The following is a 55,612-nucleotide window of genomic DNA, read 5'->3' on the forward strand; positions in this document are numbered from 1 at the left end:
CGGCCTAGCGCCGGATTCGACCCGGCGCGCGACGCGTCAGCTGACGGGGGCCGACAGCGCCAGCGAATCCAGCGCGTTGTTGCCGTTGACATCCTCGCCGCGGATCGCTTCCCATACTTTTTGCGTGTAGCCGACCTTCGTGGCCTGCTGCGGTTCGCCGGGTGCGCCGTTGGCGTCGCCGGGAGCCGGCGGCGCGGGGGCGTCCGCCGGGGGCACGGCGTCCGCGGGAGGCGGAGCGTCGGCCGGCGGGGCCGGCGGCATGGCGTCGGCAGGAGGCGGAGCGTCGGCGGGAGGGGCCGGCGGCATGGCGTCCGCGGGAGGCGCCGGCGGCAGAGCGTCCGCGGGCGGTGCGGGCGGCGTCAGGTCTGCGGGCGGTGCGGGTGGGACATTCTCCGGGGGTGCCGGTTGGTCGAAAGAGGCCAGCTGCACCGGCGCGGGTGGGTCGGCGGGCGGCGGAGGCAGCGGTGGAGGAGCGTCAGCCGGCGGTGGGGCCAGTGGTGCCGGGTCGCCGTTGAGCCCTGGTGCATCCAATCCCGCGGGTGTGGGCAGAACCTCGCGCGGGGTGGGACCCGACAGCGGACCACCACACACCGGCCAGGCGCCACGGCCCTGGGTCGCGAGAACTCGCTCAGCGACGGCGATCTGCTGTTCCCGGGTGGCCAGCTGAGCTGTCGGCGCGTACTGGCCGCCACCATGGGAGGCCCAGGTGCCTGCGTTGAACTGCACGCCCCCGAAATAGCCGTTGCCAGTGTTGATTCCCCAGTTGCCGCCGGACTCGCAACGGGCTACCTGATCCCATTCGCCATCGGTCGCCGCGGCTGCTTGACCAGCCATAGCGATGCTGCCGCCACCAAGTACCGCGCCAGTAAAGGCGATCTTGGCGACGTTGATGTTGGATGTCGTGGGCTTGCGGTGACGTCCACTCATTACGCCGAAAATTCCTCTCGTAACACGCCTACGAGGTCAGCTGTCGGGTTCGGGTTCAAGAGGTCACCCGGCTGGCGTCGTCAGGGCGACGACGTCAGCTTCACCCCAAGGAGTCGCAAGCGACTCCGGTTCGATCACGGTGGACCGGTGGGTCCCCCGTCTCCATCCACGTATGGTGTTCCCTCGCCTACTGGATGGAGCTCGGCGCGATAGGCGAGGGAGGAACGCCACCGGTTTAGCTTGGCGAGCCTCCGGCGACGCTAGCGGGTTCTGTTGGCCGCGTCACTTCTTACGAAACGCGGCGTTTCCCCCACGGACATCTTCGAAAGGCGCAGGAACACCTGGGATTTGCGCAGGTCACTACGACCCGATATCGGGCCGTGTCCGCGCCGTTATCATTCCGTTACGTGACCTATCTCACAAAATCAACCGCCAGCGAAGGGGGGTAACACGTCGATCGTGTTACCCGAGCGCAACGCTTTGGTTTCGTCGCGAACCGCGATGCCGTCGCAGAGATAGGAGCACCGGCTCAATACAGTTGCGAGTCGGGTACCCGGAACGGAGAGTCTTTCAACCAAATCGGCCACCGTGGTGCCCGGGCGCAGTACTACCGTTTCCGATTCGGCCTCGGCGGCCGCGCGCGCGGCGGCGAAGTAGCGGATCGTCACCTGGATGTCGTCCGTGTCGACGGGGAGCTCAGCCACCGATGGCGCTCATCGGACGGTCGGGCTGGATGAAGTTCGGGTCGTTGATTCCGTGGCCGGCGGGTTTGCCCCACATCGCGGTGCGCCACGCCGCCTCGATCGCGTCGTCGGTCGCACCGCCGCGCAGCAGGCCGCGCAGGTCGGTCTCGTCGGCGGAGAACAAACAGCTGCGGATCTGGCCGTCGGCCGTCAGTCGGGTGCGGTCACAGGTCGAGCAGAAGGCATGCGACACCGACGCAATGACACCGAATTTTCCGGCCGGCGTATTCGGGCCGGTGTCGACCAGCCACAGCTCGGCCGGCGCCGAACCGCGCGGGGCCGGGTCCGGGCGCAACCGGAAGTGTGGCCGCAGCGCCGCCAGCACGTCGTCAGCCGTCAGCGCGGCCTCCCGGTTCCAGTGGTGCCCGGCGTCCAGCGGCATCTGCTCGATGACGCGCAACTGGTAGCCGTGCTCGAGGCAGAACCGCAGCAGCTCAACGACATCCTCGCGGCCGGTGGCGGGGTTCAGGACGGCGTTCACTTTGACCGGCGTCAGGCCTGCTGCCTGGGCGGCGGCCAGCCCGGCCACCACGTCGGCGAGCCGGTCGCGGCGCGTGATGGCCGCGAAGTGATCCCGGTTGACGCTGTCCAGCGAAATGTTGACCCGGTCCAGCCCTGCCGCGACCAGTCCGGCAGCCCGCCGCGCAAGCCCGACTGCGTTGGTGGTCAGCGAAATTTCCGGACGGGGCCGCAATCCGGCCGCCGCCGCGACCACCTCTTCGAGGTGGCGGGACAGCAGCGGCTCACCGCCGGTAAACCGCACGCTGGTGACACCGAGCCGGGTCACGGCGATTTGCAGCAGCCTGGCCAGCTCGTCTGGCTGCAGTAGCTGCTCACCGGGCAGCCAGTCCAGGCCTTCGGCCGGCATGCAGTAGCTGCATCGCAGGTTGCAGCGATCGGTCAGCGACACGCGCAGATCGGTGGCGGCCCTGCCGTAGGTGTCGAGCAACGGGCCAGCGGTTGGCGCTCCGGCGAGGAGGGCGGCGTCGTTGGCCGCACCCTTCGGCACCGTCGGCACGCCCAGTGCGGTCAGCGTCATGCGGGCACCCGCGCGAATGGGGCCGGCGAGTCGACCGGAACGATCTCCTTGCCCAGCGGCATCAGCGACACCGGGATCAGTTTGAGGTTGGCCAGCGCCAGCGGAATACCGATGATTGTGACCGCCATGGCCGCCGCGCTCACCAGATGACCGATCGCCAGCCAGATGCCGAACAGCAGCACCCAGATGACATTTCCGATCACGGCGCCGGTGCCGGCGGTCGGCTTGTCGACAATCGTCCGGCCGAACGGCCATAACGCGTAAGAGGCGATGCGCAGCGACGCAAACCCGAACGGAATAGTGATGATGAGCAAGAAGCTGATAAGCGCCGCAACCAAGTATCCGATGGCCATCCAGAGGCCACCGAATACAAGCCAAATGACGTTCAGAACCAGGCGCATATCACCTCCAGCGGTACTGCCAGCGTAGCGAGTCGCGAGGAAACGGGGGTGCTCGCCCGGCAACCACCCGAGTAGGATCTGAATCCGCATCGCGTCCTGCACAAGCGGGACGCTTCTTGTGTTGTCCATTCCTAGTAATCCGTCAGACAAGCAGGTGAGACCAGTGCCGACCGGCAAGGTTAAGTGGTACGACGCCGAAAAGGGGTTCGGCTTCCTGTCACAGGAAGAGGGCGAGGACGTCTATGTCCGCTCGTCGGCGTTGCCCGAGGGTGTCGAGGGCCTCAAGGCAGGGCAGCGGGTGGAATTTGGCTTGGCTTCTGGCCGGCGCGGACCGCAGGCATTGAGTCTCAAGCTGATCGATCCACCGCCCACCCTTGCCAAGACGCGCCGCGAGATACCTGTCGAGCACAAGCACGGCCCCGATGAACTGCACGGCATGGTCGAGGACATGATCACGCTGCTGGAGAGCGCCGTGCAACCTGAGTTGCGTAAGGGGCGTTACCCGGACCGCAAGGTGGCTCGTCGCGTCTCCGAGGTGGTCAAGGCGGTAGCGCGGGAACTCGACGCCTAACTCGTCGACGACGTGTGCCGCTGAGCGGCGGGAGTACCGCGTCGTACTTTGGGTACTCAGTCCTCGCGATAGTCGTGTAGCGAGGAGGCTGCGATGGCACAGCAGGCGCAGGTCACTGAGGAACAAGCGAGAGCTCTGGCGGAAGAGTCCCGCGAAAGTGGTTGGGATAAACCGTCCTTCGCCAAAGAGTTGTTTCTCGGTCATTTTCCGTTGGAACTGATACACCCGTTCCCAAAACCGTCCGACGTCGACGAGGCGCGCACCCGCGATTTTCTCGGCAAGTTGCGGGAACTCCTGGACACCGTCGACGGCAGTGTCATCGAGCGTGATGCGCAGATTCCCGATGAATACGTCAAGGGTCTGGCCGAATTGGGTTGTTTCGGCATGAAGATTCCGTCCGAATACGGCGGGTTGAACATGTCGCAAGTGGCCTATAACCGCGCATTGATGATGATTTCGTCGGTTCACCCCAGTCTTGGTGCGCTGCTGTCGGCGCACCAGTCGATCGGGGTACCCGAGCCGCTGAAACTTGCCGGTAGTCCCGAGCAGAAGCGGAAGTTCCTGCCGCGCTGTGCTGCTGGGGCCATATCGGCTTTTCTGCTCACCGAACCGGACGTGGGTTCCGACCCCGCGCGGCTGGCCTCGACGGCGACACCAGTCGAGGACGGTCAGGCCTACGAACTCGAGGGTGTGAAGTTGTGGACCACCAACGGCGTGGTCGCCGAACTGCTGGTGATCATGGCCCGGGTCCCCAAGAGCGACGGCCACCGCGGCGGGATCAGCGCATTCGTCGTGGAGGCCGATTCGCCCGGGATCACGGTGGAGCGGCGCAACAAGTTCATGGGGCTACGCGGTATCGAGAACGGCGTGACTCGCCTACACAGCGTTCGTGTTCCGGCCGAGAACCTGATCGGCCGCGAAGGCGACGGGTTGAAGATCGCGCTCACCACACTCAACGCCGGACGGCTGTCGATTCCCGCGAACGCGACGGGGTCGTCGAAGTGGGCGCTGAAGATCGCGCGTGAATGGTCCGGTGAGCGTGTGCAATGGGGCAAGCCGTTGGCCGAACATGAAGCGGTGGCGCACAAGATCTCGTTCATGGCTGCCACCAACTACGCGCTGGACGCGGTGCTGGAACTGTCCGCGCAGATGGCCGACGAAGGCCGCAACGACATCCGCATCGAGGCGGCGCTGGCCAAATTGTGGTCCAGCGAAATGGCCTGCGTCATCGCGGATGATCTCTTGCAGATCCGGGGTGGCCGGGGCTATGAGACCGCGGAATCGTTGGCCGCACGCGGCGAGCGCGCGGTACCGGCCGAGCAGGCGCTGCGCGATCTGCGGATCAACCGGATTTTCGAGGGATCGAGCGAGATCATGAGGCTGCTCATTGCCCGAGAAGCCGTCGATGCGCACTTGAGTGCTGCCGGTGACCTCGCGAAACCTGACACGGGGTTGCGTGAGAAGGCGGCCGCGGCGGTCGGCGCGAGCGGCTTTTATGCAAAGTGGTTGCCCCAGCTGGTTTTTGGTGAAGGGCAGCGACCTAGGGCATACAGCGAGTTCGGTCCGCTGGCGTCGCACCTGCGGTTTATCGAACGCTCCACCCGCAAGCTGGCACGCAACACCTTCTACGGGATGGCGCGCTGGCAGGCCAAACTAGAGCAAAAGCAGGGATTCCTGGGGCGCATCGTCGATATCGGTGCCGAGCTGTTCGCGATGTCGGCGACGTGCGTGCGGGCCGAGGGACAGCGCGTCGCGGATCCGGTGCTGGGCCAACAGGCTTATGAGCTGGCCGAAACGTTTTGTCAGCAAGCAACCTTGCGGGTCGAGGCGCTGTTCGACGCGTTGTGGACCAACACCGACAGCAGCGATGTGCAGTTGACCCGCGATGTGCTGGCGGGCCGGTACAGCTGGCTGGAGGACGGAATCGTCGATCAGTCAGAGGGCACCGGGCCGTGGATCGCGCACTGGGAAGCGGGCGAGTCGACCGAGACCAACCTGGCTCGACGGTTTCTGACGGTGTCTGCGTCGACGGGCTCAATCGCCACGTAGCAGAATGTCGGTATGGCCACCTACGTTGCCGGTGCAGGGGAATTCACCCGCGACACCAACTACATCCCCACCCGCATCACCGCCGACGGACGCGACGGCTATCCCGTGGAGCCGGGGCGGTATCGACTCGTTGTCGCTCGCGCTTGTCCGTGGGCGAATCGCGCGATCATCGTCCGGCGGTTGCTGGGCCTAGAAGATGTTCTCTCGATTGGGTTTTGCGGCCCCACGCACGACCAGCGCAGTTGGACGTTCGACCTCGACCCGGGTGGTGTCGATCCGGTTCTGAAGATCCCGCGGCTGCAAGACGCCTACTTCAAACGCTTCCCCGACTACCCCAAGGGGATCACCGTCCCGGCGATCGTCGACGTCCCGACCGGTGCCGTCGTCACCAACGATTTCGCACAGATGACCCTGGACCTGTCGACCGAGTGGACCGCCTACCACCGTGATGGTGCGCCCGTGCTGTACCCCGAACCGCTGCGCGCCGAGATCGACGAGGTGAGCAAGAGGATCTACGCCGAAATCAACAACGGCGTATACCGGTGCGGCTTCGCCGGCTCGCAGCAGGCTTACGAGGCCGCCTATGACCGGCTGTTCACCGCACTGGATTGGGTGAGTGATCGCCTGACCAATCAGCGATATCTGGTGGGCGACAGCATCACCGAGGCAGACGTGCGACTGTTCACTACGCTGGCCCGATTCGACCCGGTGTACCACGGACACTTCAAGTGCAACCGAAGCAAACTCAGCGAGATGCCTGTGCTGTGGGGCTACGCGCGGGATCTGTTCCAGACGCCGGGCTTCGGGGACACCGTGGATTTCGTCCAGATCAAACAGCACTACTACATCGTGCATGCCGACATCAACCCGACTCGTATCGTGCCCAAGGGTCCGGACCTGACGAGCTGGCTCACACCGCACGGGCGGGAAGCGCTGGGGGGCAAGCCGTTTGGCGATGGAACGCCTCCCGGGCCGCCGGTCGACGGCGAGCGGGTGCTGGACGCCCACGGCGCGTGAACGGGTAAACGTTTGGCGCGTGAGCCTAAGAAACCATCCGCACTGACCATTCCGCGTGCGGGACATCGTGCAGTTCGCCCGACGGGTCGACCACCAAAGTCAGTAGCTGCACGACTATTCCGGTCAGCCGGCCGCGCTGCGGGTCGACCGACGGGATCGTGACCGCGAGCCGGGTGCCCGGCCGGAACATGGTGGTTGCGGTGTTGGCGGGGTCCTCATACACCTGCAGTAGCCGCCACGGTGCCCGCGAAATCGCTTCGGGGACCGAGAGCTGTACGGGGTAGTGCTCGGTGACTCGCAGCTCGCCCTGGGCCTGCGGTTGCTGACAGTCGTTGAGGTTGAGCACGTTGCAATACAGGTAGGGCCCCACCCGGATCAGCTGCCCGTGCGAGAACGCGCTGATCTCTGGTGGCCGCGGGCCGGGCGTACGCACCAACCACCACGTGCCTACCCCGGCTCCCACGGCCAGCAGCATCACCACGACCGCGAGCAGCACGGCCAGACCACGTTTCACTTCGGCACCGCGGTCATACCGCTGTCACGCGGCGTGCCTTCCTGTTCGACCATCACCGGCCGGTTACCTCCGAGGCCCGGTATCAAGGAATTGCCGCGGAAGCTGACCACGGTCTGCGCCAGTCCCAGGATCAATATCGCACTGACGGCCGTGAAGCCTACCCACAGCTCGGTGTAGACCATCACACCCACCGCACCACCCAACACCCAGGCCAGCTGCAGCGTCGACTCCGAGCGCCCGAATCCCGATGCCCGGGACTCTTCGGGAAGGTCGTCTTGCAGCGATGCGTCCAGCGATGCCTTGGCGATTGCACTGGCGGCGGAGGTAACCAAGGTGGCGATCGCGGCCGCCGCCAAGGTGCCCGCCACCGAGGCCGCAAAGGCAACCGCGCACACCGCCACGGTGCAGCGGACCACCAAAACGGACGGCCTGCCCAATTTCAGCCGTGCGCTGGTGAAGTTGCCGGCGAAGTTACCGATCCCGGCCGCGGCGCCGATGATGCCCAGCATGGCGAGCTGAGCCCACCCGTTGGTCTGGTGCGCCTTCGCGACAAACGCGGGATACAGAAACAGGAAGCCGACCATCACCTTGATCGTGCAGTTGCCCCATAGTGAGGTAATGATGTTGCGCCCCAACGGCTGTCGAAGGGCCCCACTGACTTCCTTGTGCCACCTCCGGCGCAGCGGTTCACTGTCCTGGCGATAGCTCAGGGTGGCGGGCACCTCACCCGCGGTCACCTCGACCCAGCGCGGGATTCGCATCGACAGCATCGCTCCTGCGATCGTGACCGCGACGACGGCGAACAAGGCTCCGGGCAGCTTCACCAGGTGGGTGCCGGCGAACTCGAGGCCGCCCGCGATCGCACCGCCGGCGATGGTGCCGCCGAGCAGACCGAACATGGTCAGCCGGGCGTTGACCCGCACCAGATCGATGGTGGGCGGCATGACCCGTGGTGTCACCGCGCTGCGCAGCACGCTGAACGACTTCGAGAACACCATCATCGCGAGCGCGCACGGATAGAGCACCCACGACGGGAAACTGCCGCTGGCGCCGTCGTAGTTCATGATCAGCAGCACGGCCAACCCCGTGCGCAGCCCAAATGACAGAGCCAGCGCGACCCGCCGGCCGTGCTGCAAACGGTCCAGCGCCGGACCGATGAGCGGCGCGATCACCGCGAAGGGCGCGATGGTAATCAACAGGTACAGCGCGACTTTGGACTTGCTCTCCCCACTGGCCGCGGCGAAGAACAGCGTGTTCGCCAGGGCGACAGCCATCGCAGAGTCAGCCGCGGAGTTCGCGACCACCGGCCAGGTCAGCGCCGTAAGGCCCGACTTGTCGGCGCCGTCGGCGGTGGCCGCCCGCTGAACCATCCAGTACATCCGGGAGCCCATCTCGCGGCTGCGCAGGGCGGCGGCGCGGGTGACGGTGATCCGTTCGCCGGAGGACGGGCGACGCGGCGGCGGGTTGCCGCGGTCCGGCTCTTTCTGCCGACCCAGCGGCGGGAGATAGCGGTTGGCGCTGGGCGTCGGCGATGGGCGGCGCGTGCGCCGGTAGTCCGCATCGTCGGTGGGGTAGTTGGCCATGCCAGGATGCTGATTCGCCGATCCATTACGGGTCCGGCGGCCCGGGTTGGAGGTCGCTCGGCCCGGATCATCACGCCGCCGTCCAGACACAAATCAATTCTGTCCTATACCGAGGGGCAACCGGGCGTGGCTCGCCAACCTAGTATTGAGACGCGATGCATGGACAAGAGAGCGCGACCGGGCCCACCGAGGAATCCGCCGTAGCAACCGTGGCCGATTGGCCCGACGGGTTGGCGGCGGTGCTCGATGCTGCGGTCGATCAGGCCAGGGCGGCCGTCGTGGAGTTCAGCGGCGCGGATGCGGTCGGGGACTACCTGGGCGTCAGTTATGAGGACACGAGCGCCGCCACCCACCGGTTCTTGGCTCACCTGCCCGGCTATATCGGGTGGCAGTGGGCCGCGGTCGTCGCTGCTTACCCCGGCGCCGAGCAGGCCACGATCAGCGAAGTCGTGCTGGTCCCCGGCCCGACGTCGCTGCTGGCGCCCGATTGGGTGCCCTGGGACCAGCGAGTGCAGCAGGGGGACTTGAGCCCCGGAGATCTGCTGCCACCCGCAGCCGACGACGAGCGGCTGGTTCCTGGTTTCACCGCCAGCGGTGACCCGCAGGTCGACGAGACCGCCGCGGAAATCGGCCTGGGCCGGCGCTGGGTGATGGGTATCTGGGGCCGCTCTGAGGCTGCCGAACGGTGGCACACCGGGGACTACGGTCCCGAGTCGGTGATGGCGCGGTCGACCAAACGTGTGTGCCGCGACTGCGGCTTCTTCCTCCCGCTGGACGGATCGCTAGGCGCGGTGTTCGGGGTGTGCGGCAACGAACTGTCTGCCGACGGGCACGTTGTCGACAAGCAGTACGGCTGTGGCGCTCATTCGGACACGCCGGCTCCGGCGGGCGGCGGTTCGCCGATGTACGAGCCCTATGACGACGGTGTCCTCGACGTGATGGAGCCCCCGGAGCCCCCGGCAGCGCCGCCCGAGCCGCTCGAGGCGCCGGCGGAGCCGCCCGTACCCCCGGCGGAGGTGCTTGAGTCCGTAGCCGAATCGTCGGAAGCAGCGGCGGAGCTCCCGGCAGAGGTGCCCGAGCCTCCGGCGGAGCCGCCCGAGCCGCCGGCAGACGTGCCCGAGTCGCCGGACTAGGCCGGGTTTTGCGGGCAACCGCGTGTAGCAGGATGCTGAGTTGGGGAAACCTGTCCTGCAAAAATCGAGGCTATGCGATCTGGGCAACCGCTTGTTCAAAATACTGGTTGTAGGCTAGGTAGACCGATTCTTTCCCGGTCCGTTCCAGGAATTCCTGGAATGCCTTGAATTCATGCTTTTCGGCTCCTGGGTAATTGTACATTTCATCAAATACGATTACGGTGCCTGATACGATATTATCGCCTAGCCGGTCGAAAATTTCCTTCGTAGATGCATAAATATCGCAATCGACATGCAAGAATGCGATGGGAGTAGATTTCAGAATTTGGTCTTTGAATTGTGGAAGGGTCTGATCAAACAGTCCCTTTACCAGGCTTACATTATGGAGAACCGGTGGCATCCACCCATCGATGTTGACCCGAAAAGTACCTTGAGGGACCGTAATATCGGGGCGATCCCATTCTTCAGGAAGCCCGTCAAAGGAATCGAATCCCCAGATCTGCTGCTCCGGATTGAGCGCGGCAATAAAATTGATGGTTTTTCCCGTACACACGCCCATCTCCAAAAATGCGCCGTGCAGCGTAACATGGTCAGAGCCGAATTTGAGCACCCCCGCATCGGTGTTTAGAGCGGCGGCCTCGCCAAAGTACTTTGTCACTACTGCCTGCGCCTCCGGCGAATCTCGATAGTCCTTGTCCTTGGGGTAAAAGTTGAGAACCTGACGCCCCTTGTGCCATTCGTTGCTAACGGTGGGCATCTTTACCAATTGATCCCAATTGAATCCTGTGCTATGCGAATGTTCTGATGTCATCGTTGTCTCTCTTCGGGTTGCGGTGAAAAAGTCACTGAGTAGGGCTTGTTGTGCGGGCGCCCGGGCGCTGCGAGCCAAAGGGCTTCACCCAGAGACACTGTGGGCTCCCTGCATGCGCCGGAAATCGGACATCAGGGGCCAGACGTTTGAGGCCGGCGCGACGATATCGACTTGCGCCTGCAATAGCGGGGCTGCCATTGCTCCTCCGACTCGGGATCTAGGGATCGTTGTGGTCGAGAAAGGTTTCCAGACCCTGCTGCGCGCCGCGCTGGCCACGCCGCGCACCGGCGAGCTGCAGCAAGAAGATCGACGTTCCCACCACTCCGGTTCCGAGCCCGGCCAGCGCCACCGGACGCCAACTCTCGAGGGCGGGAACAAGAAACGCGGCGGCGACGGCGATCAACCAGCCCACGGCGCCAATCGCGATGAACGGCCACAGCTGGAGCAGCGCAGGCGGTAGCGGCGGCGGCGCGGGACTATGGCCAGGTTCGGCGCTCATCGCGATCAATCTAACCCGGAGCCGCCGCCGCCGCGGCGCGGGTTGAGGCGACCGTCGCAGCGATCGGCCGTCCTTCGTCGTTTCGCAGCCCGATTTCTCGCGTTCCGATGTAACCTCGCGCCATGCCTGACAGCGATGCGCGGCTGGCGGCCGACCTGTCGTTGGCGGTCATGCGGCTAGCCCGCCAACTGCGGTTTCGAAATCCATCCGCTCCGGTGTCGCTCTCTCAGCTGTCGGCATTGACGACCCTGGCCAACGAGGGCGCGATGACGCCCGGCGCCTTGGCGATTCGCGAACGCGTCCGGCCCCCGTCGATGACGAGGGTGATCGCGTCGCTGGCCGACGAGGGGTTCGTGGATCGCACCCCGCACCCCGTCGACGGCCGGCAGGTGCTGGTGTCGGTCTCCGAGTCGGGAGCCGAATTGGTCAAGGCGGCCCGACGTGCCCGTCAGGAGTGGCTGGCCGAGCGGCTCGCGACGATGGACAGCGACACCCGCGCCACCCTCCGCGAGGCGGCCGACTTGATGTTGGCGCTCGTCGACGAAAGCCCGTGAGCGCGCGCCTGGATGTCCAGGACGTCAACGATCCCGACGACCCACGGCTCGACGATTTCCGCGACCTGAACAGCATCGACCGGCGCCCGGATCTGCCCACCGGCAAAGGGCTGGTGATCGCCGAAGGTGTGCTGGTTGTGCAGCGCATGTTGGCCTCCCGCTTCACCCCACACGCCTTACTCGGCACCGAGCGCAGGCTCGACGAGCTCAAAGACGACCTGGCCGGCTCTAAGGGTTTGGCAGTGCCGTTCTACCGAACTCCCGCCGATGTCATGGCGCGGGTGGTCGGCTTCCACCTCAATCGTGGGGTGCTGGCCGCCGCGCGGCGGGTGCCCGAGCCGGGCGTCGCGCAGCTGGTCGAGGGTGCCCGGACCATCGCGGTGCTCGAAGGGGTCAACGACCACGAGAACCTGGGTTCGATCTTCCGCAACGCGGCGGGGCTGGGCGTGGACGCGGTGGTGTTCGGCAGTGGCTGTGCCGATCCGCTGTACCGTCGCGCCGTTCGGGTGTCGATGGGGCATGCGTTGCTGGTGCCGTATGCGCGTTCCGGGAACTGGCCCGCCGATCTCGGGATGCTGAAGGAAAACGGATTTCGGCTGCTGGCGATGACTCCGCAGGGCGACGCCAGCGCACTGGCCGGGGCGATGGAAGCGGCGCGCGACGATCGTGTTGCGGTGCTGGTCGGCGCCGAAGGACCGGGACTGAGCCCCGCCGCCCTGCGGTTGAGCGAGGTGCGGGTACGCATCCCGATGTCGCGCGGCACCGACTCGCTGAACGTCGCCACCGCCGCGGCGTTGGCGTTCTACGAGCGGGTTAGGCTCGGCGAGTGAGCGACAAACTCGGCCAACGCACCCAGTCTGTGCCCTGGGCAACGGGTTTGACGGTGGCGGGATTTGTCGCGGCGGTTACCGGTGCCGCGATTGTGGTGCTGAGTCTCGGGCTGGTCCGGGTGCATCCACTGTTGGCGGTCGGGCTCAATGTGGTGGCCGCCGGAGGGTTGGCGCCGACGCTGTGGGGGTGGCGGCGCACGCCGGTTCTGCGGTGGTTTGTGTTGGGTGCGGGAGTGGGCGTGACCCTCGCGTGGCCGGCGCTGCTCGCGCTGACGCTGTCGTAGCTAGCGCTGTCCGCCTGAGCGCACGCCGAGTAGCACGTCCTCCCAGGCCGGAATGACCGGCTTGCCCCGGCGGCTGTGCACCGGCTGCTCCGGAGGCGGGGCGGGCGCGGGTTCAGCGGGCTCTTCGAATTCGACGTGGGCCACTCGCGCAAGCGGCCGCAGCGGACGCTCGAAGTCGGGGTCGATCAGCTCACTGGCGGCATCGTCGATCGCGGTGGCCGTTCCGCCGTGGGCCCCCAGCGTGAAGAAGAAATGGGCCAGGTTGTCGGAGCGGCCGACCTTCCACGCCAGCTGCGCGGTCCAGCGGTTGTCCTCGTTGCGCCACGCGTCCCAGCTGAGTCCGCTGGGATCCAGGCCGCGGGCGACCATTGCGGTGGTGACGGTCTCCAGCAGGGTCATCACCGCGGGGCCGTCGGCGAGCATGGGGTGTGCGGCCGTTGCCAGCTCGGCGGCTCGGTAACGCTCCAGCAACACCGGGTGGGCGAACCGGCGGATCCGTGCGATGTCGGAGCCCGACGCGGCAGCTACCTGCTCGACGGACGCGCCGGCCCGGATCTTGGACTGAATTTCCTTGGGGCTCAGCATGTTGGTGAGCTCGATGTCGAGGTGCGGTTGCTCCGGCGAGGCGACTGCGCCACGTAGAAGGTCCCGCAGTCGATCGTCGGCCGCCAGCTTGAACCGCTCTGCGGGGTCATCGCCCTCGCAGATGATGTATTTGCTGTCGGCGTCGAGCCCAACCATTTTGAGTTCCCGCATGGCATCTCCTCGCAGGCTTTGTGCAGGTCAGCGACGACCCGTCACACGCGCACTCTAATCCAGCTAACGCCCATAACGTGTGCTGACACGCTGGGCGGTTTGCGTGCTGATGGCCAGATGGTTAAAGGCGTTCGACAACCCAGTCGACACACTGGGTCAGGGCGGTGACGTCATCGGGGTCGACCGCGGGGAACATCGCCACCCTCAACTGGTTGCGGCCGAGCTTGCGGTACGGCTCCGTGTCGACGATGCCGTTAGCCCGCAAAGTCTTGGCGACCGCCGCGGCGTCAACGTCGTCGACGAAGTCGATCGTGCCGACCACCTGGGAGCGCAGCGCGGGGTCGGTGACGAACGGCGTGGTGTAGGACCGTTCTTCCGCCCAGGAGTACAGCCGCTGCGAGGAGTCGGCCGTGCGCTTGACCGCCCAGTCCAGGCCGCCGTTGCCCAGCAGCCAGTCGAGCTGCTCGGCCATCAGCACCAGGGTGCCGATCGCCGGTGTGTTGTACGTCTGATCCTTGAGACTGTTCTCAATCGCGATCGGCAGCGACAGGAAGTCGGGAACCCAGCGACCGGATGCGGCGATGGCCTCGACGCGCGTCAGCGCGGCCGGGCTCATGATGGCCAGCCACAGGCCGCCGTCGCTGGCAAAATTCTTCTGCGGCGAGAAGTAGTAGGCATCTGTGTCGCTGACGTCGACCGGGAGGCCACCCGCGCCGGACGTCGCGTCAATGGCGACTAGGGCGTCACCCGAACCGGCCGGGCGGCGGACCGGGACGGCGACGCCGGTCGACGTCTCGTTGTGCGCCCACGCGATCACGTCGACCGACGGGTCGGATTGCGGCTCGGGCGCGCTGCCCGCTTCCCCCTTGACGATGATGGGATCCCCGACGAACGGGTTGGCGGCGACTGCCGAGGCGAACTTCGAGCTGAACTCGCCATAGGTGAGGTGCAGCGAGCGCTTGTCGATGAGCCCGAACGCGGCCGCGTCCCAGAACGCGGTCGCGCCACCATTGCCCAAAATGACCTCGTACCCGTCCGGCACGGAGAAAAGCTCCGCCACCCCTTTGCGCACCCGGCCCACCAGATTCTTGACCGGCGCTTGCCGGTGCGAGGTGCCGAACAGCGCGGCCGCGGTGGTGGTCAGTGCCTGCAATTGCTCGGGTCGGACCTTTGAGGGGCCGCACCCGAAGCGGCCGTCACGGGGTTTGATGTCAGCGGGGATCTGGAGCTGGTCAGCCATGCTCATCAGGGTAGTGAGCCGACTTGGCGCGGCGATGGGGCGGGTTTGTTGTCCGCTTTCACCGCCATGGATAGCGCCTGGCAGAAGTCGTAGCGCCCGCCACCGGTGTGATCTACGCCATACCAACTATGTGACCACTGGTCAGGCAACAGTGTTCTCGAAGCCTCTAGTCAATTCCCGGTACCTGCGGTACCGTTTAGACATATGACGTCCAAATGTAAACCTCGTTGGGGAGGGCTTGGATATGGCTAGGACGCGAATGGTTCGGCGTTGGCGGCACAAGATGGAAGTGCGCGACGACGCCCAGTACGTTGACATGCTCGCCACGCTGTCTGAGGGGTCTGTGCGGCGGAACTTCAACCCGTACACCGATATCGATTGGGAGTCACCGGAGTTCGCCGTCACCGAGAGCGATCCTCGGTGGATCCTCCCGGCAACCGACCCGCTGGGCCGCCACCCCTGGTACCAGGCCCAGCCCGAAGAGCGCAAGATCGAGATCGGCATGTGGCGTCAGGCCAACGTGGCCAAGGTGGGGCTGCACTTCGAGTCGATCTTGATCCGTGGACTGATGAACTACACGTTCTGGGTGCCTAACGGCTCGCCGGAATACCGGTATTGCCTGCACGAATCGGTCGAAGAGTGCAACCACACCATGATGTTCCAGGAGATGGTCAACCGGATCGGTGCTGACGTTCCGGGCATGCCGCGGATGCTGAAGTGGATCTCGCCGGTGGTTCCGTTGGTGGCCGGCCCGCTGCCGGTGGCATTTTTCATCGGCGTGCTGGCGGGCGAGGAACCCATCGACCACACCCAGAAAAACGTGCTGCGCGAAGGCAAGTCGCTGCACCCGATCATGGAACGGGTGATGGCCATCCACGTGGCCGAAGAAGCGCGGCACATCTCGTTCGCCCACGAGTTCCTGCGTAAGCGGCTGCCGGACCTGACCAAGCGGCAACGGTTCTGGACCGCGTTGTACTTGCCGCTGACGATGAAGCTGTTGTGCCGCGCCATCGTGGTGCCGCCCAGGTCGTTCTGGCGCGAGTTCGACATTCCGCGTGAGGTCAAAAAAGAGCTGTTCTTCCGCTCGCCGGAATCGCGAAAGTGGCTGAGCGACATGTTCGGTGACGTTCGGATGCTGGCCTACGACACCGGTCTGATGGAAAACCGCTCCGCGCGGCTGATGTGGCGGATCTGCAAGATCAACGGGAAGCCGTCGCGCTACCGCAGCGAGCCGCAGCGTCAACACTTGACCGCCGTTCCGGCCGCATAGGTACTGCGAGTTCCTTTATGCCGCATGTTATTACCCAGTCGTGCTGTAACGACGGGTCCTGTGTCTTCGCCTGTCCGGTGAATTGCATTCATCCGTCGCCGGATGAGCCGGGCTTCGCGACGACGGAGATGCTCTACATCGATCCGGTCGCCTGCGTCGACTGTGGTGCGTGTGTGAGCGCCTGCCCGGTCGGGGCGATAGCGCCCGACAACCGGCTGGAAAGCAAACAGCTGCCGTTCGTGGAGATCAACGCGTCGTTCTACCCCGAGCGATCGGCCGACGAGAAGCTGCCGCCGACGTCGAAGCTCGCCCCGGTGATCCCGGCCGCGCAGGTGCATGCCCGTCGTCAGCCGCTGACGGTGGCCATTGTCGGGTCGGGGCCGGCGGCGATGTATGCCGCCGATGAACTGCTGACGCAGCATGGCGTGCGGGTCAACGTGTTCGAGAAGCTGCCCACGCCTTACGGGTTGGTGCGCGCGGGAGTGGCGCCTGATCACCAGAACACCAAGAAGGTCACCCAGCTCTTCGACCGGGTCTCCCGTCATCGCCATTTCCGCTTTTATCTCAACGTCGAGATCGGCAAGCACCTGAGCCATGCCGAGTTGCTGACCCACCATCACGCGGTGCTGTACGCGGTCGGTGCACCCGACGACCGCCGGCTGGACATCGACGGCATGGGCCTCCCGGGAACCGGGACTGCCACCGAGCTCGTCGCGTGGATCAACGGGCATCCCGACTTCACTGACCTCCCAGTCGATCTCAGTCACGAACGCGTGGTGATCATCGGCAATGGCAATGTCGCCCTGGACGTGGCTCGCGTGCTCACGGCCGACCCTGACGACCTGGCCCGCACCGATATCTCCGACCGCGCGCTCGCAGCGTTGCGCAACTCCGCGGTCCGCGAGGTCGTGGTCGCCGCCCGGCGCGGCCCGGCCCACTCGGCGTTCACGCTGCCCGAATTGATCGGTCTCACAGGCACATCCGACGTCGTGCTCGATTCCGAAGACCGCAACCTGGTGGCGCGCGATCTTGCGACCACCTCGGACACGTTGACCCGGAACAAGCTGGAGATCCTGAGCAAGCTGGGCGACGGTTCGGTTCCGGGGCCGCGCCCGCGGGTCCGGCTGGCCTATCGGCTCACACCCACGCGCGTGCTGGGTGAGCAGCGGACCGCCGGTGTGGAGTTCTCGGTCACCGGCACCGAAAACGTGCACCGGATCGATGCGGGTCTGGTGCTGACGTCGATTGGCTACCGCGGCAAGCTGATTCGTGACCTTCCGTTCGACGAGTCGGCATCCGTCGTCCCGAACGACGGTGGCCGTGTCGTCGATCCCGGCTCCGGCCGACCCGTGGCCGGCGCCTACGTCGCGGGGTGGATCAAGCGCGGCCCGACCGGATTCATCGGCACCAACAAATCCTGCTCCTGCCAAACCGTCCAAGCCCTGGTCGCCGACTACAACGCCGGCACGTTGACCGACCCGGCGACCAAGCCGGACGGGCTGGACGGGCTGGTGCACGCGCGCCAACCCGACGTCGTCGACTCCGCGGGATGGGCCGCCATCGATGCGGCGGAGATCGCCCGTGGCATCGACGACGGCCGGCCGCGCAATAAGTTCACCGTTGTCGCCGACATGCTCGCGGCCGCGGCGACGGCGCCACCGACGCCGCGACGCCGGCTGCTGGCGCGGCTGCTCGGCTAGCTACCCGCTTGCGCCGGCCATTGCCGCTTGGATCTCTTCGGGGCTGACCTCACGCACCGGCTGCCCAAGCGACCACTGGTGGCCGAACGGGTCGGCGACCACGCCGTAGCGGTCTCCCCAGAACTGGTCCGCCAGCTCAGTCACCTGCGTGGCGCCGGCGTCGAGTGCCCGCTGGAACTTGGCGTCGACGTCGGTGACCGTCAGATGGATGGTGACCGGAGTTCCGCCCAGTGACTTCGGCGTCATCGACTTGCCGCCACACATCTCCGGGAAGTCGTCGTTGAGCATCACGGTAAAGCCGTTGATGCGGACAGCGGCATTAACCAGCCTGCCGTCGGGACCGGGCACGCGGCCCAGCTCCTCGGCGCCAAAAGCCTTGACGTAGAAATCGATCGCCGCGGAGGCATCTCCGACCACGAGGTGGGGAATTACTGCAGGTTCGACGTTGATGGCCATTGGGGTCTCCCTGGTGTCGGTTCGCGTGCCAGCCCCCAGGCGGAGACTGGCTCACGGTTATTGACTGCGTCCGCGACACAAAATCATCGCGGCGAGCCCCATTCAATCGCCGGGCACCGACAACTGCGCCCGAGCAGCACTCAGGCGTGGCTGAGAACCCGGTCCCAACCCTCGACGGACTCCGGGCTGCGCGGGTTCGGGCCGACGTAAATCGCCGACGGGCGGACGAGCTTGCCCAGCCGCTTCTGCTCGAGAATGTGGGCACACCATCCCGCGGTGCGCCCACAGGTGAACATCGCGGGCATCATGTTGGCCGGCACCTGGGCAAAGTCCAGCATCACCGCGGCCCAGAACTCGACGTTGGTCTCGATCGCCCGGTCCGGTCGGCGCTCCCGCAGCTCGGCCAGCGCCGCCTGCTCCACCGCGACCGCGACCTCGTAGCGCGGCGCTCCGAGCCGCTGGGCGGTCGCTCGCAGCACTCGCGCCCGGGGGTCCTCCGCGCGGTAGACCCGGTGTCCGAACCCCATGAGTTTGTCGCCGCGGTCCAGGATTCCCTTGACCAATCCGCGGGCGTCACCGGTGCGCTCGACCTCCTCGAGCATCGGCAGCACGCGGGCCGGAGCCCCACCGTGTAGCGGCCCACTCATCGCACCGATCGCACCGGACAGCGACGCGGCGACGTCGGCACCGGTGGACGCGATCACCCGCGCGGTGAAGGTTGAGGCGTTCATGCCGTGCTCGGCGGCCGACACCCAGTAGGCGTCGATGGCTTCGACGTGCTTCGGGTCGGGTTCGCCCTGCCAGCGCGTCATGAAACGCGCTGTGACCGTTTGGCATTCATCGATGACCGGTTGCGGCACGGCAGGCTGGTAGATGCCCCGTGCGGACTGCGCGACATAGGACAGTGCCATCACCGACGCCCGGGCCAGCTGGTCGCGGGCGGTGGCTTCGTCGGTGTCGAGCAGTGGCTTGTACCCCCAGATCGGCGCAAGCATCGCCAGGCCCGCCTGCACGTCGACGCGGACGTCACCGGTGTGGATTGGCAGCGGGAACGGCTCGGCGGGCGGCAGCCCGTGGCCGAACCGACCGTCGACCAGCAGCCCCCAAACGTCGCCGAATGTGACCTGCTGATCCACCAGGTCTTGGATGTCGACACCGCGGTAGCGCAGCGCGCCGCCATCTTTATCCGGTTCGGCGATCTCGGTGGTGAAGGCCACTACGCCTTCGAGGCCGGGGACGAAATTTTCCGGGACCACAGTCATAGGAAAATTCTTGCACCCCGCCTTTGGACCGACGCTACCGGCCGGTAGCAACCGCCGGTAGCGTTGGCCCGATGGCAGGACCAGACGACGATCACCTGCAGCGGATGCGAGTGGAATACGGATCGGCGGAGCGCGACGCTAGCTCTGATCTGGACGCTTCCTGGCTCGACGGCGGTTGGCTTGCGTTGTTGCGGACGTGGATTGATGATGCCGAACGTTTCGGCGTCTCCGAGCCCAACGCGATGGTGCTGGCAACCGCCGCGGACGGCAAGCCGATGAGCCGATCGGTGTTGTGCAAAAGCGTCGATGAGACCGGAATCACCTTTTTCACCAACTATGACTCGGCCAAAGGTATCGAGCTGGCGGCGACGCCGTATGCGTCGGCGACGTTCCCCTGGTACCTACTCGGGCGCCAGGTCCACATTCGGGGCGCGGTGACCAAGGTCGACCCGCAGGTCACGGAGGACTACTGGTCCAAGCGGCCGCGCGGCTCGCAGCTGGGTGCGTGGGCGTCGCACCAGTCGCAGCCGATCGCCTCACGCGCGGCGCTGATCGATCAGCTGGCCGAGGTGACCGCCCGCTTCGCCGACTTCGAGCGGGTCCCGGTGCCGCCCGGCTGGGGCGGGTATCTGCTCGCGCCCGAGGTGGTGGAATTCTGGCAGGGGCGGGAAAACCGGCTGCATAACCGCATTCGGGTCGTCGGCGGTCACGTCGAGCGCCTGCAGCCCTGATCACACGCCTGTGCGGCCTCACACCGCACGATAAGCGCGGGTTCACCTGGAGGAAAGCCGCGAGCTCAGCAGACCCGACCCCGGGCAGGCACGTCCTCGCGATAACGACTACCTTCAGCTGTACGCACCTAGTCAGGCGCAGCCATACCAGCCAGAGCGCAAAGGGGTTCTCGTGGCCGACACCGACGACACCGCATCTCTGAAGTACCCGGGCGGCGAGATCGATCTGAAGATCGTCAACGCCACCGAAGGAGCTGACGGTATTGCTCTCGGCCCGCTGTTGTCGAAGACCGGCTATACGACCTTCGACAACGGCTTCGTCAACACTTCCGCGTGCAAGAGCTCCATCACGTATATCGATGGCGACGCGGGCATCCTGCGCTACCGCGGTATCCCGATCGATCAGCTCGCCGAGAAGTCGACCTTCATCGAGGTGAGCTACCTACTGATCTACGGCGAGCTGCCCAGCACCGACCAGCTGGCCGACTTCACCAAGCGGATCCAGCTGCACACGATGCTGCATGAGGACCTGAAGCGATTCTTCGACGGCTTCCCGCGCAACGCCCACCCGATGCCGGTGCTGTCCAGCGCGGTCAACGCGCTCTCGGCGTATTACCCCGATTCGCTTGACCCGACCGACACCGAGCAGGTCGAGTTGTCGACGATCCGGTTGCTGGCCAAGCTGCCGACGATCGCGGCCTACGCCTACAAGAAGTCCGTCGGTCAGCCGTTCCTCTACCCGGACAACTCACTGTCGCTGGTGGAGAACTTCCTGCGGATGACGTTCGGACTGCCCGCCGAGCCCTACGAGGCCGACCCCGAGGTGGTGCGGGCGCTGGACATGTTGCTTATCCTGCACGCCGACCACGAGCAGAACTGCTCGACATCGACGGTACGGCTGGTGGGATCGTCGCAGGCCAACCTGTTCACCTCGATCTCCGGCGGCATCAACGCGCTGTGGGGCCCGCTGCACGGTGGTGCCAACCAGGCGGTGCTCGAGATGCTCGAGCAGATCCGCGAAAGTGGCGACGACGTCAGTGAATTCGTCCGCAAGGTGAAAGACCGCGAAGAGGGCGTCAAGCTGATGGGCTTCGGTCACCGGGTCTACAAGAACTACGACCCGCGGGCCCGGATCGTCAAGGAACAGGCCGACAAGATCCTGGCCAAGCTCGGTGGTGACCCGCTGCTGGACATCGCCAAGCAGCTCGAAGAGGCCGCGCTGACCGACGACTACTTCATCGAGCGCAAGCTGTACCCGAACGTCGACTTTTATACCGGGCTGATCTACCGGGCACTCGGGTTCCCGGTGCGGATGTTCACCGTGCTGTTCGCGTTGGGCAGGCTGCCCGGTTGGGTCGCGCACTGGCGTGAGATGCACGACGAGGGCGACAGCAAGATCGGCCGTCCGCGTCAGATCTACACCGGCTACACCGAACGCGACTACGTCGGAATCGACACCCGGTAAAACCCGCGGGCGTTAGCTTCGCATCGAGGCCAGCACCGCCATCGCGGCGTTGTGGCCGCCGATGCCCGACACGGCTCCGCCGCGGCGAGCGCCAGAGCCGCACAACATGATTCGTGCGTGTGCCGTGGCTACGCCCCATTGACGGGCCGGGGTGTCGAGCGGGTCGTCGTCGGCGGCGAACGGCCAGGATAACGCGCCGTGAAAGATGTTTCCCGCGGTCATCCCCAGGGTGCGCTGCAAGTCCAGGGTGGTCGTCGTCTCGATGCATGGCCGACCCCGGGCGTCGCTCATCAGCACATCCTGAATCGGTTCGGCCAGAACGGAATTCAGTGATGCCAGCACCGACTCGGTTAGCTGATCGCGGGAGATTGGGGGGTCGCTGCCGTCCAGCAACGAGTGCGGTGTGTGCAAGCCGAACACCGTCATCGTCGCCGCGCCCGAGTCGCGTAGCCCGGCCGACAAGATGCTGGGGTCGGTCAACGAATGGCAATACGCCTCGCACGGCAACAGATCCGGTAACCGCCCGGCGGCAGCCTGTGCGTAGGCCGTATCCAGTTGGCTCCACGTCTCGTTGACGTGGAACGTCCCGGCAAACGCTTGTTCGGGAGTAACGCTGTTGTCGCGCAACCGGGGCAGTCGTTGCAGCACCATGTTCACCTTCACCTGCGCCCCGGGGGCCACCGGCGCCGGCGGTTCACCGAGCAGTTCGGCCAATACCGCCGGTGTGACGCCGGCCAGAACGAACCGGCCCTGAACATGGTGTTCTTCGCCGTGGTGGCGGTAGCTCACCCGACCGTCCGGTTCCACCTCGTAAACCTCTGCGTCAGTGGTTATTTCGGCGCCAAGGCGGACAGCGGCGGCGGCCAGGGCCGAGGTGACCGAGCCCATCCCGCCGATCGGGACGTCCCAATCCCCGCCGAGCACGTGATACAGGAAGCAGATGTTTTGGCGCAGCGACGGGTCGTCGAGACGGGCGAAGGTGCCGATCAGCGCGTCGGTGGCGATCACCCCGCGGACCAGGTCGTCGCGCACCGCATCGGCGATGGCCCGCCCGATCGGTTCTTCGACGATGGCCCGCCACGCGGCGGCGGCCTCGGGGTCGCCGCCGTCCAGAACATGGCGGTGCGCCTGCTCGCGGGTGCGCAGCGGTTCCAGCAGGGTCGGCCAGAGCCGGTCGGTCACCAGTCGGCAGCGCCGGTAGAACGCGGCGAAACCGGGCTCATCGTCGGCGGCGCCGACCGAGCCGAATGAATCGTGCCCGCCGTGCGACCCGATCAGCAGTCCGCGGCGCCCGCCCGGTTGCGGGGTGTACGACGAAAATTGCCGCCGGGCCAACCGCACTTCGGCGCCCAAGTCCTCGACGATGTGCGATGGCAACAAGCTGACCAGATACGAGTACCGCGACAGCCGGACGTCGACCCCGTCGAAGGCCTGCGCCGAGACGGCCGCCCCACCGATGTGCCCCAGCCGCTCCAATAGCCGCACCCGGAGGCCGGCCCGGGCCAGGTAGCCCGCTGCCACCAGGCCGTTGTGGCCCCCGCCCACGACGACTACGTCACAAACGGGCGCGTCATCGACGGACATCTCTAGCCGAGATAGCCCTCGACCTGGTCGGGGGGGCGCACCGCGGCCTCGCGCGGATCGCCACCGGTTTCCCGCAGCGCGCGCCGCTGACGCAGCAGGTCCCAGCACTGGTCGAGTTCGACCTCGACCCGGCGCAGCCGGTCGTGCTCCTCGGACTCGCTGATGTCGCGGTGCTGCAGCTGTGCCCGTAGGTCTTTCTCCTCGGCAACCAGGTTGCGAATGTGCACCAGGGTCTCGCTGTCGGTCGGTTTCCTGCCATCGCCCATTGCTCTAGTGTGCCCGACGCAGGCGGTGTTGCAGGGCCGAGTCGGTAGGCTGCATATCGCCCGCAGGACGCACGCGTCCCGGCAAGTGCATCGAGGAGGGGTCAGTCTTGGGCTTACGGGCGCGTTTCGGCCACGCGGCCGTGACCGCCGACGCGCGGCGGGCCTCGATTTCCCACCGGCGCTCGCTGGGCCTTCCGTGGCTGATTGGCTTGGTGGTTATTCCGCTACTGATCGCGGCAATCGGCCATGGCGCATTCGAGCGGCCCCGGCCGGCCGGGGCACCGCCGGCGGCCGCATCATCGAGTAAGGCCGGTAAGCCGCCGTTGTCCTTGGCGCCGCTTTCAATTGCCCGCAACGGCAATGACATAACCCTCACCGGTGATTTTCCCGATGATTCCGCAAAAGCCGTGCTGACGAAGGTGCTGAAAAACGCACTGCCTGCCGGCGTCAACATCGTCGACCAAATCCTGCTCAACCCGAATGTCGACGCCCTCGATTTCTCAAACGCCGGATCGGTTTTCAAGAACAGCGCGTCGATTACCGACTTCAATCTCACGGTCAACGGGGACAGCATCACCCTGACCGGAACTGCCGCGTCGCAAGATCAGAAGAACACGATCGAGCGGGAAGCCGCACACACCTGGTCGAATCTGAATGTCGTTGACCAGCTTGCGGTTGCCGGCTCGGCTCCACCGTCGGCACCTCCGGCACCTGCAGCCCCGTGCGGCGATCTGCAAACGGCCGTCAATACCGCGACCGGCGGGCCGATCACCTTCGGAAACGACGGATTCAGCCTGACCCCGGCCGATGATCAGATTCTGACTCAGGTGGCGGCCAAGCTGAAGGCGTGCCCGAACGCGCACGCGACGATCAACGGCTACACCGACGATTCCGGCACCCAGGCGGTCAATGTCCCGCTGAGCAACAACCGCGCCCAAACGGTCGCCGATTTCCTTGTCGCCCAAGGTGTTACCGGCGATCGCCTGACCGTTAGGGGCCTCGGTTCGATCAACCCGGTCGCCACGAACGACACCCCCGATGGCCGAGCCAAGAATCGCCGCGTCGAAATCGTGGTCAGCTAAGGAGGATCGGCATGGATTTCGTGATCCAATGGTTGTGGTATCTGCTGGCCTTCGTGGCGGGATCGGCAGTCGCGTGGGTGATCGCGGCGTTGATAGGTGCGCGACGATGAATCACGTGCACTGGTGGCTATTCGGCTTGTCCTTTGCGATGGGGTTGGTGCTGACGCTCGCGCTCTTGAGGCGACCCGTCAAACACGAAGTGCCACTGGACGTTCCGGTCGATAACTCGCTGATACCGGACCCTCCGACGACAAGGATTGTGTCCGAATCGCCGACCACGCAGATCCCCACGGATGTCGAGTCGCGGACGACAAAGATTCCGATCACGAAAAGCGTTCCACAAGAGCAGGTTCCGGCTGCTCAGGAATCGCCGACGAAGAAGATCCCGGTGGCGCCGCCAGCGCCCTACGGACCCGGCTCCGCACAATCCGCCCCCGATGGCCGCGGCCCGGCGGGATGGTTGGTCAAGGCGCGTTCGGATACCCGCCTTTACTACGTCCCGGACAACCCCACGTACGACCCAATGGTTGCCCAGGTCTGGTTCAAGGACGAAGACTCCGCTTTGCGGGCCGGCTTCACGCCGCGGCACCACAACTCGCGGAAATGACCACGAGGGTCGGGCTTTAACTGGGGGCGGGCAGACGCAGCAGGAGCCGCGCGCCGCCCAGCGGGCTGTCTTCCAGCGAAGCCGTCCCGCCGTGCAGGTGGGCCTGCTGGGCGACCAGGGCCAGCCCGAGACCCGACCCCGAGTGCGAGGCCGTCGACCCGCGGGCGAACCGTTGGAAAACCACTTGGCGCTCGCTTTCGGGCAGCCCGCTGCCGTTGTCGTCGACGGCGATCTCCACTCCGGCGCGCGAGCTGACCGCCAACAACTGGACGCGGGTGGCGCCGCCATGCTTGACGGCGTTGGCGATCGCATTGTCGACGGCGAGACGCAATCCGGCCGGCATCCCAACGATGATGCAGGTGGGTGACGGCACCAGGGATACATCGAGGTCGGGGTAGACGCGGGTGGCGTCGTGGGCGGCGCGGTCCAGCAGGTCGGTGATGTCGACCGGCACGTGATCGTCCGAAGTCGACAGTTCGCCCTGCGCCAACCGCTCGAGCGCACTCAGGGTTGTCTCGATCCGGGACTGGGTGCGGATGACGTCGCTGATCACCTCTTTGCGCTGGTCGTCGGGCATGTCCAGGGTCGACAACACCTCGAGGTTGGTGCGCATCGCGGTCAGCGGAGTGCGCAGTTCGTGGGAGGACACGGCAGCGAAATCACGCGCCGAGGTCAGGGCCTCCTTGGTGCGGTTCTGCTCGTTCCAGATGCGTTGCAGCATGCCGCGCATGGCCTCGGCGATCTCGACGGCCTCGGTGGCGCCGTGCACTTCGACCCGTGGTGCCTCGTCGCCCGCGTCGATCAGCCGGGTTTGCTGCGCAAGCTGTTTGAACGGACGCACCGCGAACGAGGCCAGCAGCCACGCAAACACCATCGACGCGAAGATGGCAAAACCGCAGATCAACAGCACCCTGCGATGCAGGTTGTTGGTCTCGGCGAGGGTGGCGTCATACGTCGCGCCAACGGCCAGCGATCTCGGCCCGGGCCCAGGGATCTCCACCGTGCGCACTCGATAGCGCACCCCATGGACGAAGGCATCGGCGTAGTCGCCGTTGAGCTTGGGCAGCGTGACGTCGGAATTCGACTCGACCACTTGGCCGAGGCGCACAGTGATGATCGCGTCCCGGTCGCTGGGTGAGCGCGGGATTTCAGCCAGCCCGCGGCCAACGAACGGGATCGCGAAACCCGCTGCCTCATCGAGCCGGCGGTCCAGCCGTTCCTTGCGGTCGTTGGTGATCCCGACCCAGACGACGGTGCCGACGATGAGTACTGGAATCGCGGCGCCGATGGCTGTCGCGAGCACCACCCGGGTCCGCAACGAGGGCGTTCGGGCCAAGATCCGCGATAGGAATTTCATGGCGATCGCTATCTAGTGCATCGCTACTGCATCCGCAGCACGAACCCAACTCCGCGGACGGTGTGCAGCAACCTCGGGCCGCCGTTGGCCTCCAGCTTGCGGCGCAAGTACCCGATGAACACGTCGACGACGTTGGTGTCGGCGGCGAAGTCATAGCCCCACACCAGCTCCAACAGCTGTGCGCGGGACAGCACCGCGGTCTTGTGCTCGGCCAGCACGGCCAGCAGGTCGAACTCACGCTTGGTCAGGTCGACGTCGACGCCGTTGACCCGGGCCCGCCGGCCGGGGATGTCCACTTCCAGCGGCCCCACCGTGATGGTTTCCGACGACGACGACGCGGTGGCCCCGCGGCGGCGCAGCAGCGCCTTGACCCGCGCGACCAGTTCGGCCAGCACGAACGGTTTGACCAGGTAGTCGTCGGCACCGGCCTCCAGGCCGGCCACGCGGTCGTCGACCGAGCTGCGGGCGGACAGCACGCAGACCGGAACGTCGTTGTCCATGGCGCGCAGGGCGGTGACGACGCTGACGCCGTCCAGCACGGGCATGTTGATATCCAGCACGATCGCGTCCGGTCGGGTCTCGGTGGCGCTGCGCAAGGCCTCGGCCCCGTCGACGGCGGTGGAGACTTCGAAGCCGGATAGCCGCAGGCCGCGTTCCAGCGAGGCGAGCACATCGGCGTCGTCGTCAACGACCAAGACGCGAGGTGCGGTCGTCCCGCCAGTGTCCATGCCGACCATCTTGCAGGATTGTTGCCCGCGATGGGTCACAGGGGAGGGGTCGGATGCCTAAATGGTTACGCTTTCGAGTCTCCGCCGCGACTGGCCGCCGATGACACCATGCCATGATCGAATCCAGGTGGCAGGCCGAGACATTCGGGGTCTTGGTCAGCGTTGTCGTTGCGGCCCTTCGATTTCGGTGCCACTGGCCGCAAAGGAACTTGAGAGACGGAATCGTTGTGACTGAGGCCATGGGCCCGCCGGATATATCTGTGCTTCGCTCATCGTCTGCGATCGCCACTGCGCCTAAACGCCCGGGGGCGGTGTCGGACCTGAAGCGGCTGCTTCCCTACCTGGTTCCCCACCGCGCGCGCTGGATCGTCATCGTGTTGGTTGCGATCACCAGTCTCGTTGCCACGGTGGGCATCCCGATCATGACCAGAGCCGTTATCGACGGGCCGGTGCGCCACCACGACCCGAGCGGTTTGTGGGTGCTGGGCATCGCGGCAACGACTCTCGGGCTGGGCGACGCGGTGATGTTGTTCATCCGCCGCTGGTTCACCGCGCATGCCACGATGGGCGTCGAGACGGATATCCGCCGGGACCTGCACGCCCGCCTGCAGACGCTGCCGATGTCGTTTCACCATCGATGGCAAACCGGCCAATTGGTATCGCGGATTATGAGCGATTTGTCCACTATCCGCGATTTGATGTCGTTCGGAGCGGTGTTCATGCTGCTCAACGTCCTGCAAATCACCGCGGTGACAGTGTGCCTGCTGGTGATGTACTGGCCGTTGGGCCTCGTCGTGCTGGGGTCGATCGTGCCGATCATGGCCACCGTGCTGCACTATCAGGGGGAGTTCACCCGTCTGTCGCGGCAGGCCCAAGACCAATCCGGCCACCTCGCAACGCATGTCGAGGAGTCGGCGCTGGGTCGCGGGGTAGTCCTGGCATTCGGCCGCGAGGACCACGTATTCGAGCGGTTCGACGCGCAAGCCAGCAGGATGTACGAGATCGGGCGCGCCAAGGTGTCGGTGGCGGCGAAATTTTGGACCTTGCTCGAGGTGATTCCCAATGTGGCCCTCGTGGTGCTGCTGGGTTTCGGTGCGTACGCGGCGGGCCACGGTCTGGTCACGATCGGCACGCTGGCTGCCTTCATCACCATGACGCTGTCGCTGGTCTGGCCGGTCGCCTCGATGGGCTTTCTCCTCTCAATGACCCAGGAGGCGATGACGGCGGCGAACCGGATCGCCGAAATCTTCGATGCACCCTGCGAGATCACCGACGGGCCCAACCCGGAACCGGTCGGGGCCGGGCGCCTCGAGCTGCGCGATGTGGGCTTTCGGGTACCGGACTCGGCAGGAGGCGACAAGTGGTTGCTCCGCCACGTCACGTTGGCCGTCGAGGCGGGCGAGACGGTAGCCCTCGTCGGCGCCACCGGTGCAGGGAAATCCCTTCTCACAGCGATGTTTTCCCGAATCTATGAGGCATCGGAGGGGCAAATTCTCCTGGACGGCCAGGATATCCGGGACATGTCGCTGTCGTCGCTGCGCCGATCGGTATGCACGGCGTTCGAGGACCCGACGGTGTTCTCGATGTCGGTGGCCGAGAACCTACGGCTGGGCCGGCCGGACGCCACCGACGCGGAATTGGCCGTGGCCATCGACATCGCTGCGGCGCGGTTCGTCGACGACCTGCCGTTTGGGCTCGACACCCGCATCGGGGACCAGGGCCTGCGGCTCTCCGGCGGGCAGCGCCAGCGGTTGTGTCTTGCCCGCGCAATCGTCGCGACGCCCAAGCTGCTGGTGATCGACGACGCCCTGTCCGGGCTCGACGCGCTTACCGAGACCGAGATCACCGAGGCGCTGCGGGTGGCGCTCGAGGGGGTCACGGGCATCATCGTCGCGCGCCGGCTGTCCACTCTGCTGCTCGCCGATCGGGTGGCGTTGCTGGGAGACGACGAGGCCGGGCCGACTATCACCCATCTCGGGACGCATGCGGAGCTTTTCGCTCAGGTGCCGCAATACCGCTACCTGTTGACCGCCCATCGTGGACATGACAACGACGTCATCGACTGTACAACAACGGATTTCGCAATGAAGATGACGGAGCATCGATGACCACGCTGGACACCAGGCCCATTCTGGTCGGCAATGACGAAGCAGCCCCCAACTCTCCCGATCCGGCCATCGAGGAGACCCAGACCCGCGGGCGGGACGCGAGGGCCCTGCTGGGTTCGCTGCTGCGGCCGCACGCGCTGACCCTCGGGCTGATCCTGGGGGTCGCGCTATTGGAAAACGCTGCGCGGCTTTCGGTTCCAATGCTGGTCCGGGGCGGCATCGACCACGGAATTCCGGCGGTCACGCACGGCGGCTCGGCACGCGGACTGGTGCTCATCGTTGGTGCGCTGTGCGGTGTGGTGGTGGTGCACGGCATCAGCCGCTGGTTTTTCCTGAACCGCGCCGGGCGACTCCGCCAGAAAGTGTTGCTGGACCTACGCCGTCGGGTGTTCCGGCACTTCCAGCGGCTCGACATCGCCTTTCACGAGCGCTACACCACCGGCCGAGTCGTGACCCGGCTGACCAACGACGTCGAAGCCGTCGACGACATGTTGTTCGCCGGCTTCGACTGCTTGATCACCGCCGCGCTCACACCACTGGGAGTAGCGATCCTGCTGCTCATCCTGGACTGGCGGCTGGGACTGATGTGCCTGGCGGTTTTCCCGATCCTGCTGGTCCTGGGCGTATGGTTCCGCCTCCAATCGGCGAGAACTTACCGCGAGGTGCGAGAGAGCACCGCGCTGGTCATCATGCAGTTCATCGAGACGATGGCGGGCATCAAGGCCCTACAGGCCTACCGCAGTGAGCCGCGGACCCAGCGCGTCTTCGAGGACATCGCTGACCAGTACCGGGCGATCCTGGTCAAGTCCTTGAAGCTGATGGCCGTCTTCACCCCCGGGGTGAAGGTGATCGGCAACCTCACCACCGGAGTGGTGATTCTTTACGGTGGCAGCCGGGTGCTCAATGGCGATATGACGATCGGCACCTTCGCTGCCTTTCTGCTCTACCTGCGGATGTTTTTCGAGCCGCTGCACGAGATCACCCATTTCTTCAATGCATTTCAGGCCGCGACGTCAGCGCTGGAGAAGTTGGCCGCTGCCCTCAACAGACGCACGGCGATCGCGGAACCCGAGATGCCTTTGGCGCGTTCGGGTGAGGCATGCGCAACCGACTTTGCCGCTGGCACAGTCATCTTCGATGACGTGCATTTCAGCTACGTGCCGGGCCAGCCGGTGCTCTCCGGGCTGTCGGTGACGGTGCCCGCCGGTCAGACGGTGGCGCTGGTGGGACGCAGCGGCACCGGTAAGTCCACCATCGCCAAACTGCTGGCCAGGTTCTACGACCCGACCTCGGGATCGATCACCTTGGACGGTGTCGATCTTCGCGATCTCGCGCACGCCGATCTGCGCCGCAATGTGGTGCTGGCCGCACAGGAAAGCTTCCTGTTCACCGGCACGATCGCCGACAACATCCGGTTTGGCCGCCCCGATGCCACCGACACCGAGGTCAGGGATGCGGCCGCCGCGATCGGCGCCGACCTTTTCATTGCCGCTCTTCCCATGGGGTACCAGACCGAGGTCAGCAACGGCGGGGTCCAGCTGTCGGCGGGTCAGCGTCAGCTCATTGCCCTGGCCCGCGCATTCCTGGCCGACTCGGCGGTGCTGATCGTGGACGAGGCGACGTCGGCGCTGGACGTCCCCGGCGAACGCATGGTGCAACACGCGCTGGAGACCGTGCTCGCCGACCGCACCGCCCTGATCATCGCCCACCGGTTGGATGTGGTCGAAAACGTCGATCGGGTGCTGGTGCTGGGCGAGCAGGGCCACATCGTCGCCGACGGCACGCCCGCCGAGCTGATTCACAGCGGCGAACGAACTCACCGTCGCTGTTCGGGATGCGGTGGCAGATCAGCGGTACCGCAGGCCGCTCAACTGCAACGCCAGCTGCCGTCGCACAGCGGGAACCTGCGCAGCCAGGCGCATTCCCGCGTTACGGACCGGGCGTAAGGAGCGCGGCAGCGTCGAGATCCGGGTCAGTCGGCCGGTCAGTCTGAGTACCTGCTCGGCCCTGCGGTGCTGAACTGTGCAGTAGCGGTCCAATGCCGCATCGGATCCGCCGTGCATAACCTCAGACAGCGCCGCGGCCAGTGAAATCCCGTCGGCAATACCGAGATTCATGCCCTGGCCGCCAGCGGGGCTGTGCACATGGGCGGCGTCGCCGGCTAGCAGTATGCGACCGGCTCGATAGTCGTCGGCAACGCGGTGGTGGATCCGGAACCGGGTCCCCCACAGTAACTCGGTGACCACCGTCCGGCCCGGCCCGAAGCCCCGGGTATCCAGTAGCGACTGGACGAATGCTGCCGACGGCTCCGGTGGTGCCTCCGAAGTCGGCGCGACGATGCGAAAGATGTTGTCCGGCAGCGGGGCCAGCACGTTCAGCCCCTCGTTGGCGTAGAACAGGATGACCTCGTCGCGTGGTGCCTCCCCGGACACCCGAACGTCGGCAAGTACGAAAGATTCCGCGAACTCACCACCGGCAAAACCGATTCCGGCTTGCTCGCGAACCGTGCTGTGCATGCCGTCGGCGCCGACGATGTAGCCGGCCCGAATGCTCTCGCCATCTTCGAAGGTGGCCGTGACACCGTCGGTGTCCTGCATGACGCGGCGCAGCGTCTTAGGCCGGATCACCTCACCGCCCAGTTCGTGCAATCGCTCCAGCAGCAGCCGCTCGGTGTCGGCCTGCGAGAGCATCAGTGTGTACGGATGCTGCGTCGGAAGTCCGCTGAAGTCGACCGGAATCAATACGCGCGGGCCCTCCCGCACGGTGAAGCGCGGTGCGATCAGCCCGGCTTTGACCATTCGCCGCGCCACGTCGAGGTCTTCGAGCACCTCGAGTGTGCGGGCGTTGACCGCGGCCGCGCGGGAGGTGTTCGCGCCTTGGGCAAGCTTGTCGGTCACTACCGTCCGGATCCCGCCGGCGACGAGCGACGCGGCAAGCGTGAGCCCGGTGGGTCCGGCGCCTACGACCAGGACATCGGTGTCGTTCATGGTTTCGGCTCCTCTCGCAGAAGCTTAGGGAACTAGTCAACGCTTGTTGGCATAAGTCCATGCTGGCGCGTCGAGCGCCCGATGTCAACAGTTGTTGGCCTACAGTTGTTGACATGAGGCGATCGTCGGAACAGACCAAGGCGGTGATTCTGGCGGCGGCCCGGGCGCGGTTCGGGTCGGTCGGCTTCCAGGGGGCCACGATCCGGGGGATTGCCGCGGACGCCGGGGTCGATCCGGCGATGGTGATGCGGTACTACGGCAGCAAAGACCAACTGTTCGCGGCCGCCGCGGAGTTCGACCTGAGGTTCCCCGATGTCGCGACGATGGACCGCGCGCAGGTAGGGCCGACGCTGGTCCGGCACTTTCTCGATCGCTGGGAGGACGATGCGTTGGTGATCTTGCTGCGGTCCAGTGCCACCAACGGCGACGCTGCGCAACGGATGCAGGAGATATTCCGAACCCAAATGCAGCCGCTCGCCGCGTGCTTCGTATCTGACGAGGAATCCGGCGCGCGGGCCGGGCTGATCGCGACTCAAATTCTGGGTATGGCGCTGTGCCGCTTCGTGTTACGACTTCCGCCCGTCGTCGAGATGAGCCGTGACGAGATCGTCGAATGGATCGGCCCGACGATTCAGCGCTACCTCGGGCTGCCGGAGGACTGACGGCCTAACTATCTCAGGGCAATCCGATGCCGCGGTAGCGGCCCAGTCGTGCGGTGATGCGCTCGGCGCTGGGTATGTCGCGCAGCGCGTGTACCTCGGCGGCGATGGCGCTGGCTAGTCGCTGGGAGAACTCGATCGGCTCGTCGGCGGCGTCGGGAAGCTCCGGCACGATGGCGTCGACGATCCCGGACCGCAGCAGGTCAGCCGACCGAATACCTTGGGCCGCAGCAAGTTCAGGGGCATGTTCGGTATCGCGGAAGACGATCGCGCTGGCACCCTCGGGTGGCAGCGGGGCCAGCCAGCCGTGCAGCGCGGCCAGCACCCGGTCGGCGGGCAGCATCGAAAGCGCCGGGCCACCGCTGCCCTGGCCCAGCAGCACCGACACCGTCGGGGTATCCAGCGTCACCAGCTCGGCCACGCACTGGGCGATCTGACCGGCCAGCCCGCCCTGTTCTGCTTCGGCCGACAACGCGGGGCCCGCGGTGTCGATCACCAGCACCAACGGCAGCCGCAACTCGGCGGCCAGCGCCATGCCGCGGCGGGCTTCCCGCAACGACGCGGGCCCGACCAGCCCGCCGGTGAGCCGCTGCTGGCCGAGAACCACTGCCGGTTGCCCGGCGAATCGAGCCAGCGCCAACAGGGTGGTCGCCGCCTCGCCGCTGCCGGTACCGGACAACAGCACCCGGTCGGTGGCGCCGTGGCGCAGCAGATGCCCGACACCCGGTCGGTCCGGTCGCCGCGACGCGAGCACCGAATCCCACGCCGGCACATCGGGTATCGATCCGGCGGGCTGCGGGGCGGGTAGCGGCTTGGGTGCATCGGCGATGACCGTCAGGGCGCGATCCACCGTGCGGCGCAGCTCGTCAATGGCGACGACGCCGTCGATCACCCCGTGCCGCTGCAGGTTCTCCGCGGTCTGGACGCCCGCCGGGAACGGTTCGCCGTAGAGCAGCTCGTACACCCGCGGCCCGAGGAAGCCGATCAGCGCGCCCGGCTCGGCGACGGTGACGTGACCCAGCGAGCCCCACGACGCGAAAACACCGCCCGTCGTCGGGTTCCGCAGGTAAACCAGGTAGGGCAGGTGGGCCTGCTTGTGGAGCCTGACGGCCGCGGCGATCTTGACCATCTGCAGAAATGCGACCGTGCCCTCTTGCATGCGGGTACCGCCGGAGCTCGGCGAGGCCAGCAACGGGAGCCGCTCGGCCGTGGCGCGCTGCACGGCGTTGGTGATCCGTTCGGCCGCCGCAACCCCGATCGAGCCGCCGAGGAAGCTGAACTCGCAGACCACGACCGCCACCCGGCGCCCGTGTATTCGCCCCTCGCCGGTCAGCACCGCCTCGTCCAGCCCGGTGGCGGCCCGGGCGTCGGCGAGCTCGCGGGCGTAGGCCTCGCTGATCGGTATGGCCAGCGGCTCGCTGTCCCAGCTCACGAAAGAGCCTTCGTCCAGCACCGCATCCTGCAGTTGGTCGGTCGTGATGCGACTCACGACTCGAGGCTATATAGGCTGGCGCCCATGATCGGTATCACGCAGGTCGAAGCGGTTATGACCATCGAGTTGCAGCGTCCAGAACGCCGCAACGCCCTGAACTCACAACTCGTCGACGAGCTGCGTGAGGCCGTGTTGAAGTCCGGGGACGGGTCGACCCGCGCGATTGTGCTGACCGGCCAGGGCACGGTGTTCTGCGCCGGCGCGGACCTGAGCGGCGACGCCTTCGCCGCCGACTACCCAGACCGGCTCATCGAACTGCACAAGGCCCTGGATGCGGCTCCCATCCCGGTGATCGGCGCCATCAACGGACCCGCCATCGGCGCGGGCCTGCAGCTGGCCATGCAATGCGATCTGAGGGTCGTCGCCCCGGAGGCGTATTTTCAGTTTCCTACGTCGAAATACGGCCTCGCCCTGGATAACTGGAGCATCCGGCGGCTCTCGTCGCTGGTCGGTCACGGCCGGGCCCGGGCGATGCTGCTGACCGCGGAGAAGTTGACCGCCGAGACGGCGCTGCAGACCGGAATGGCCAACCGGATCGGGACGCTGGAAGACGCCCAGGCCTGGGCCGCCGAGACCACCGGGCTGGCGCCGCTGGCGATCCAGCACGCCAAGCGGGTACTCAACGACGACGCTCTCGAGGAGGCGGATCCGGTGCATAAGGAGCTCTTCGATAAGGCCTGGGGCAGCCAGGACGTCATCGAAGCGCAAGTCGCCCGGATAGAGAAGCGACCGCCGAAGTTCCAGGGGGCCTGACAGTCATGGTGCGCGCAGCATTCCGCCTAGCCGCCGGCACGGTCACGCTGGCCGCTGGAGGGTGGATGTTGCGCGCGCTGCACGGCGCGCCGTCCGCTCTCGGTGCCGACCCGACCTCGATTCGGGCGGTGGCAGAGCGGTCGCCGAACTACCGTGACGGCGTCTTCGTCAACCTCGACCCGGCGTCGATCTTCAATGTGGACCGTGCGCAACTGGGGCAGATCGCGGCGGAGTTTTTGGGTGGGCGCGGCAAGAGCCGACCACCTGCGCCGATTCCGTTGGCCGCACCGGGGACTTTCGAAGGCGACGCCAGCCCACTGGCCGTGAGCTGGTTCGGCCACTCGACGGCGCTGTTGGAGGTCGACGGCTACCGGGTGCTCACCGATCCGGTCTGGAGCGACCGCTGCTCGCCGTCAGACGTGGTGGGCCCGGAGCGGCTGCATCCGCCCCCGGTGCAACTCGAAGCACTGCCCGCCGTCGACGCCGTGGTGATCAGCCATGACCACTACGACCATCTCGACATCGACACCATCGTCGCGCTGGCCCACACCCAGCGGGCCCCGTTCTTCGTCCCACTCGGAGTGGGTGCTCACCTTCGCGCATGGGGCGTACCCGAGCACCGCATCGTCGAACTCGACTGGCACGAGAGCGGTCACGTCGACGAGCTCACCCTGACTTGCCTGCCGGCACGGCACTTTTCGGGGCGCTTCCTGGACCGCAACACCACGTTGTGGGCATCCTGGGGAATCATCGGCCCGAGTCACCGCGCGTATTTCGGCGGCGACACCGGCTACACCAAGAGCTTCGAGCAGATCGGCGCCGACCACGGACCGTTCGATCTGACCCTGCTACCCATCGGTGCCTACAACTCGATCGCCTCGGACGTTCACATGAACCCCGAGGAGGCCGTCCAGGCCCACCTGCAAGTCACGGCGCCCGGGTCGGGACTGCTGGTGCCCATCCACTGGGGCACCTTCCGGCTGGCCCCACATCCGTGGGCCGAGCCGGTCGAGCGACTGCTCGCGGCCGCGGAAGCCGCTGAAGTCAAGGTGGCGATACCCGCGCCGGGTCAACGTATTGATCCGTCGAAGCCCTTGAGATTCAACCCGTGGTGGCGGCCCTGATTCGCTGCGGCGAGACTAAAGTCTGCGGGCATGACGAGACGCGCGGCCCTTGCCGCTGCCGTGGTGGTTTTGCTGGCGTTGGTCGGATGCGGATCTGGGCAACCCGTCTCGAGCCCACCCTCCGCGTTGTCTGAGGCACCGCCCAACGAAGTGTCGGGTCTGGACATTCCGCCCGGCCGCATCGACCTTGCCATTGCGAAGGTCGACGGCCTGGTCAACGACCTGATGCGGACCACGGGTGTCCCGGGCATGTCCGTGGCCGTCGTCCGGGGTGGAAAGACCGTGTACGCCAAAGGTTTCGGCGTGAAGGATGCGAGCAAGGGCAACGGTCAAGACAACAAGGTCGACGCTGACACCGTCTTCCAGCTGGCTTCGGTGTCGAAATCGGTGGGCGCGACCGTGGTGGCGCACGAAGTGACCAACAACGTTGTCACCTGGGACACGCCGGTGGTGGCCAAGCTGCCGTGGTTCACGCTGTCGGATCCCTACGTCACCGGCCATCTGACCATCGCCGACCTGTACTCGCACCGCTCCGGGCTGCCCGATCACGCCGGCGACAAGCTGGAGGATCTCGGGTACGACCGCCGGCAGGTTCTGGAGCGGCTGAAGTACCTGCCGCTGGCGCCTTTTCGAAGCAGCTACGCCTACACCAACTTTGGCTTGACCGCGGCCGCCGAGGCGGTGGCGGCCGCCGCGGGTAAATCGTGGGAGGACCTGTCGGACGAGGTGCTCTACCGCCCGCTCGGGATGGCGTCGACGAGTTCGAAGTACGCCGATTACCTGGCCAGGCCCAATCACGCGGTGGATCACGTCAAAGTGGCAGACAAGTGGGAGCCGCGCTTCCAGCGCGATCCGGATCCGCAGACACCCGCGGGCGGGGTGAGTTCGTCGCTCAATGACATGGCGCGCTGGCTGACGATGGTGATGGCGAACGGAACGTACAACGGTCAGCAGATCACCTCGCCCGAGGCCCTGCTACCCGCGATCACCCCGCAGGTCATCTCGATCGCTGCGACCTCGCCAAAAGCCCGGGCCAGCACCTATGGTCGTGGGTTCAACGCCTCGGTGACCTCTTCGGGGCGCACCGTGTACAGCCACTCTGGGGCATTCTCGTCGGGTGCGGCGACGAACTTTGTCGTGATGCCCTCCGAGGACGTCGGCATCATCGCGCTGACCAACGGTGCCCCCTACGGCATTCCGGAAACTCTGACCGCGCAATTCATGGATCTGGTGCAGTACGCGCAGATTCGCGAGGACTGGGCGGCGCTGTACAACCATGTGATCGCCCCGATGAACAACCCGGAGGGCTCGCTGGTCGGCAAGCAGCCGCCCGCGAACCCGGCACCGGCCCGACCGCTCACCGACTACCTGGGCGTCTACGCCAGCGACTACTGGGGGCCGGCGGTGGTGACCCAGAACAACGGGCAACTCGAGCTCGCACTGGGTCCGAAGAATCAGGCGTATCCCCTCGCGCACTGGGACGGCGACACCTTCACTTTCTCGATCATCGACGAAAATGCGCCTCCTGGAACGATTTCCAAGGTGACCTTCGCCGGGGACACGCTGAACGTGGAGTACTACGACACCGACAAGTTGGGAACGTTCACCCGATGAACAGCGGGCTAACCGACGCCGAGGTGGCGCAGCGGGTAGCCGACGGGAACAGCAACGCGGTTCCGGCACGCGCCGCCCGCAGCATCGCGGACATCGTGCGCGCCAACGTTTTCACCCGGATCAATGCGATCTTGGGCGTGCTGCTGGTGATCGTGCTGGCGACCGGTTCGGTCATCAACGGGCTGTTCGGCCTGCTCATCATCGCCAACAGCGTCATCGGGATGGTCCAGGAGATTCGGGCCAAGCAGACGCTCGACAGATTAGCGATCGTCGGGCAGGCGAAACCTTTGGTGCGCAGGCAATCCGGGACTCGGACGCTGCTGCCTAGCGAGGTGGTGCTCGACGATGTCATCGAGCTCGGGCCCGGGGACCAGATTGTCGTCGATGGCGAGGTACTCGAGGCGCAGAACCTGGAGGTCGACGAATCGCTGCTGACCGGGGAGGCGGATCCGATCGGCAAGGATGTCAGCGACGCGGTCATGTCCGGCAGTTTCGTCGTCGCCGGCACCGGTGCCTATCGCGCCACCAAGGTCGGCCCGGCCGCTTACGCCGCCAAGCTCGCCGAGGAGGCCAGCAAGTTCACGCTGGTGAAATCCGAACTGCGCAATGGTATTAACCGGATCCTGCAGTTCATCACCTATCTTTTGGTGCCGGCCGGCCTGCTGACGATCTACACGCAGTTGTTCACCACGCATGTGGGGTGGCGGGAGTCCGTGCTGCGCACGGTGGGCGCGCTGGTGCCGATGGTGCCCGAAGGCCTGGTGCTGATGACGTCGATCGCGTTCGCGGTCGGCGTCATCAGGCTCGGGCAGCGTCGCTGCCTGGTCCAGGAGTTGCCCGCGATCGAGGGATTGGCCCGCGTCGACGTCGTGTGCGCCGACAAGACGGGCACGCTGACCGAAAGTGGTATGCGGATCTCCGATGTCGTCGAACTTGCCGGTCAACAGTCAGCGGCCGTTCCGGATGCGCTGGCAGCGCTGGCTGTGGCCGATGCCCGTCCCAATGCCAGCATGCGGGCGATCGCCGAGACCTATGACCAGCCGCCGGACTGGATCGCCACGGCGACAGCGCCTTTCAAGTCCGCCACCAAGTGGAGCGGCGTGTCCTACTCCGACCACGGCAACTGGGTGATCGGCGCGCCCGATGTGCTGCTCGACCCGGCTTCGGCGGCCGCCGCGCAAGCCGAACAGATCGGAGCGCGCGGGTTGCGGGTACTGCTGCTCGGCGCAGCCGACATCGCCGTGGACGATCCGAGCGCACCGGGTCGCGTTACGCCGGTCGCGCTGGTGGTGCTGGAGCAGAAGGTGCGCCCGGACGCTCGCGAAACATTGGAGTACTTTGCCGCCCAAGATGTTTCGGTGAAGGTGATCTCCGGTGACAATGCCGTATCGGTCGGTGCTGTTGCGGCCCAGCTCGGGCTGCATGGCGAGGCGATGGACGCGCGCCAATTACCCAGGGAAACAGGGGAATTGGCCGACACCCTGGACGCCTACACCACCTTCGGTCGGGTGCGGCCCGATCAGAAACGCGCCATCGTGCATGCGCTGCAAGCGCACGGGCACACCGTCGCGATGACCGGCGACGGCGTCAACGACGTGCTGGCACTCAAGGATGCGGACATCGGCGTGGCGATGGGCGCCGGCAGCCCGGCATCGCGCGCGGTGGCGCAGATCGTGTTGCTGGACAACAAGTTTGCAACGCTGCCCTACGTCGTCGGCGAGGGTCGGCGGGTGATCGGCAACATCGAACGAGTCGCCAACCTGTTTCTGACGAAGACGGTGTACTCGGTGCTGCTCGCGCTGTTCGTAGGCATCGAATGCCTGTTGTCCAATACGCTCAAGGCGGATCCGCTGCTCTACCCGTTTCAGCCGATCCACGTCACCATCGCCGCCTGGTTCACCATCGGCATCCCGTCGTTCATCCTGTCGCTGGCGCCCAATAACGAGCGCGCCTATCCCGGCTTCATCCGCCGCGTCCTGACCTCGGCACTGCCGTCCGGGTTGACGGTCGGCACCGCGACCTTCGTTTCCTACCTGGTGGCCTACCGGGGCCGACATGCCACTTTGGCCGAACAGGAGCAAGCGTCGACCGCCGCGCTGATCACCCTGCTGGTAACCGCGCTGTGGGTGCTGGCGGTGGTGGCGCGTCCCTACCAGTGGTGGCGGGTCGCACTGGTGACAGCCTGCGGACTGGCCTATGTCGCGATCTTCAGCATCCCGCTGGCGCAGAAGAAGTTTCTGCTCGACCCGTCGAATCTGGCGGTCACATCGACTGCCCTGGGGATCGGGGTGCTGGGCGCCGCCGCGATCGAGGCGACGTGGTGGATCCGGGCCAGGATGCTCGGGATCGAGCCGCGGTTGTGGCGGGCGCCGGCCGACTAGGGCGATGAGGGCGGTCCAGACACCGGCAAGTAGGGTTCTACCAGCAAAGAAGGATCCCCGGCGGCCCTGGGGATCCGCGGGGAAGGGACAGCGCATGGGATTCCTGGACAAGGCAAAGGACCTGTTGGCGCAGAACGCCGACAAGGTCGAGACGGCGATCGACAAGGCCGGCGAGTTCGTTGACGACAAGACCCAGGGCAAGTACTCCGACACCATCCACAAGGTGCAGGAAGAGGCCAAGAAGGCCACCGGCCCCGGGGCCACGGGCGACCAGCCGAACTGAGCGCATGGCGAAACTCTCCGGATCCATCGACGTACCGCTGCCGCCGGCGGAGGCCTGGAAGCACGCCTCCGACCTGTCCCGTTTCAAGGACTGGCTGAGTATTCACCGGGTGTGGCGCAGCAAGTTGCCCGACGACCTGCAAAAGGGCACGGTCATCGAATCGATCGTCGAGGTCAAGGGCATGCTCAACCGGATCAAATGGACGATTGTGCATTACAAGCCGCCGGAAGCCATGACGCTCAATGGTGACGGCGTCGGCGGCGTCAAGGTCAAGCTGATGGCCAAGGTCAAGCCGAAAGGCGACGGATCTGTCGTCACCTTCGACGTGCACCTCGGTGGCCCGGCCCTGTTCGGGCCGATCGGCATGATCGTCGCCGCCACGCTCAGACGCGACATCAACGAATCCCTGGAACGATTCGTCACCGTGTTCACGGCTCATGACACTCAGCCCGACCCGGGCCGCAACGGGCACCGTGGCGCCGGCCGCTGACCGTCTGGACCAGGTCCTCGCCGTGAAACCCGCTGGGTGAATCTGTCCTTACGGGCACGTCCCCGGCCGGGCTGCGCGTGGCGAGCGCCGGCGGGTCCGGCGCCCTATTAAGGTCGCACCCATGACCCGCCGCCTGCGCCCCGGATGGCTGGTGGCGTTGTTTGCCCTGGTCGTTTCGGCCAGTGCCTGGACGCCGTGGCTGACCACGTCGGTCGGTGGCGGTGGCTGGGCGAGTGCGATCGGAGGCAAACACGGCAGCCTGCAGCTTCCGCCGGGATTCGGCGCGGGGCAGCTCATTGTGCTGCTGTCCTCGGCATTGCTGGTGGCCGGAGCGATGGTGGCCCGCGGCCTGTCGGTGAAACTCGCATCGATTGCCGCGCTGATCATTTCGCTGCTGATCGTGGCGCTCATCGCGTGGTACTACAAACTCAACGTCAACCCGCCGGTGTCAGCGGAATACGGGATTTATGTCGGCGGGGTCGCGGCGCTCGGCGCGGTGGCGTGTTCGGTTGTGTCGCTGATTGCGGCTGTCGCGTCTGGTCGATCGAGCCGGTAAGACCTCAGGCCGACGGGAACTCGTGTTTGCCCGAAACGGAGCTATCGCCGGGCTCGTTGACGCCGAACACGAACGGCGCGAACACGACTTCGCGGCCGTCGGGGTCGCGATAGGTGACCGCACCCGTCGCCTCCCAGTACGGGTGCTGCTGCACTTCTTCGAGGCCCGCCTCCTGCAGGCGCGCGATCGCGGCCTGCTGTGCCTGCGTGTCCGGGAAGTACAGGCACAGTTGCTCGTGCTCGTCGCCCGCGACGTCACCGTCGAGAGCCTCCACGATCTCCATCGTCAGGTTCCAGCTTGGCAGGCCGAAAATCGCGCCGTTGCTGCCATAGCTGGACTCGAACGTCTCGAATAGCGGAAGCCCCACCAGCTCGCGGTAAAACCGTACTGTCTCTTCGAAGTTCGACGACCGGCGAGCGAAGCGGATGGCGCCGATCGGCGCCAAATGCATGGGCCAGTGTGTTGTTCGACGGGGCGTTTGGTTGTTCATGGCCATCTTATGGTGACGTCTCGCAGGGTCGCGAGGTTCACAGCCCCACAGCAGTCGCCGCCGACTCGGCGGTGTCCCAATGTCGTAACTGTACGCCCGGCGCCCACGTTGAATGGGTTCCGCTGGAAATGCGTTCCGGCAGTTGCAGTTTGCACACCGGCCCATCGGCGACCCGGGCGGCGTCGAACACCACGCAATAGGAGGCATCGGTGTTCATGTCGGTGGTGAGGGTGACCAGATAGCCGTCGTCTTCACTGGCGGCGCCCACGCGCGGCGCCATCGCGGTCTCACTGCCGTAGACACCGTCGCCGAACGAAATGCTCTCCTGGCTTCCGGTGAGCAGGTCATGTTTGACCAATCCGTCGAACAGGAACCAGCCCGGCTTTCCGGTCGCGGCGTAGGCGTAGCGGTAGCTGCCGCCCGCGTAGCCGGGATTGATGGTCCCGAACTCGGTGATCGAGTCCGACAGTTGCTCCTCTTTCACGGCGCCGGTGACGAGATTGAAGCGCCACCGGTGCAGCCGCGTCTGCAGACGATCCAGGGCGAGGAAGCGAAATAGCTTCTCCTGCTTCGTTCCCCCGGTGTCGAGCGGCTGAGGATCGCCCTCGAAAAATCCGTCCAGAACGATCTCGTCGCCATCCTCGTAGGCGTTGGTGAAGTGCAGCACGAACGTGGGATCCGCCTCGAACCATCGGATGTCAGCGGTGGAGCCGCGGCGCGGGATCACCGCGAAGCGCGACGGAATGTCGGAGTAGAAGCGCGGCAGGTGCACATCGTGTTCCAGCAGCCGCGGATCCCAGAACAACGGAAAATCGTTGAGGATGGCGTAGTTTTCGGTGAACGCCATGTCGTGGGGCAGACGCGGACCGGGCAGCGGGATGTCGACGTAGTGGGCCAGCTTGTTGTCTTCGTCGACGACGCCGTAGCGCATGTACGGGTCCTGCTTGCTGTAGTTGAAGAACAGCAGTTCTCCGGTTTTGTTGTCGACCTTCGGATGCGCGGACACGCCCCAGTCGGTGGGGAAGTGTCCGTTCCAGCTTTCCTTGCCAAGGGTGTTGGCCGAGTACGGGTCGATCCGGTACAGGTCACCGCATTGGTAGAAGCTGGTCAGCGCGATGCCGCGGTGCACGATGACGTCGGTGCTCGACGCGTCCTTCATCTTCGTACGCGCGCCCCAGCCTTCCTCGCGCCGAGCCAACTGCACCGGTTCGGCCAGCCCCGGCCACAGCGGCTCACCGGCGTCGTTCTCGGCCAAAAATCCGTCGGTGCGGATAAAGCGGTTGCGGTAGAAGGCTTTTCCGTCCCGGAAGCCGACCACGTGCACCATGCCGTCGCCGTCGAACGGGTGATAGGTCTTCAACGCCGGATGCAGCGGGTTCTCGGTATTGCGCAGATAGATGCCATCAAGGTCGGTGGGGATTTCCCCCTCCACCGCAACAAGGTCGTTGGCGTCCCACTCGGTGGTCTGTGGTCGCCACGGACCGGTCCGGTAGGGGTGGTCGTCGTCTTCTGGCAGGGTCGACAGGAACTTGCCGACGATCTCAACATCCATGTCACGCGCCTTCGATCGTGCCGACGACGAAACTGACGGTTGTTGCGGTGCTGCCACCGAAATTCAGCGTGCCGAAGGTCTTTGCGTCCTCGACCTGGTAGTCACCGGCCCCGCCGCTGACTTGTTTCGCCGCATCGAGGAGCATCCGCACACCGGATGCCCCGACCGGGTGCCCGCCGCCGATCAGCCCGCCGCTGGGGTTGATCGGGAGCCGGCCGCCGATTTCGATCTCCCCGTTTTCGATGGCCTTCCACGATTCGCCCGGGCCGGTCAGCCCGATGTGGTCGATCGCCAGGTACTCGCTGGGGGTGAAGCAGTCGTGCACCTCGAAACCGTCGATGCCGTCGAGAGTCACCTGCGCGCGGCGCAACGCGTCGAGCACCGCGAACCGCACGTGTGGGAGTACGTAGGGGTCGTCTGCGGCCCGGTCCAGTTTCTGCTGCAGACCCAGCCCGACGGTGCGATGGCCCCAGCCCTCGATGCGGCCGATCGGGCGGGCATCGGGATGGTCCCGCAGGTAGGCATCGTTGACCAGGACCAGTCCCGCGCCACCGTCGGTCATCTGGCTGCAGTCGTACCGCCGCAGCCGCCCTTCGGTGATCGGGTTGGTCGCGTCGTCATCGGTGATCGGTTCGGGGACCGTCCACCCGCGGGTCTGGGCGTTGGGGTTGCGCCGCGCGTTGGCGAAGTTGAGCTGTGCGATCGCCCGCAGATGGGTGTCGTCCAAGCCATAGCGCCGGTCGTACTCGTCGGCGACCTGCGCGAACATCGACGGCCACAGATAGCGTGCGCCGGCTCCCTCGTGGCCGGTCCACGCGGCGGCGCCCAAATGCTGGGCGGCGATGTCGCCGGGCACGGTCTTCTCCAGCTCGATCCCGATCACGAGCGCCGTGTCGTAGGCGCCCGAGCGCAGATCAGCCATCGCCGACAGTGCGGCGACACTGCCGGATGCGCATGCCGCCTCGTGCCGTGAGGCCGGGGTGTCCCACAGGCCCTCGCACACCGTCGCCGGCATCGCGCCGAGGTGTCCCTGGCCGGCGAACATCTCGCCGAAGGCGTTCGCGACATGGACCACGCCAATGTCGGCGGCATCGACCTTCGCCGCCGCGAGTGTGCCGTCGACGACCTCGGCGATCAACGCCGCGAAGTCGCCGTTCTCCTTGGTCAGGTTGCGGGCGAAATCGCTTTGGTAGCCGCCGAGAATCCACACCATCGCAGAGCTATCCATACCAGCGCACGGTACTCCTGGATGCCCCCGAAGATAGCGGTCCCGTCGGCTCTCGGGCTGAACCGACGGGACCTAGATGGGCGCGTCGGCCGGCCGAGCACGCACACCCTTCGGGGGCATTACCATCCCTGGCCGGTGGCAAACATGGCGACGCAACTTGGCCACCCAGATTGGCGAAGTCGTGTGACCTGCGCGAACCGGGATCTTTCCTGCTCAGCGGCCCGTCGGGGCTAGACCGCTCCCTCGACAAGATCGGTCGATTCGGGTCGGTCCGGAGGCCGAGTAACCGGCGCTGGCTGTGCGGCCGCGCCCTGGGCGTCGGCGCGGTCGACGTCGGCGAGATCGATGCCCTTCGTCTCACGGGCGGCCACGGCGGCCACGGCGCTCACCGACGCGGCGCCCGCCAGATACCACGCGATGGGCACCGCCGATTTATAGGTGTCGAGCAACCGGACGGCGATGATCGGCGCGAGTGACCCGGCCACGATCGACGTGAGCTGGTAGCCCAGCGACACTCCTGAATACCGCATCCGAGTCGGGAACATCTCGGCCATGGTGGACGGCTGAACCGCGTACATCACTCCGTGGAACACCAAGCCGATGACGACCGCGGACATGATGATCGCGTTGTTGCCGCTGTTCATCATCGGGAATGCGAAGAACCCCCAGGTGCCGGCGAGCACAGCGCCGACGAAATAGACTGGGCGCCTGCCGAATCGGTCACTGAGACGCCCGAACAGGGGGATGACCGCGAAATGCACGGCGTGGGCGACCAACAGCCACCACAAGATGGAGTAGGTATTGGCGTGGACATGCACCTTGAGATAGGTGATGGAGAAGGTGACGACCAGGTAGTACATGATGTTCTCGCCCACTCGTAGCCCCATAGCAGTGAAAACGCCGCGCGGGTAACGCTTTAACACTTCCAGGATGCCGGCGTGAGTCGCTTTGGTGAGCTCAGCTTGTCGCTGTGCTTCGAGGAAGATCGGGGCGTCAGTGACCTTGGTGCGGATGTAGTAGCCGATCAAAACCACGATCGCGGACAACCAGAAAGCCACCCGCCAGCCCCAGCTGAGGAACGCGGCATCCGACAGGTTCGAGGTCAGAACCAGCAGCACCGCTGTGGCGAGCATGTTCCCGCCCGGCACACCGGCCTGCGGCCAGCTCGCCCAGAAACCGCGACTGGCGTTCGGGCTGTGCTCGGCGACGAGCAGAACGGCGCCGCCCCATTCACCGCCGACAGCGAAGCCCTGAATGAAGCGCAGCGTCACCAACAGCGCCGGAGCCCAGTATCCGATCTGCGCAAACGTCGGCAGGCACCCCATCAGGAAGGTGGCGACGCCCACGAGGAGCAGACTCAGCTGCAGCAACTTCTTGCGTCCGTACCGGTCCCCGAGTTGGCCGAACACGATGCCGCCGATCGGACGGGCGGCGAAGCCGACGGCGTAGGTCACGAAGGCGGCAAAGATGGCGTCGAGATCGTTGCCGCCCTGGGCGAAAAACACCTTGCCGAACACCAGTGTTGCTGCGGTGCCGTAGAGGAAGAATTCGTACCATTCGACGACGGTGCCGGCCATGGACGCGGCGACCACTCGGCGAAGGTATGCGTGTCCGGTTCTGAATCGTCTGGGCTGCAACTCATTACGCATACTCACCGGTCGTCCTCCTTGGCGAACCGCCCACGCGGCGCCCGGACCGCGTCCTTAGGGGTCACGGGATGATGCGGGTACCGCGGATCGGAGCGTACCTGGCCTAACCAGGCAACGCGGGTTGTCTACAGGGTTTGCCTCGGCCGCCCGGGGTTCGCTGTGTCCCAGCGGGTTTCGGTATGCCGCTATGACGAGAGCGGGTCGGCGCTATCGCGGCGGAGGCGGAAGAGCCGGGGGACCGGAGGGGCGTTGGCGCGCAGGCTGGTCAAGTGGCAAGGCGGGCGCTGTAGGGGCAGGCCGACGGGGTGAGCTAGCAAATCCCCAGGGAAATAGCTCGAAAGCAGGGTTGCGACGCGGTTACGGATACATACCTATTAGCTGATGGCTAGTCACATGAGCCCCGTGGATCACTATCGTCACATGAGCCAACTGCGAACGTCAAGGATGGCGTTTCGCTCCTGGAAAGGTGTGACATTGTCGGCGATTCTTCGGATCACGTCGCTAGCCGTGGTGCCGGTGGCGGCTATCGCATTCGTCGTGGCGTTGGGCCCCGCCCCATCGGCAAACGCCACGCCGTGCGGCGCGGCTGATGCCAACATCGAGCCTCCCGCGCAGTCGCCGATACCCGCGCCTCAGCCGGTCGTCCAACCGCCAACCGGGCGCAGGCCCTCGCACACGAATGACCAGGCGCCGCTGCCCAAGTTGGGGCCGCTGATCGCTTCGTTGCTCAAGCCGACCACTGCGGGCCAGCAATACTCGGCTCCGATGGTTCCGCAGGCGGGCGTGGCGCCGCCGCCCGCGCCGACTCCGCCCGTGCCGGGGGCCCCACGGTCCCCGAATGCCACGCCATTGAAGCCGAACGCGGCCCCAGCGCCGCCGCCCGCGGCACAGCCGGCGCCGGACGCGGCACTGCCCGCTCCGGCCTCCATCGCGGGAGCGCCGACGTCGCTGGTGGACTGGGTGACGGGACCGAACGGGCCGAACAAGACCCTGCAACGTTTTGGTATTTCCGGGACTGACCTTGGCATCGTCTGGGACAACGGCGATTCGGCCAACCGCCAGGCCCTGATGGCTTTTGGTGACACCTTCGGCTATTGCAAGGTCCGCGGCCAGCAGTGGCGGTACAACGTGCTGTTCCGCAGTAGTGACCATGATTTGTCGCAGGGAATCCACATCGCGGACGGTGTGCCCAACAACAACTATTCCGGTTCCCCGGTGTGGTCAAACGGCCTTTCCAAACAGGTCGTCAACACCATCCACAAGGCGGGTCACGAAACGGGAATCATTCCGACGTCGGCAATGTCGCTCGGCCGGACGCAGTACATGAGCTACATGTCGATTCGGCAATGGGGTCACGACGGCGAATGGTCGACGAACTATTCGGCCATCGCGAGGTCCAACGACAATGGCCAGAACTGGGGGATCTTCCCCGGCAGCATCCGCACGGCGGGGGCGGACACTGTCCCTGGCGCTGGGTTCACCCCGGGCAACGAGAACTTCCAAATGGGTGCGTTCATGAAGGGGAACGACGGCTTTATCTACAACTTCGGGACGCCTTCGGGACGTGGCGGTGCCGCATTCCTGTCGCGTGTTCTCCCGAATCAGCTGCCGGACCTGACCAAGTACCAGTACTGGAACGGCGACGACGGCGGACATTGGGTCCCGGCCAACCCGGGCGCGGCCACTCCGCTCTGGCCCGGTCCGGTGGGAGAGATGTCGGCCCAATACAACAGCTATCTCAAGCAATACCTGGTGCTGTACACCAATGGGGGCAGCAACGACGTCGTGGCCAGGACCGCGCCGACGCCGCAGGGACCGTGGAGCGGGGAGCAGCCGCTCGTGTCGTCGTTCCAGATGCCGGGTGGCATCTACGCGCCGATGATCCATCCCTGGTCATCGGGTAAGGACCTCTACTTCAACCTGTCGCTGTGGTCGGCGTACGACGTGATGTTGATGCACACGGTGCTGCCCTAGTCGCGCCCATTGTGACGGGGCGAGCGACCCCAACGAGTGGTAGGCGTATTAGACGCCCGTAGGATAGCGCTGTCATTGTCACGACTAGCGGACCCCGGACGGGCATCTCGACGGTGAAACAATCCGATCATTACGACCTGCTCAGTGCCTATTTAAAGGGCCGCGGTCTGGAAAATGTTTGGCAGCGAGCAAGTTTCATTGTTATCGCCGCACAGTCGGCGCTGCCGTCGATCATGCTGTTTAGCCCTATCGGACCCGACCGGCCGGTCATGCGGTCGTTATCGGTCGCGATATCAGCCCTGGGCCTTGTCGGCGCAACGCTGTGGCTGGTCCATTGGCCCACCCGACGGGAATCGATCCTTTTCGCGTTTTCAGCGATGGGGGTCATTGCCGTCTCGTGCTTGTGCCTGTCCAATCCCTACACGGGCCTAATGGGGTGCGCGACTTTCGCCATCCTCGGTGGCTTCATCGCGTACTTCCACACGGTTCGTCTTGTGCTCACCAACTTCGCGGTGGCCGCGATTTGCGCGGTGATCCTGGCGCATCAATTCATCGCCGCCACCGGCGACGTCGCCCTGTTCAGCGCCGGCCTGATTACTGTTGCGACACTCAATCTCGGTGTGCCGTTTGGCATTCTGTCGCTGATGCATACGCTGCGAAACGACCTTCGAAGTTCTGACCGCGATTCGCTCACCGGCCTGCATAACCGGCGCTCGTTTTACAACGCGGTGTATGAGCTGATGGCGCTGCACGGCCGCACCGCAGGCACGTATCTGGTGACCGCGGTGATTGACCTGGACAACTTCAAGCACATCAACGACACCCAGGGTCATGCCGTCGGCGACCAGGCGTTGGTCGCCGTCGGCTCGGCTCTTGAGCAGAACTGTCGGCCCGCGGCGGTGATCGCTCGCATCGGCGGCGAGGAATTCGTCGTTGTCGACACCGCCACCACACCGCAGCACGCGGGTATGACCGAACGGCTCCGCCAAGCGGTGGCCGACATCCCCTTCCCGATCACCGCCAGCATCGGGAGTTCCGCCGTCGCACTCGACGAGCTTGCGGCGATGGCCGACATGCAACTTATCGATGATTTGATCGGCACCGCCGACGCCGCGATGTATGAGGCCAAACGCGCCGGCGGCAATCGGGTCCGTCACTCGTCGGAATTGACACCGCGTGCTGCAAGCCGGCCGGCCTCCGGTTAGTGATTCTTGCGCGCCGGACGCACGACGCCGCCCCGCATGCGCGAACCGGGCAATACGCTGCGCAAGACCGATAGACGTTGGCCCTCACCGGTATACCGTCGATTGTGTGACGGTGGTAAGCGGCGCCGCGCCCCACGAGTTATGGCGCCGATCCGTCAGCGGCCCAACGGATTTCGCTTCAATGGCATATTCGCCCCGGGCCGTATGGACGCCGAAGTCCGCTGGGAGGGAAAGTCTTTCACGACAAAGATATTCTGTCGTGGCGCGCCTTCGTGCGGGCCTCGATCATCGAAACATGAATCAGAGCGCACCAAGCATCTACACCCAAATCGGCGGATATGAGGCAATCGAGGGCGTGGTCGACGACTTCTACGATCGCGTGCTTGCCGACGATCAACTGTCAGCCTTCTTCACCGGAACGAATATGCGCCGCCTCAAGGGTAAGCAGGTGGAGTTTTTTGCAGCCGCGCTCGGCGGGCCCGATGCCTACGCGGGCGCATCGATGAAGCACGTGCATCAGGGACGAGGAATCGCCATGCACCACTTCGACTTAGTTGTCCAGCATTTGGCCAACGCACTGACCACGGCCGGGGTTCCGGCGAACACGACGGGGCAGATCCTCGCTGCTATTGCTCCGCTGGCCCCCGAAATCGCCTCTGGCGGCACCACCGAGGCACGGCTGAGTTGAGCCTACTTCCGTTAGAAGTCTCGTTGGTGTTCGGAATTCCCCTGCTGCACACCATGCATGCGAGCCTCGCTTGGGGTGAGGCCGAAGTGTTTCTTGAACAAGGTGTTGAATGTGCTTCTCGAGCGAAAGCCGCTGGCGATGGCGACGTTGTCGATCGGGGTGCTCAATGGCAACTGGCGGAGCAGATCGGCAGCCCGGTTGAGCCGTGTTGAGCGGATCAGATCGCTGGTTGTGGTGCCGGCTCGCTGAAGGGCTAGCTGAATTTGACGGACCGACCATCCCAATGAGCGGGCGACACCCAGTGGCGTGAGGTCCGGATCGCTTGCGTGCCCGGCGACATACGCCCGCACCGCCTGCTCGACTGAACCGAGAGTGTCAGGAGCTCCGCCCCGATCGAGCATGCAAGCGGACAACAGGTCGCCGATGGTGGTGCAGGAACGCGCGAACTCATAATCGTCGAGGGTTTCATGCTGCCTGCTCACGGTCGAGATCATCGCGTTGACTACCGAGCCGAGCCCGCTCCGGAAGTCCATCACGACGGGGCCTTGCGGCAGGTCGATGGGTCTGCGCGCGTCTGCGATATCGAATGTCCAGCCCCGGGCCCAGGAACCATGGTGGATCTGAAGAGCACGAGACTTGCTAAGGAGCAAAGCCTGGCCCGGTTGCAGATGTACCTGGTCGCCATCCTGCTCGAAGTCGAGCTCTCCGCTCCGGGCGATAAATAAAATGTTCCCCGGATCTCCGCCGGCGCGCGCGTCAGCGTCTGACTTCGCATAGTGGAAGCCCTCTGACCAGAAGTCGACCACGCGGTGATCTCCGTCGCACTGCACGATGCTGCCCGCTCTGAGCATCGCCTTGTCCGGAAATAAGAAGTGCAATGAACCGCGGTTTGCGCAGACACGGTCGACCCAATCTCGGGCGGGATCGTCGATGGTTTTGCGCGTGTCGCTGCGTTCAGCGACGTAGCGGCTCACCGCGGGTGGGCGCTGTGTCTCGGTGCCGACTTCATGCGCTTTGTGCATCGGAGGCCTGAATCGCTCTTTCGTGAGGTTGCAGGTGTCTCAACGACCATCAATTATCGCGTTCTATTCCGTGGCAGTAGTCGGACGTGTGAGCGAAGTCATCCCCATTCGCGTGGGGTCAGCCGCTCGAGGGTACGCAAAAAGTTCCGTCGCTCCCCGGCGCTGAGCCCGCCGAGCCAGCGCTCTTCCCCACGCTGGATCTCGCTCTGCACTGCGTCTTTGACGCGTCGACCCGCATCCGTGATGGCGAGCAACCGCACTCTGCGATCGTCCGGGTCTGGCCGGCGTTCGATATAGCCGTCGTCCTGGAGGTCGTCGAGCGTGCGAATGATCCGGGTCTTGTCGGCGCCGATCGCTGCAGCCAGCGCGGCCTGGGTACGCATGGACGACCTGTCCAGCGCCAGCAGCACGACGTAGCCCCACATCGTCACGCCGTGCGCTTCGAGGACCGGCTCCTCTGCCGCGATCAACTCCCGCAGCAGCGGCGCGAGCATCGCGGCGAGGTCAGGGCGCCGTTGCGGCGACTTTGCAGCCATCGCGCCATGATAGGCATTGCACTACCGTGTGCATAAGCATACCGTATGTACATGCTTACTAACTCCGACATCCGCCCGCTGCATCGCACAGCCGTGCTGCACTCGATCGACATCGTCAACGCCGTTGCGCGAGAGGACTTCGGCAGGCCGACACCCTGCGGGGACTGGACCCTTCTGGACCTTGTCGCCCACATGACCGTCCAGCATCGCGGGTTCGCCGCGGCGGCAAGGGGTGCCGGCGCAGACCTGGAGAACTGGAATGTCGATGCCGTCGTCGACGCGGTGCGGGCCGATCACGCGCGCGCCTACGCCGATGTCGCACACGACGTCATCGACGCATTCGCGGCCGACGGCACGCCCGAGGCGCTCTTCCAGCTACCCGAGTTCGGCGACGGCGCGGCAATCCCCGGTGCGATGGCAATGGGCTTCCATTTCGTGGATTACGTCGTCCACGGCTGGGACGTCGCCGCATCGCTGGGCGTGCGTTACGAGCTGTCCGCCGACGTCATCGCCGCCGTCCTGCCCCTCGTGCTGGCGGTGCCCGACGGCGAGTTCCGCAGCGGGAAGGGTGCGCCATTCGGTCTCGCAATCGAGCAATCGGGCGGCGACGGCCTCGACCGCATACTGCGCCATCTCGGCCGCCGACCGGACTGGGCTCAGCGGTACTCGACGGTCACCGGCGCCTGCGGTGGTTGAGGTAGCGGTCTCGTCGATCGCCAATATGCCGCTGAATAGTCCAGCAGTGAAGCCACGGTCACGAGCAGCGCGACAGTAACTACGACAGAATTCAGCGTGCGCCAGCCTGGGGTCGGCTGTGCCGCGATCGCGTACGAGATCGTCAAGGTCACTAGGCAAATGCCCTGAGCAATTCCCTTCATCTTGCCGCTCCACCGCGTTCCTCCATCTTGGCCCGACCGGCGAAGCAAGAGTTGCCGTATGACAGAGACGCCGGCGTCGCGCCCGATCATCACCACGATCAGGGGCGCGGGAAGCACGCCGACCGCGAGAAGAGCGATTGCCTCAGTGGTACGCGCGACATGATCGACGGTGCTATCGATCATTCCCCCCAACGACGTCGCCACGCCTAACCGGCGAGCAAGGTAGCCGTCAACGAGGTCGCTCGTCTCGACGAGCAAACAGAGCGCGACCATCGCCCATCGTGCGCGGCTGTCCGGTACATACGCGCACAGGAAAAACCCGAGCGCCAACGGCAGCCTGGCCATCGTCACGGCGAAAACAAGTCGGTGTGCTGCAGTGGCGGAGGTACTCACGCTCGACCCGAATGGTGTGCCGTCCACGTAGGCCTCCCGCCGTAGTGCGGTTCGGCAAACACGATAAGGCCGTCGGCGGATTCGCGGAGCAATAAGGTCCGTTTGCTTTAGCGACGCATAGAAAGCAAGGCAGGGTGAGGCCTCATGCGCGCAATCGGTGTGGGGCCACCGTGCGCTTCCTTACGTCTCGGCGTCGACCATGCCGTCAGTGCGCGAGCCGAAGCGGCTCAAATGTGAAGAAGTGACGAAGGCAGTACCTACGAAGACACCTTCAGTCGGTCGAGCAATTCGAGGGCCACGTCGCGCACTTTGATGTTGCGCCTTTGGGATTCACCCACCAGTCTGGCGAACGCCTCGTCTGGCTCGCAGCCGTGTACCGCGATCAGAGCTCCCTTGGCCATGTCGATGTCGGAACGTGAGATGAGTGCCTGCTCGAGCTGGGTGACAGTTTCTCGGGAGTGCTGCCAGCGACCAGCGTTGCTGATCGCTTGACCGGCGGCAACGGTGTACAGGCGCATGAGTTCGGCGTCGAACGGATCGAATGCGGATGCGGTGTGGCTGTAGATGTTGAGCGAGCCGACAAGCTCGTTCGCGTTTTTCAGGCCAAGCATCAGCAGCGGAACCGACAAACTCGCGTGGATCCCTACGCGCTGCGCGGCCTCAACGAATTCGGGCCACCGATCATGTTCCGCGCCGATCACCGCGCGCACCGGCACGCGCTCCGACGCGGCTAGCAGACACGGCCCCCGACCTGACGCGTACTGTTGGTGATCGAGTTCCAGCGCCCGCGCATGTGTGGACGCCGCGGTACGCGCACCAGATTCCGACAGCACGGTGATGCTGACGGCATCCGCATTCGGGATCGCGGCGACTGCGGTGGCCGCGACCCGCCCCGCTATGTCGTCCAACGGCTCTTCGGCGGCGAAGAGGTCTCGTAGTCCCTCGATCGCCTCCGCTGTTGTCACCAGCCTGGCCAACGGTTCCAGCAAACCGAAATTCATGATTCGCGCCCTTCGAAGCATGCGATAACCGCTGCGACGGGCACACTGACCTCACTGTATGCCTAAAAGGGATTCGGCATCGCTCATTGCCCGAGCGTCATCAACTCATGCTCGCAGTGAGGGTGGCGACAAGCACTGGTCACCAGGTTTAGCTGTGTGCCCCTGTTCAGAGTCGGTTGATGGTTGACGGATCTGTTTCGGTTGATCCTTGACACTCGTGTTGTGTTTTAGGTGCCTGCGCTGGTGCGCATGGCCCGTTTGATTCGTACCTCGGCGTTGGTGCGTCGGGCGGCGGTTTTGACCAATTGATCGCCGATCCAGAACCGCAGCAGCTCACCGTCGACGTGGACATCGCAGCGGGCGCCGGCGTAGTAGCGACCGATGCTGACTTGCTGCCAAGACACGCACACCACCCCGTTGGTGGTGACCCGGCGGCTGACCCAATCAGAACCGCTACGGTCAGGGCCGGTCACAGATCGCTGAGGTGGGCCAGCAGGCACACCGGCGCGGAACCGTTGGGCCGGTGTGGCCATCTTCAGTGACTGGTGCGGCCGGTTGGTGTTGTACTCATCGACCCACTCATCGAGGGCCTGCTGAGCCGTCTTGAGATTGGTGAAAGCTGGTTTATTGCTGAGGAATTCGGCGCGCAAGCTGCGATGGAACCGCTCAATCTTGCCCGTTGTGGTCGGGCTGCGCGGCTGGGTCAACAGATGCTCGATGCCGTGTTCACGACAGATCGCCTCGAACAGCACCTCGGTCGGCGGGTGGTTGAACCGGCCGGTGAAGACCTTGCCGTTATCGGTCAAAATCTGCTCGGGCACCCCATAGCTGACCAACGCCGCGCGCAGCCCATCACAGACCGCCCTAGTGCGCTCACGGGCCATCAAGTGCGCACAGACACACATTCGCGAATGGTCGTCGATGCCGGTCAACGCTTTGGCGCTGGTGCCATCGGCCAGCGGGAAACCGCCCACGATGTCCATCTGCCACAACTCCATCGGGGCGCCGCGTTCCCAGCGTTTCCACTTACGTGAGCGCTTATCCCGCACCGACGGATCGATCATCCCGGCCCGCACCAACGCGCGATAGG

The 55,612-nt window shown here is 65.5% G+C and carries 54 protein-coding genes, 3 pseudogenes and 1 riboswitch (2 of these 58 only partly in view); of the genes and pseudogenes, 29 read left to right on the forward strand and 28 right to left on the reverse strand.

Annotated features, from left to right (window positions below; all coding sequences use genetic code 11):
* On the forward strand, positions 1-8 hold the 3' end of the coding sequence (locus ACTXG5_RS10665) for a molybdenum cofactor biosynthesis protein MoaE (RefSeq protein ID WP_445163623.1). It extends 418 nt beyond the left edge of the window; only the last 8 of its 426 coding nucleotides appear in the window; the start codon falls outside the window, past its left edge; its stop codon occupies positions 6-8.
* Between the two features lie 28 nt (positions 9-36).
* Here the strand turns inward: ACTXG5_RS10665 and ACTXG5_RS10670 are convergent, their stop codons facing one another.
* The 4 genes from ACTXG5_RS10670 to ACTXG5_RS10685 form a co-directional block, all read right to left on the reverse strand.
* Positions 37-927 carry a transglycosylase family protein gene (locus ACTXG5_RS10670; RefSeq protein ID WP_445163624.1) on the reverse strand — a complete coding sequence of 297 codons (891 nt, stop codon included), beginning with the start codon at positions 925-927 and terminating at the stop codon, positions 37-39.
* Positions 928-936: 9 nt separating this feature from the next.
* Positions 937-1,144: riboswitch (cyclic di-AMP (ydaO/yuaA leader) on the reverse strand.
* 208 nt (positions 1,145-1,352) lie between these two features.
* Entirely contained in the window at positions 1,353-1,631 is a 279-nt protein-coding gene (locus ACTXG5_RS10675; RefSeq protein ID WP_445163625.1) for a MoaD/ThiS family protein, read from the reverse strand.
* Positions 1,624-2,709: a GTP 3',8-cyclase MoaA gene (moaA, locus tag ACTXG5_RS10680; RefSeq protein WP_445163626.1), complete on the reverse strand. Its 1,086-nt coding sequence runs from the start codon at positions 2,707-2,709 to the stop codon at positions 1,624-1,626. The genes ACTXG5_RS10675 and moaA overlap by 8 nt, the downstream gene beginning before the upstream one ends.
* Positions 2,706-3,110: a YccF domain-containing protein gene (locus ACTXG5_RS10685; protein ID WP_445163627.1), complete on the reverse strand. Its 405-nt coding sequence runs from the start codon at positions 3,108-3,110 to the stop codon at positions 2,706-2,708. Before ACTXG5_RS10685 ends, moaA begins: the two co-directional genes overlap by 4 nt.
* A 163-nt stretch (positions 3,111-3,273) precedes the next feature.
* On the opposite strand from ACTXG5_RS10685, the gene ACTXG5_RS10690 reads away from it, so the two are divergent.
* The 3 genes from ACTXG5_RS10690 to ACTXG5_RS10700 all read left to right on the forward strand — a co-directional run bounded on the left by ACTXG5_RS10690 (position 3,274) and on the right by ACTXG5_RS10700 (position 6,747).
* Complete coding sequence (locus ACTXG5_RS10690; RefSeq protein WP_445163628.1) at positions 3,274-3,681, forward strand: cold-shock protein; 408 nt, start codon at positions 3,274-3,276, stop codon at positions 3,679-3,681.
* Positions 3,682-3,774: 93 nt separating this feature from the next.
* Positions 3,775-5,730: an acyl-CoA dehydrogenase family protein gene (locus ACTXG5_RS10695; RefSeq protein WP_445163629.1), complete on the forward strand. Its 1,956-nt coding sequence runs from the start codon at positions 3,775-3,777 to the stop codon at positions 5,728-5,730.
* Between the two features lie 12 nt (positions 5,731-5,742).
* Positions 5,743-6,747, forward strand: coding sequence for a glutathione S-transferase family protein (locus ACTXG5_RS10700; protein WP_445163630.1), 1,005 nt, complete (start codon positions 5,743-5,745; stop codon positions 6,745-6,747).
* A gap of 25 nt (positions 6,748-6,772) precedes the next feature.
* Here ACTXG5_RS10700 and ACTXG5_RS10705 read toward each other — a convergent pair whose 3' ends face one another.
* Both ACTXG5_RS10705 and ACTXG5_RS10710 read right to left on the reverse strand, forming a co-directional pair.
* Positions 6,773-7,261 carry a DUF2771 domain-containing protein gene (locus tag ACTXG5_RS10705; protein ID WP_445163631.1) on the reverse strand — a complete coding sequence of 163 codons (489 nt, stop codon included), beginning with the start codon at positions 7,259-7,261 and terminating at the stop codon, positions 6,773-6,775.
* Complete coding sequence (locus ACTXG5_RS10710) at positions 7,258-8,844, reverse strand: MFS transporter (RefSeq protein WP_445163632.1); 1,587 nt, start codon at positions 8,842-8,844, stop codon at positions 7,258-7,260. Before ACTXG5_RS10710 ends, ACTXG5_RS10705 begins: the two co-directional genes overlap by 4 nt.
* Positions 8,845-8,999: 155 nt before the next feature.
* Here ACTXG5_RS10710 and ACTXG5_RS10715 point away from each other — a divergent pair.
* A pseudogene (locus tag ACTXG5_RS10715) lies at positions 9,000-9,794 on the forward strand (DUF3027 domain-containing protein); the annotation flags it as partial.
* A gap of 253 nt (positions 9,795-10,047) precedes the next feature.
* On the opposite strand, the gene ACTXG5_RS10720 reads toward ACTXG5_RS10715, so the two are convergent.
* From ACTXG5_RS10720 to ACTXG5_RS10730, 3 genes and pseudogenes are all read right to left on the reverse strand, one after another.
* Complete coding sequence (locus tag ACTXG5_RS10720; RefSeq protein WP_445163633.1) at positions 10,048-10,788, reverse strand: TylF/MycF/NovP-related O-methyltransferase; 741 nt, start codon at positions 10,786-10,788, stop codon at positions 10,048-10,050.
* A 49-nt stretch (positions 10,789-10,837) separates the two neighbouring features.
* Positions 10,838-10,986 (reverse strand): annotated as a pseudogene (locus ACTXG5_RS10725) (SRPBCC family protein); the annotation flags it as partial.
* A gap of 19 nt (positions 10,987-11,005) precedes the next feature.
* Entirely contained in the window at positions 11,006-11,287 is a 282-nt protein-coding gene (locus ACTXG5_RS10730; RefSeq protein ID WP_445163634.1) for a DUF2530 domain-containing protein, read from the reverse strand.
* A gap of 122 nt (positions 11,288-11,409) precedes the next feature.
* On the opposite strand from ACTXG5_RS10730, the gene ACTXG5_RS10735 reads away from it, so the two are divergent.
* From ACTXG5_RS10735 to ACTXG5_RS10745, 3 genes are read left to right on the forward strand one after another with little or no spacing between them, the layout of a single operon-like run.
* On the forward strand, positions 11,410-11,841 hold the full coding sequence (locus tag ACTXG5_RS10735; protein ID WP_445163635.1) for a MarR family transcriptional regulator: 432 nt from the start codon (positions 11,410-11,412) through the stop codon (positions 11,839-11,841).
* Entirely contained in the window at positions 11,838-12,671 is an 834-nt protein-coding gene (locus ACTXG5_RS10740) for a TrmH family RNA methyltransferase (RefSeq protein WP_445163636.1), read from the forward strand. The genes ACTXG5_RS10735 and ACTXG5_RS10740 overlap by 4 nt, the downstream gene beginning before the upstream one ends.
* The gene (locus ACTXG5_RS10745) at positions 12,668-12,955 is read left to right on the forward strand and encodes a DUF2537 domain-containing protein (protein ID WP_445163637.1); all 288 of its coding nucleotides are present in this window, start codon (positions 12,668-12,670) and stop codon (positions 12,953-12,955) included. Before ACTXG5_RS10740 ends, ACTXG5_RS10745 begins: the two co-directional genes overlap by 4 nt.
* On the opposite strand, the gene sepH is transcribed toward ACTXG5_RS10745, so the two are convergent.
* Positions 12,956-13,711, reverse strand: coding sequence for a septation protein SepH (gene sepH, locus ACTXG5_RS10750; protein WP_445163638.1), 756 nt, complete (start codon positions 13,709-13,711; stop codon positions 12,956-12,958).
* Between the two features lie 121 nt (positions 13,712-13,832).
* The gene (serC, locus tag ACTXG5_RS10755) at positions 13,833-14,957 is read right to left on the reverse strand and encodes a phosphoserine transaminase (protein ID WP_445163639.1); all 1,125 of its coding nucleotides are present in this window, start codon (positions 14,955-14,957) and stop codon (positions 13,833-13,835) included.
* 238 nt (positions 14,958-15,195) lie between these two features.
* Here serC and ACTXG5_RS10760 point away from each other — a divergent pair, with 238 nt between their 5' ends.
* Both ACTXG5_RS10760 and ACTXG5_RS10765 read left to right on the forward strand, forming a co-directional pair.
* Positions 15,196-16,221 carry an AurF N-oxygenase family protein gene (locus ACTXG5_RS10760; RefSeq protein WP_445163640.1) on the forward strand — a complete coding sequence of 342 codons (1,026 nt, stop codon included), beginning with the start codon at positions 15,196-15,198 and terminating at the stop codon, positions 16,219-16,221.
* A gap of 17 nt (positions 16,222-16,238) precedes the next feature.
* Entirely contained in the window at positions 16,239-17,921 is a 1,683-nt protein-coding gene (locus ACTXG5_RS10765; protein WP_445163641.1) for an FAD-dependent oxidoreductase, read from the forward strand.
* Here the strand turns inward: ACTXG5_RS10765 and ACTXG5_RS10770 are convergent, their stop codons facing one another.
* Together ACTXG5_RS10770 and ACTXG5_RS10775 are read right to left on the reverse strand one after the other, a co-directional pair.
* Positions 17,922-18,377 carry a VOC family protein gene (locus ACTXG5_RS10770; RefSeq protein WP_445163642.1) on the reverse strand — a complete coding sequence of 152 codons (456 nt, stop codon included), beginning with the start codon at positions 18,375-18,377 and terminating at the stop codon, positions 17,922-17,924.
* A gap of 140 nt (positions 18,378-18,517) precedes the next feature.
* Positions 18,518-19,639: a citrate synthase 2 gene (locus tag ACTXG5_RS10775; RefSeq protein ID WP_445163643.1), complete on the reverse strand. Its 1,122-nt coding sequence runs from the start codon at positions 19,637-19,639 to the stop codon at positions 18,518-18,520.
* Positions 19,640-19,710: 71 nt separating this feature from the next.
* On the opposite strand from ACTXG5_RS10775, the gene pdxH reads away from it, so the two are divergent.
* Positions 19,711-20,370: a pyridoxamine 5'-phosphate oxidase gene (pdxH, locus tag ACTXG5_RS10780; RefSeq protein ID WP_445163644.1), complete on the forward strand. Its 660-nt coding sequence runs from the start codon at positions 19,711-19,713 to the stop codon at positions 20,368-20,370.
* 172 nt (positions 20,371-20,542) lie between these two features.
* Positions 20,543-21,835 carry a citrate synthase gene (locus ACTXG5_RS10785; protein WP_445163645.1) on the forward strand — a complete coding sequence of 431 codons (1,293 nt, stop codon included), beginning with the start codon at positions 20,543-20,545 and terminating at the stop codon, positions 21,833-21,835.
* A 12-nt stretch (positions 21,836-21,847) separates the two neighbouring features.
* On the opposite strand, the gene ACTXG5_RS10790 is transcribed toward ACTXG5_RS10785, so the two are convergent.
* The gene (locus ACTXG5_RS10790) at positions 21,848-23,419 is read right to left on the reverse strand and encodes a phytoene desaturase family protein (protein WP_445163646.1); all 1,572 of its coding nucleotides are present in this window, start codon (positions 23,417-23,419) and stop codon (positions 21,848-21,850) included.
* A 2-nt stretch (positions 23,420-23,421) separates the two neighbouring features.
* The gene (locus tag ACTXG5_RS10795) at positions 23,422-23,685 is read right to left on the reverse strand and encodes a DUF2630 family protein (protein WP_445163647.1); all 264 of its coding nucleotides are present in this window, start codon (positions 23,683-23,685) and stop codon (positions 23,422-23,424) included.
* Positions 23,686-23,792: 107 nt separating this feature from the next.
* Here ACTXG5_RS10795 and arfA point away from each other — a divergent pair, with 107 nt between their 5' ends.
* From arfA to arfC, 3 genes and pseudogenes are all read left to right on the forward strand, one after another.
* Positions 23,793-24,767 (forward strand): channel-forming protein ArfA/OmpATb, encoded by a 975-nt coding sequence (arfA, locus tag ACTXG5_RS10800; protein WP_445163648.1) that lies wholly within the window; start codon positions 23,793-23,795, stop codon positions 24,765-24,767.
* Positions 24,768-24,778: 11 nt separating this feature from the next.
* Positions 24,779-24,859 (forward strand): annotated as a pseudogene (gene arfB, locus ACTXG5_RS10805) (channel accessory protein ArfB); the annotation flags it as partial.
* 14 nt (positions 24,860-24,873) lie between these two features.
* Positions 24,874-25,374: a channel accessory protein ArfC, sunset domain variant gene (arfC, locus tag ACTXG5_RS10810; protein WP_445163649.1), complete on the forward strand. Its 501-nt coding sequence runs from the start codon at positions 24,874-24,876 to the stop codon at positions 25,372-25,374.
* Positions 25,375-25,390: 16 nt separating this feature from the next.
* On the opposite strand, the gene ACTXG5_RS10815 is transcribed toward arfC, so the two are convergent.
* Both ACTXG5_RS10815 and prrA read right to left on the reverse strand, forming a co-directional pair.
* On the reverse strand, positions 25,391-26,731 hold the full coding sequence (locus tag ACTXG5_RS10815) for a HAMP domain-containing sensor histidine kinase (RefSeq protein ID WP_445163650.1): 1,341 nt from the start codon (positions 26,729-26,731) through the stop codon (positions 25,391-25,393).
* Positions 26,732-26,754: 23 nt separating this feature from the next.
* Positions 26,755-27,468, reverse strand: a complete 714-nt coding sequence (gene prrA / locus ACTXG5_RS10820; RefSeq protein WP_313861551.1) for a two-component system response regulator PrrA — start codon at positions 27,466-27,468, stop codon at positions 26,755-26,757.
* Between the two features lie 230 nt (positions 27,469-27,698).
* Between prrA and ACTXG5_RS10825 the strand changes: the two genes are divergently transcribed.
* Together ACTXG5_RS10825 and ACTXG5_RS10830 are read left to right on the forward strand one after the other, a co-directional pair.
* On the forward strand, positions 27,699-29,567 hold the full coding sequence (locus ACTXG5_RS10825; protein ID WP_445164359.1) for an ABC transporter ATP-binding protein: 1,869 nt from the start codon (positions 27,699-27,701) through the stop codon (positions 29,565-29,567).
* Positions 29,564-31,513, forward strand: a complete 1,950-nt coding sequence (locus ACTXG5_RS10830; protein ID WP_445163651.1) for an ABC transporter ATP-binding protein — start codon at positions 29,564-29,566, stop codon at positions 31,511-31,513. Before ACTXG5_RS10825 ends, ACTXG5_RS10830 begins: the two co-directional genes overlap by 4 nt.
* On the opposite strand, the gene ACTXG5_RS10835 is transcribed toward ACTXG5_RS10830, so the two are convergent.
* Positions 31,415-32,554 (reverse strand): FAD-dependent oxidoreductase, encoded by a 1,140-nt coding sequence (locus ACTXG5_RS10835; RefSeq protein WP_445163652.1) that lies wholly within the window; start codon positions 32,552-32,554, stop codon positions 31,415-31,417. The two genes, ACTXG5_RS10830 and ACTXG5_RS10835, sit on opposite strands and share 99 nt — an antisense overlap.
* Positions 32,555-32,667: 113 nt before the next feature.
* Here ACTXG5_RS10835 and ACTXG5_RS10840 point away from each other — a divergent pair, with 113 nt between their 5' ends.
* Positions 32,668-33,216 (forward strand): TetR/AcrR family transcriptional regulator, encoded by a 549-nt coding sequence (locus ACTXG5_RS10840; RefSeq protein WP_445163653.1) that lies wholly within the window; start codon positions 32,668-32,670, stop codon positions 33,214-33,216.
* Positions 33,217-33,229: 13 nt separating this feature from the next.
* Here the strand turns inward: ACTXG5_RS10840 and ACTXG5_RS10845 are convergent, their stop codons facing one another.
* Positions 33,230-34,702: a carboxyl transferase domain-containing protein gene (locus tag ACTXG5_RS10845; protein WP_445163654.1), complete on the reverse strand. Its 1,473-nt coding sequence runs from the start codon at positions 34,700-34,702 to the stop codon at positions 33,230-33,232.
* A gap of 27 nt (positions 34,703-34,729) precedes the next feature.
* On the opposite strand from ACTXG5_RS10845, the gene ACTXG5_RS10850 reads away from it, so the two are divergent.
* The 7 genes from ACTXG5_RS10850 to ACTXG5_RS10880 all read left to right on the forward strand — a co-directional run bounded on the left by ACTXG5_RS10850 (position 34,730) and on the right by ACTXG5_RS10880 (position 41,906).
* Positions 34,730-35,458, forward strand: a complete 729-nt coding sequence (locus ACTXG5_RS10850) for an enoyl-CoA hydratase (protein WP_445163655.1) — start codon at positions 34,730-34,732, stop codon at positions 35,456-35,458.
* Positions 35,459-35,463: 5 nt separating this feature from the next.
* The gene (locus ACTXG5_RS10855) at positions 35,464-36,582 is read left to right on the forward strand and encodes an MBL fold metallo-hydrolase (RefSeq protein ID WP_445163656.1); all 1,119 of its coding nucleotides are present in this window, start codon (positions 35,464-35,466) and stop codon (positions 36,580-36,582) included.
* Between the two features lie 30 nt (positions 36,583-36,612).
* Positions 36,613-38,196, forward strand: a complete 1,584-nt coding sequence (locus ACTXG5_RS10860; RefSeq protein WP_445163657.1) for a serine hydrolase — start codon at positions 36,613-36,615, stop codon at positions 38,194-38,196.
* Positions 38,193-40,577: a cation-translocating P-type ATPase gene (locus ACTXG5_RS10865; RefSeq protein WP_445163658.1), complete on the forward strand. Its 2,385-nt coding sequence runs from the start codon at positions 38,193-38,195 to the stop codon at positions 40,575-40,577. The genes ACTXG5_RS10860 and ACTXG5_RS10865 overlap by 4 nt, the downstream gene beginning before the upstream one ends.
* 94 nt (positions 40,578-40,671) lie before the next feature.
* On the forward strand, positions 40,672-40,860 hold the full coding sequence (locus ACTXG5_RS10870; RefSeq protein WP_445163659.1) for an antitoxin: 189 nt from the start codon (positions 40,672-40,674) through the stop codon (positions 40,858-40,860).
* Positions 40,861-40,864: 4 nt separating this feature from the next.
* Positions 40,865-41,350, forward strand: coding sequence for a type II toxin-antitoxin system Rv0910 family toxin (locus ACTXG5_RS10875; protein WP_445163660.1), 486 nt, complete (start codon positions 40,865-40,867; stop codon positions 41,348-41,350).
* A 121-nt stretch (positions 41,351-41,471) separates the two neighbouring features.
* Positions 41,472-41,906 carry a hypothetical protein gene (locus ACTXG5_RS10880; protein WP_445163661.1) on the forward strand — a complete coding sequence of 145 codons (435 nt, stop codon included), beginning with the start codon at positions 41,472-41,474 and terminating at the stop codon, positions 41,904-41,906.
* A 4-nt stretch (positions 41,907-41,910) separates the two neighbouring features.
* On the opposite strand, the gene ACTXG5_RS10885 is transcribed toward ACTXG5_RS10880, so the two are convergent.
* From ACTXG5_RS10885 to ACTXG5_RS10900, 4 genes are all read right to left on the reverse strand, one after another.
* Entirely contained in the window at positions 41,911-42,396 is a 486-nt protein-coding gene (locus ACTXG5_RS10885) for a VOC family protein (protein WP_445163662.1), read from the reverse strand.
* A gap of 37 nt (positions 42,397-42,433) precedes the next feature.
* On the reverse strand, positions 42,434-43,948 hold the full coding sequence (locus ACTXG5_RS10890; protein ID WP_445163663.1) for a carotenoid oxygenase family protein: 1,515 nt from the start codon (positions 43,946-43,948) through the stop codon (positions 42,434-42,436).
* A 1-nt stretch (position 43,949) separates the two neighbouring features.
* Complete coding sequence (locus ACTXG5_RS10895; protein WP_445163664.1) at positions 43,950-45,176, reverse strand: acetyl-CoA acetyltransferase; 1,227 nt, start codon at positions 45,174-45,176, stop codon at positions 43,950-43,952.
* 230 nt (positions 45,177-45,406) lie between these two features.
* Positions 45,407-46,825, reverse strand: a complete 1,419-nt coding sequence (locus ACTXG5_RS10900) for an MFS transporter (protein ID WP_445164360.1) — start codon at positions 46,823-46,825, stop codon at positions 45,407-45,409.
* Positions 46,826-47,245: 420 nt separating this feature from the next.
* On the opposite strand from ACTXG5_RS10900, the gene ACTXG5_RS10905 reads away from it, so the two are divergent.
* The 3 genes from ACTXG5_RS10905 (at position 47,246) to ACTXG5_RS10915 (ending at position 50,692) form a co-directional block, all read left to right on the forward strand.
* Complete coding sequence (locus ACTXG5_RS10905) at positions 47,246-48,799, forward strand: DUF4185 domain-containing protein (RefSeq protein WP_445163665.1); 1,554 nt, start codon at positions 47,246-47,248, stop codon at positions 48,797-48,799.
* Between the two features lie 113 nt (positions 48,800-48,912).
* Entirely contained in the window at positions 48,913-50,004 is a 1,092-nt protein-coding gene (locus tag ACTXG5_RS10910; protein WP_445163666.1) for a GGDEF domain-containing protein, read from the forward strand.
* Between the two features lie 295 nt (positions 50,005-50,299).
* The gene (locus tag ACTXG5_RS10915) at positions 50,300-50,692 is read left to right on the forward strand and encodes a group I truncated hemoglobin (RefSeq protein ID WP_445163667.1); all 393 of its coding nucleotides are present in this window, start codon (positions 50,300-50,302) and stop codon (positions 50,690-50,692) included.
* 11 nt (positions 50,693-50,703) lie between these two features.
* Here the strand turns inward: ACTXG5_RS10915 and ACTXG5_RS10920 are convergent, their stop codons facing one another.
* The gene (locus ACTXG5_RS10920) at positions 50,704-51,666 is read right to left on the reverse strand and encodes an AraC family transcriptional regulator (protein ID WP_445163668.1); all 963 of its coding nucleotides are present in this window, start codon (positions 51,664-51,666) and stop codon (positions 50,704-50,706) included.
* Between the two features lie 146 nt (positions 51,667-51,812).
* Positions 51,813-52,250 (reverse strand): MarR family winged helix-turn-helix transcriptional regulator, encoded by a 438-nt coding sequence (locus ACTXG5_RS10925; RefSeq protein WP_445163669.1) that lies wholly within the window; start codon positions 52,248-52,250, stop codon positions 51,813-51,815.
* Positions 52,251-52,301: 51 nt separating this feature from the next.
* On the opposite strand from ACTXG5_RS10925, the gene ACTXG5_RS10930 reads away from it, so the two are divergent.
* Positions 52,302-52,946: a TIGR03086 family metal-binding protein gene (locus ACTXG5_RS10930; protein WP_445163670.1), complete on the forward strand. Its 645-nt coding sequence runs from the start codon at positions 52,302-52,304 to the stop codon at positions 52,944-52,946.
* On the opposite strand, the gene ACTXG5_RS10935 is transcribed toward ACTXG5_RS10930, so the two are convergent.
* From ACTXG5_RS10935 to ACTXG5_RS10945, 3 genes are all read right to left on the reverse strand, one after another.
* Positions 52,907-53,521, reverse strand: a complete 615-nt coding sequence (locus ACTXG5_RS10935; RefSeq protein WP_445163671.1) for a CDP-alcohol phosphatidyltransferase family protein — start codon at positions 53,519-53,521, stop codon at positions 52,907-52,909. The two genes, ACTXG5_RS10930 and ACTXG5_RS10935, sit on opposite strands and share 40 nt — an antisense overlap.
* 257 nt (positions 53,522-53,778) lie before the next feature.
* The gene (locus ACTXG5_RS10940; RefSeq protein WP_445163672.1) at positions 53,779-54,522 is read right to left on the reverse strand and encodes an ANTAR domain-containing protein; all 744 of its coding nucleotides are present in this window, start codon (positions 54,520-54,522) and stop codon (positions 53,779-53,781) included.
* A gap of 227 nt (positions 54,523-54,749) precedes the next feature.
* Positions 54,750-55,612, reverse strand: the 3' portion of a protein-coding gene (locus ACTXG5_RS10945; RefSeq protein ID WP_445159466.1) for an IS481 family transposase. The gene runs 322 nt beyond the window's last position; only the last 863 of its 1,185 coding nucleotides appear in the window; its start codon lies beyond the right edge, outside the window — the gene reads right to left on this strand; it ends in the stop codon at positions 54,750-54,752.

The sequence above is a fragment of the Mycobacterium sp. Dal123C01 genome, from assembly GCF_052566995.1.

Excerpts from the sequence above, each read along its gene's own strand:
- ACTXG5_RS10670 (WP_445163624.1), bottom strand. The coding sequence starts at position 927 with ATGAGTGGACGTCACCGCAAGCCCACGACATCCAACATCAACGTCGCC.
- moaA (WP_445163626.1), bottom strand. The coding sequence starts at position 2,709 with ATGACGCTGACCGCACTGGGCGTGCCGACGGTGCCGAAGGGTGCGGCC.
- ACTXG5_RS10685 (WP_445163627.1), bottom strand. The coding sequence starts at position 3,110 with ATGCGCCTGGTTCTGAACGTCATTTGGCTTGTATTCGGTGGCCTCTGG.
- ACTXG5_RS10695 (WP_445163629.1), top strand. The coding sequence starts at position 3,775 with ATGGCACAGCAGGCGCAGGTCACTGAGGAACAAGCGAGAGCTCTGGCG.
- ACTXG5_RS10700 (WP_445163630.1), top strand. The coding sequence starts at position 5,743 with ATGGCCACCTACGTTGCCGGTGCAGGGGAATTCACCCGCGACACCAAC.
- ACTXG5_RS10710 (WP_445163632.1), bottom strand. The coding sequence starts at position 8,844 with ATGGCCAACTACCCCACCGACGATGCGGACTACCGGCGCACGCGCCGC.
- ACTXG5_RS10720 (WP_445163633.1), bottom strand. The coding sequence starts at position 10,788 with ATGACATCAGAACATTCGCATAGCACAGGATTCAATTGGGATCAATTG.
- ACTXG5_RS10730 (WP_445163634.1), bottom strand. The coding sequence starts at position 11,287 with ATGAGCGCCGAACCTGGCCATAGTCCCGCGCCGCCGCCGCTACCGCCT.
- ACTXG5_RS10735 (WP_445163635.1), top strand. The coding sequence starts at position 11,410 with ATGCCTGACAGCGATGCGCGGCTGGCGGCCGACCTGTCGTTGGCGGTC.
- sepH (WP_445163638.1), bottom strand. The coding sequence starts at position 13,711 with ATGCGGGAACTCAAAATGGTTGGGCTCGACGCCGACAGCAAATACATC.
- serC (WP_445163639.1), bottom strand. The coding sequence starts at position 14,957 with ATGAGCATGGCTGACCAGCTCCAGATCCCCGCTGACATCAAACCCCGT.
- ACTXG5_RS10760 (WP_445163640.1), top strand. The coding sequence starts at position 15,196 with ATGGCTAGGACGCGAATGGTTCGGCGTTGGCGGCACAAGATGGAAGTG.
- ACTXG5_RS10765 (WP_445163641.1), top strand. The coding sequence starts at position 16,239 with ATGCCGCATGTTATTACCCAGTCGTGCTGTAACGACGGGTCCTGTGTC.
- ACTXG5_RS10770 (WP_445163642.1), bottom strand. The coding sequence starts at position 18,377 with ATGGCCATCAACGTCGAACCTGCAGTAATTCCCCACCTCGTGGTCGGA.
- ACTXG5_RS10775 (WP_445163643.1), bottom strand. The coding sequence starts at position 19,639 with ATGACTGTGGTCCCGGAAAATTTCGTCCCCGGCCTCGAAGGCGTAGTG.
- pdxH (WP_445163644.1), top strand. The coding sequence starts at position 19,711 with ATGGCAGGACCAGACGACGATCACCTGCAGCGGATGCGAGTGGAATAC.
- ACTXG5_RS10790 (WP_445163646.1), bottom strand. The coding sequence starts at position 23,419 with ATGTCCGTCGATGACGCGCCCGTTTGTGACGTAGTCGTCGTGGGCGGG.
- ACTXG5_RS10795 (WP_445163647.1), bottom strand. The coding sequence starts at position 23,685 with ATGGGCGATGGCAGGAAACCGACCGACAGCGAGACCCTGGTGCACATT.
- arfC (WP_445163649.1), top strand. The coding sequence starts at position 24,874 with ATGAATCACGTGCACTGGTGGCTATTCGGCTTGTCCTTTGCGATGGGG.
- ACTXG5_RS10815 (WP_445163650.1), bottom strand. The coding sequence starts at position 26,731 with ATGAAATTCCTATCGCGGATCTTGGCCCGAACGCCCTCGTTGCGGACC.
- prrA (WP_313861551.1), bottom strand. The coding sequence starts at position 27,468 with ATGGTCGGCATGGACACTGGCGGGACGACCGCACCTCGCGTCTTGGTC.
- ACTXG5_RS10825 (WP_445164359.1), top strand. The coding sequence starts at position 27,699 with ATGGGCCCGCCGGATATATCTGTGCTTCGCTCATCGTCTGCGATCGCC.
- ACTXG5_RS10830 (WP_445163651.1), top strand. The coding sequence starts at position 29,564 with ATGACCACGCTGGACACCAGGCCCATTCTGGTCGGCAATGACGAAGCA.
- ACTXG5_RS10835 (WP_445163652.1), bottom strand. The coding sequence starts at position 32,554 with ATGAACGACACCGATGTCCTGGTCGTAGGCGCCGGACCCACCGGGCTC.
- ACTXG5_RS10840 (WP_445163653.1), top strand. The coding sequence starts at position 32,668 with ATGAGGCGATCGTCGGAACAGACCAAGGCGGTGATTCTGGCGGCGGCC.
- ACTXG5_RS10850 (WP_445163655.1), top strand. The coding sequence starts at position 34,730 with ATGATCGGTATCACGCAGGTCGAAGCGGTTATGACCATCGAGTTGCAG.
- ACTXG5_RS10855 (WP_445163656.1), top strand. The coding sequence starts at position 35,464 with ATGGTGCGCGCAGCATTCCGCCTAGCCGCCGGCACGGTCACGCTGGCC.
- ACTXG5_RS10860 (WP_445163657.1), top strand. The coding sequence starts at position 36,613 with ATGACGAGACGCGCGGCCCTTGCCGCTGCCGTGGTGGTTTTGCTGGCG.
- ACTXG5_RS10865 (WP_445163658.1), top strand. The coding sequence starts at position 38,193 with ATGAACAGCGGGCTAACCGACGCCGAGGTGGCGCAGCGGGTAGCCGAC.
- ACTXG5_RS10870 (WP_445163659.1), top strand. The coding sequence starts at position 40,672 with ATGGGATTCCTGGACAAGGCAAAGGACCTGTTGGCGCAGAACGCCGAC.
- ACTXG5_RS10875 (WP_445163660.1), top strand. The coding sequence starts at position 40,865 with ATGGCGAAACTCTCCGGATCCATCGACGTACCGCTGCCGCCGGCGGAG.
- ACTXG5_RS10880 (WP_445163661.1), top strand. The coding sequence starts at position 41,472 with ATGACCCGCCGCCTGCGCCCCGGATGGCTGGTGGCGTTGTTTGCCCTG.
- ACTXG5_RS10885 (WP_445163662.1), bottom strand. The coding sequence starts at position 42,396 with ATGAACAACCAAACGCCCCGTCGAACAACACACTGGCCCATGCATTTG.
- ACTXG5_RS10890 (WP_445163663.1), bottom strand. The coding sequence starts at position 43,948 with ATGGATGTTGAGATCGTCGGCAAGTTCCTGTCGACCCTGCCAGAAGAC.
- ACTXG5_RS10895 (WP_445163664.1), bottom strand. The coding sequence starts at position 45,176 with ATGGATAGCTCTGCGATGGTGTGGATTCTCGGCGGCTACCAAAGCGAT.
- ACTXG5_RS10900 (WP_445164360.1), bottom strand. The coding sequence starts at position 46,825 with ATGCGTAATGAGTTGCAGCCCAGACGATTCAGAACCGGACACGCATAC.
- ACTXG5_RS10905 (WP_445163665.1), top strand. The coding sequence starts at position 47,246 with ATGAGCCAACTGCGAACGTCAAGGATGGCGTTTCGCTCCTGGAAAGGT.
- ACTXG5_RS10915 (WP_445163667.1), top strand. The coding sequence starts at position 50,300 with ATGAATCAGAGCGCACCAAGCATCTACACCCAAATCGGCGGATATGAG.
- ACTXG5_RS10925 (WP_445163669.1), bottom strand. The coding sequence starts at position 52,250 with ATGGCTGCAAAGTCGCCGCAACGGCGCCCTGACCTCGCCGCGATGCTC.
- ACTXG5_RS10930 (WP_445163670.1), top strand. The coding sequence starts at position 52,302 with ATGCTTACTAACTCCGACATCCGCCCGCTGCATCGCACAGCCGTGCTG.
- ACTXG5_RS10940 (WP_445163672.1), bottom strand. The coding sequence starts at position 54,522 with ATGAATTTCGGTTTGCTGGAACCGTTGGCCAGGCTGGTGACAACAGCG.